At 67.3% G+C, this 55,415-nt stretch carries 58 protein-coding genes and 1 pseudogene (2 of these 59 only partly in view); 19 read left to right on the top strand and 40 right to left on the bottom strand.

The window, feature by feature from the left end; translation table 11 throughout:
• The 15 genes and pseudogenes from BACI348_RS02370 to dacB all read right to left on the bottom strand — a co-directional run.
• Positions 1-323, bottom strand: the 5' portion of a protein-coding gene (locus tag BACI348_RS02370; RefSeq protein ID WP_159823779.1) for a 4-phosphopantoate--beta-alanine ligase. It extends 595 nt beyond the left edge of the window; only the first 323 of its 918 coding nucleotides appear in the window; its start codon is at positions 321-323; its stop codon lies beyond the left edge, outside the window.
• Between the two features lie 2 nt (positions 324-325).
• Positions 326-1,219: a Rossmann-like and DUF2520 domain-containing protein gene (locus tag BACI348_RS02365; RefSeq protein ID WP_159823778.1), complete on the bottom strand. Its 894-nt coding sequence runs from the start codon at positions 1,217-1,219 to the stop codon at positions 326-328.
• Positions 1,212-2,831, bottom strand: a complete 1,620-nt coding sequence (locus BACI348_RS02360) for a PH domain-containing protein (RefSeq protein ID WP_159823777.1) — start codon at positions 2,829-2,831, stop codon at positions 1,212-1,214. Before BACI348_RS02360 ends, BACI348_RS02365 begins: the two co-directional genes overlap by 8 nt.
• Positions 2,828-3,340, bottom strand: a complete 513-nt coding sequence (locus BACI348_RS02355; RefSeq protein ID WP_159823776.1) for a PH domain-containing protein — start codon at positions 3,338-3,340, stop codon at positions 2,828-2,830. Before BACI348_RS02355 ends, BACI348_RS02360 begins: the two co-directional genes overlap by 4 nt.
• Entirely contained in the window at positions 3,321-3,869 is a 549-nt protein-coding gene (locus tag BACI348_RS02350; protein ID WP_159823775.1) for a DUF3180 domain-containing protein, read from the bottom strand. The genes BACI348_RS02355 and BACI348_RS02350 overlap by 20 nt, the downstream gene beginning before the upstream one ends.
• Entirely contained in the window at positions 3,866-4,411 is a 546-nt protein-coding gene (folK, locus tag BACI348_RS02345) for a 2-amino-4-hydroxy-6-hydroxymethyldihydropteridine diphosphokinase (RefSeq protein ID WP_159823774.1), read from the bottom strand. Before folK ends, BACI348_RS02350 begins: the two co-directional genes overlap by 4 nt.
• The gene (folB, locus tag BACI348_RS02340; protein WP_159823773.1) at positions 4,408-4,815 is read right to left on the bottom strand and encodes a dihydroneopterin aldolase; all 408 of its coding nucleotides are present in this window, start codon (positions 4,813-4,815) and stop codon (positions 4,408-4,410) included. Before folB ends, folK begins: the two co-directional genes overlap by 4 nt.
• A gap of 7 nt (positions 4,816-4,822) precedes the next feature.
• Positions 4,823-5,740 carry a dihydropteroate synthase gene (gene folP, locus BACI348_RS02335; RefSeq protein WP_159823772.1) on the bottom strand — a complete coding sequence of 306 codons (918 nt, stop codon included), beginning with the start codon at positions 5,738-5,740 and terminating at the stop codon, positions 4,823-4,825.
• A gap of 9 nt (positions 5,741-5,749) precedes the next feature.
• Complete coding sequence (folE, locus tag BACI348_RS02330; protein ID WP_159823771.1) at positions 5,750-6,394, bottom strand: GTP cyclohydrolase I FolE; 645 nt, start codon at positions 6,392-6,394, stop codon at positions 5,750-5,752.
• A gap of 10 nt (positions 6,395-6,404) precedes the next feature.
• Complete coding sequence (ftsH, locus tag BACI348_RS02325; protein ID WP_159823770.1) at positions 6,405-8,468, bottom strand: ATP-dependent zinc metalloprotease FtsH; 2,064 nt, start codon at positions 8,466-8,468, stop codon at positions 6,405-6,407.
• 171 nt (positions 8,469-8,639) lie between these two features.
• Positions 8,640-9,217: pseudogene (locus BACI348_RS02320) on the bottom strand (substrate-binding domain-containing protein).
• 63 nt (positions 9,218-9,280) lie between these two features.
• On the bottom strand, positions 9,281-9,832 hold the full coding sequence (hpt, locus tag BACI348_RS02315; RefSeq protein ID WP_041651844.1) for a hypoxanthine phosphoribosyltransferase: 552 nt from the start codon (positions 9,830-9,832) through the stop codon (positions 9,281-9,283).
• A gap of 31 nt (positions 9,833-9,863) precedes the next feature.
• A complete protein-coding gene (gene tilS / locus BACI348_RS02310) occupies positions 9,864-10,922 on the bottom strand; it encodes a tRNA lysidine(34) synthetase TilS (RefSeq protein ID WP_159823769.1) in 1,059 nt (352 codons plus the stop codon).
• Between the two features lie 119 nt (positions 10,923-11,041).
• Positions 11,042-12,175, bottom strand: a complete 1,134-nt coding sequence (locus BACI348_RS02305) for an Rv3626c family coenzyme F420 biosynthesis-associated protein (protein ID WP_159823768.1) — start codon at positions 12,173-12,175, stop codon at positions 11,042-11,044.
• Between the two features lie 138 nt (positions 12,176-12,313).
• Positions 12,314-13,819, bottom strand: a complete 1,506-nt coding sequence (dacB, locus tag BACI348_RS02300; RefSeq protein WP_159823767.1) for a D-alanyl-D-alanine carboxypeptidase/D-alanyl-D-alanine endopeptidase — start codon at positions 13,817-13,819, stop codon at positions 12,314-12,316.
• A gap of 154 nt (positions 13,820-13,973) precedes the next feature.
• On the opposite strand from dacB, the gene BACI348_RS02295 reads away from it, so the two are divergent.
• The 3 genes from BACI348_RS02295 (at position 13,974) to BACI348_RS02285 (ending at position 16,722) form a co-directional block, all read left to right on the top strand.
• The gene (locus BACI348_RS02295) at positions 13,974-14,462 is read left to right on the top strand and encodes an inorganic diphosphatase (RefSeq protein WP_159823766.1); all 489 of its coding nucleotides are present in this window, start codon (positions 13,974-13,976) and stop codon (positions 14,460-14,462) included.
• Positions 14,463-14,561: 99 nt separating this feature from the next.
• Positions 14,562-15,887, top strand: coding sequence for a carboxylesterase family protein (locus tag BACI348_RS02290; protein ID WP_159823765.1), 1,326 nt, complete (start codon positions 14,562-14,564; stop codon positions 15,885-15,887).
• 82 nt (positions 15,888-15,969) lie between these two features.
• Positions 15,970-16,722 carry a DUF429 domain-containing protein gene (locus BACI348_RS02285; protein WP_159823764.1) on the top strand — a complete coding sequence of 251 codons (753 nt, stop codon included), beginning with the start codon at positions 15,970-15,972 and terminating at the stop codon, positions 16,720-16,722.
• 8 nt (positions 16,723-16,730) lie between these two features.
• Here the strand turns inward: BACI348_RS02285 and BACI348_RS02280 are convergent, their stop codons facing one another.
• Entirely contained in the window at positions 16,731-19,106 is a 2,376-nt protein-coding gene (locus BACI348_RS02280) for a phosphoketolase family protein (RefSeq protein WP_159823763.1), read from the bottom strand.
• 123 nt (positions 19,107-19,229) lie between these two features.
• On the opposite strand from BACI348_RS02280, the gene BACI348_RS02275 reads away from it, so the two are divergent.
• On the top strand, positions 19,230-19,829 hold the full coding sequence (locus tag BACI348_RS02275; RefSeq protein ID WP_159823762.1) for a hypothetical protein: 600 nt from the start codon (positions 19,230-19,232) through the stop codon (positions 19,827-19,829).
• Positions 19,830-19,942: 113 nt separating this feature from the next.
• Entirely contained in the window at positions 19,943-20,857 is a 915-nt protein-coding gene (locus BACI348_RS02270) for an AEC family transporter (protein ID WP_236557376.1), read from the top strand.
• A gap of 32 nt (positions 20,858-20,889) precedes the next feature.
• Here BACI348_RS02270 and BACI348_RS02265 read toward each other — a convergent pair whose 3' ends face one another.
• The 3 genes from BACI348_RS02265 to BACI348_RS02255 form a co-directional block, all read right to left on the bottom strand.
• Complete coding sequence (locus tag BACI348_RS02265) at positions 20,890-21,483, bottom strand: histidine phosphatase family protein (RefSeq protein WP_159823760.1); 594 nt, start codon at positions 21,481-21,483, stop codon at positions 20,890-20,892.
• Positions 21,484-21,544: 61 nt separating this feature from the next.
• Complete coding sequence (locus BACI348_RS02260; RefSeq protein ID WP_236557374.1) at positions 21,545-21,931, bottom strand: hypothetical protein; 387 nt, start codon at positions 21,929-21,931, stop codon at positions 21,545-21,547.
• Between the two features lie 17 nt (positions 21,932-21,948).
• Positions 21,949-22,809 carry an HAD family hydrolase gene (locus BACI348_RS02255; RefSeq protein WP_159823759.1) on the bottom strand — a complete coding sequence of 287 codons (861 nt, stop codon included), beginning with the start codon at positions 22,807-22,809 and terminating at the stop codon, positions 21,949-21,951.
• Positions 22,810-23,258: 449 nt separating this feature from the next.
• Here BACI348_RS02255 and BACI348_RS02250 point away from each other — a divergent pair, with 449 nt between their 5' ends.
• The gene (locus BACI348_RS02250) at positions 23,259-24,083 is read left to right on the top strand and encodes a putative endonuclease domain-containing protein (RefSeq protein WP_236557373.1); all 825 of its coding nucleotides are present in this window, start codon (positions 23,259-23,261) and stop codon (positions 24,081-24,083) included.
• Positions 24,084-24,145: 62 nt separating this feature from the next.
• On the opposite strand, the gene serS is transcribed toward BACI348_RS02250, so the two are convergent.
• Positions 24,146-25,426 (bottom strand): serine--tRNA ligase, encoded by a 1,281-nt coding sequence (serS, locus tag BACI348_RS02245; RefSeq protein ID WP_159823757.1) that lies wholly within the window; start codon positions 25,424-25,426, stop codon positions 24,146-24,148.
• 91 nt (positions 25,427-25,517) lie between these two features.
• Here serS and BACI348_RS02240 point away from each other — a divergent pair, with 91 nt between their 5' ends.
• Entirely contained in the window at positions 25,518-26,582 is a 1,065-nt protein-coding gene (locus tag BACI348_RS02240) for a diacylglycerol/lipid kinase family protein (RefSeq protein WP_159823756.1), read from the top strand.
• Positions 26,583-26,598: 16 nt separating this feature from the next.
• Here the strand turns inward: BACI348_RS02240 and BACI348_RS02235 are convergent, their stop codons facing one another.
• The 3 genes from BACI348_RS02235 to BACI348_RS02225 form a co-directional block, all read right to left on the bottom strand.
• Positions 26,599-26,805, bottom strand: a complete 207-nt coding sequence (locus BACI348_RS02235; protein WP_159823755.1) for a hypothetical protein — start codon at positions 26,803-26,805, stop codon at positions 26,599-26,601.
• Positions 26,806-26,897: 92 nt separating this feature from the next.
• On the bottom strand, positions 26,898-27,875 hold the full coding sequence (pheA, locus tag BACI348_RS02230; protein WP_159823754.1) for a prephenate dehydratase: 978 nt from the start codon (positions 27,873-27,875) through the stop codon (positions 26,898-26,900).
• A gap of 76 nt (positions 27,876-27,951) precedes the next feature.
• On the bottom strand, positions 27,952-28,278 hold the full coding sequence (locus tag BACI348_RS02225; RefSeq protein WP_159823753.1) for a rhodanese-like domain-containing protein: 327 nt from the start codon (positions 28,276-28,278) through the stop codon (positions 27,952-27,954).
• A 225-nt stretch (positions 28,279-28,503) separates the two neighbouring features.
• Here BACI348_RS02225 and BACI348_RS02220 point away from each other — a divergent pair, with 225 nt between their 5' ends.
• From BACI348_RS02220 to BACI348_RS20975, 5 genes are all read left to right on the top strand, one after another.
• Complete coding sequence (locus BACI348_RS02220; RefSeq protein ID WP_159823752.1) at positions 28,504-29,922, top strand: amidase; 1,419 nt, start codon at positions 28,504-28,506, stop codon at positions 29,920-29,922.
• 134 nt (positions 29,923-30,056) lie between these two features.
• Positions 30,057-30,284, top strand: a complete 228-nt coding sequence (locus tag BACI348_RS02215; RefSeq protein ID WP_159823751.1) for a hypothetical protein — start codon at positions 30,057-30,059, stop codon at positions 30,282-30,284.
• A gap of 108 nt (positions 30,285-30,392) precedes the next feature.
• Positions 30,393-30,596: a hypothetical protein gene (locus BACI348_RS02210; RefSeq protein ID WP_159823750.1), complete on the top strand. Its 204-nt coding sequence runs from the start codon at positions 30,393-30,395 to the stop codon at positions 30,594-30,596.
• Positions 30,597-30,799: 203 nt separating this feature from the next.
• Positions 30,800-31,162, top strand: a complete 363-nt coding sequence (locus tag BACI348_RS02205; RefSeq protein ID WP_159823749.1) for a hypothetical protein — start codon at positions 30,800-30,802, stop codon at positions 31,160-31,162.
• A 107-nt stretch (positions 31,163-31,269) separates the two neighbouring features.
• Positions 31,270-31,806 (top strand): LapA family protein, encoded by a 537-nt coding sequence (locus BACI348_RS20975; RefSeq protein WP_328699903.1) that lies wholly within the window; start codon positions 31,270-31,272, stop codon positions 31,804-31,806.
• 56 nt (positions 31,807-31,862) lie between these two features.
• On the opposite strand, the gene BACI348_RS02195 is transcribed toward BACI348_RS20975, so the two are convergent.
• The 3 genes from BACI348_RS02195 to BACI348_RS02185 are packed head-to-tail and all read right to left on the bottom strand — an operon-like array spanning position 31,863 to position 35,994.
• On the bottom strand, positions 31,863-33,368 hold the full coding sequence (locus BACI348_RS02195) for a carboxyl transferase domain-containing protein (protein WP_159823748.1): 1,506 nt from the start codon (positions 33,366-33,368) through the stop codon (positions 31,863-31,865).
• A gap of 1 nt (position 33,369) precedes the next feature.
• The gene (locus BACI348_RS02190; RefSeq protein WP_159823747.1) at positions 33,370-34,578 is read right to left on the bottom strand and encodes a CaiB/BaiF CoA transferase family protein; all 1,209 of its coding nucleotides are present in this window, start codon (positions 34,576-34,578) and stop codon (positions 33,370-33,372) included.
• A gap of 48 nt (positions 34,579-34,626) precedes the next feature.
• Positions 34,627-35,994, bottom strand: a complete 1,368-nt coding sequence (locus BACI348_RS02185) for an SLC13 family permease (RefSeq protein WP_159823746.1) — start codon at positions 35,992-35,994, stop codon at positions 34,627-34,629.
• A 137-nt stretch (positions 35,995-36,131) separates the two neighbouring features.
• On the opposite strand from BACI348_RS02185, the gene BACI348_RS02180 reads away from it, so the two are divergent.
• The gene (locus BACI348_RS02180) at positions 36,132-36,830 is read left to right on the top strand and encodes a FadR/GntR family transcriptional regulator (RefSeq protein WP_159823745.1); all 699 of its coding nucleotides are present in this window, start codon (positions 36,132-36,134) and stop codon (positions 36,828-36,830) included.
• Between the two features lie 124 nt (positions 36,831-36,954).
• On the opposite strand, the gene BACI348_RS02175 is transcribed toward BACI348_RS02180, so the two are convergent.
• Both BACI348_RS02175 and BACI348_RS02170 read right to left on the bottom strand, forming a co-directional pair.
• Positions 36,955-37,521: a DUF4190 domain-containing protein gene (locus BACI348_RS02175; protein WP_159823744.1), complete on the bottom strand. Its 567-nt coding sequence runs from the start codon at positions 37,519-37,521 to the stop codon at positions 36,955-36,957.
• A gap of 47 nt (positions 37,522-37,568) precedes the next feature.
• Complete coding sequence (locus BACI348_RS02170) at positions 37,569-38,429, bottom strand: nuclease-related domain-containing protein (protein ID WP_159829711.1); 861 nt, start codon at positions 38,427-38,429, stop codon at positions 37,569-37,571.
• Positions 38,430-38,679: 250 nt separating this feature from the next.
• Here BACI348_RS02170 and pgm point away from each other — a divergent pair, with 250 nt between their 5' ends.
• Entirely contained in the window at positions 38,680-40,344 is a 1,665-nt protein-coding gene (gene pgm, locus BACI348_RS02165; protein ID WP_159823743.1) for a phosphoglucomutase (alpha-D-glucose-1,6-bisphosphate-dependent), read from the top strand.
• Positions 40,345-40,358: 14 nt separating this feature from the next.
• Here pgm and BACI348_RS02160 read toward each other — a convergent pair whose 3' ends face one another.
• On the bottom strand, positions 40,359-40,883 hold the full coding sequence (locus BACI348_RS02160) for a 2'-5' RNA ligase family protein (RefSeq protein WP_201298478.1): 525 nt from the start codon (positions 40,881-40,883) through the stop codon (positions 40,359-40,361).
• 137 nt (positions 40,884-41,020) lie between these two features.
• Entirely contained in the window at positions 41,021-41,626 is a 606-nt protein-coding gene (locus BACI348_RS02155) for a malonic semialdehyde reductase (RefSeq protein ID WP_159823741.1), read from the bottom strand.
• A gap of 222 nt (positions 41,627-41,848) precedes the next feature.
• Between BACI348_RS02155 and BACI348_RS02150 the strand changes: the two genes are divergently transcribed.
• Positions 41,849-43,201 carry a uracil-xanthine permease family protein gene (locus BACI348_RS02150; protein ID WP_159823740.1) on the top strand — a complete coding sequence of 451 codons (1,353 nt, stop codon included), beginning with the start codon at positions 41,849-41,851 and terminating at the stop codon, positions 43,199-43,201.
• 5 nt (positions 43,202-43,206) lie between these two features.
• On the opposite strand, the gene BACI348_RS02145 is transcribed toward BACI348_RS02150, so the two are convergent.
• The 5 genes from BACI348_RS02145 to BACI348_RS02125 form a co-directional block, all read right to left on the bottom strand.
• On the bottom strand, positions 43,207-44,070 hold the full coding sequence (locus BACI348_RS02145) for an SGNH/GDSL hydrolase family protein (protein ID WP_159823739.1): 864 nt from the start codon (positions 44,068-44,070) through the stop codon (positions 43,207-43,209).
• Positions 44,067-44,942, bottom strand: coding sequence for a GAF domain-containing protein (locus BACI348_RS02140; RefSeq protein WP_159823738.1), 876 nt, complete (start codon positions 44,940-44,942; stop codon positions 44,067-44,069). The genes BACI348_RS02145 and BACI348_RS02140 overlap by 4 nt, the downstream gene beginning before the upstream one ends.
• Before the next feature lie 104 nt (positions 44,943-45,046).
• Complete coding sequence (locus tag BACI348_RS02135; protein ID WP_236557364.1) at positions 45,047-45,880, bottom strand: glycosyltransferase family 2 protein; 834 nt, start codon at positions 45,878-45,880, stop codon at positions 45,047-45,049.
• A gap of 244 nt (positions 45,881-46,124) precedes the next feature.
• Positions 46,125-46,499: a hypothetical protein gene (locus BACI348_RS02130; protein ID WP_159823737.1), complete on the bottom strand. Its 375-nt coding sequence runs from the start codon at positions 46,497-46,499 to the stop codon at positions 46,125-46,127.
• Positions 46,500-46,574: 75 nt separating this feature from the next.
• Positions 46,575-47,474, bottom strand: coding sequence for an SDR family oxidoreductase (locus BACI348_RS02125; protein ID WP_159823736.1), 900 nt, complete (start codon positions 47,472-47,474; stop codon positions 46,575-46,577).
• Between the two features lie 205 nt (positions 47,475-47,679).
• Between BACI348_RS02125 and BACI348_RS02120 the strand changes: the two genes are divergently transcribed.
• Both BACI348_RS02120 and BACI348_RS02115 read left to right on the top strand, forming a co-directional pair.
• Positions 47,680-48,177, top strand: a complete 498-nt coding sequence (locus BACI348_RS02120; RefSeq protein WP_159823735.1) for a DUF6328 family protein — start codon at positions 47,680-47,682, stop codon at positions 48,175-48,177.
• Between the two features lie 63 nt (positions 48,178-48,240).
• On the top strand, positions 48,241-48,579 hold the full coding sequence (locus BACI348_RS02115; RefSeq protein ID WP_159823734.1) for a LuxR family transcriptional regulator: 339 nt from the start codon (positions 48,241-48,243) through the stop codon (positions 48,577-48,579).
• Here BACI348_RS02115 and BACI348_RS02110 read toward each other — a convergent pair whose 3' ends face one another.
• From BACI348_RS02110 to BACI348_RS02090, 5 genes are all read right to left on the bottom strand, one after another.
• Positions 48,580-49,704 carry a glycerate kinase gene (locus BACI348_RS02110; protein ID WP_159823733.1) on the bottom strand — a complete coding sequence of 375 codons (1,125 nt, stop codon included), beginning with the start codon at positions 49,702-49,704 and terminating at the stop codon, positions 48,580-48,582.
• Positions 49,705-49,812: 108 nt separating this feature from the next.
• Entirely contained in the window at positions 49,813-50,622 is an 810-nt protein-coding gene (locus BACI348_RS02105; protein ID WP_159823732.1) for an SDR family oxidoreductase, read from the bottom strand.
• A gap of 37 nt (positions 50,623-50,659) precedes the next feature.
• The gene (locus BACI348_RS02100) at positions 50,660-51,079 is read right to left on the bottom strand and encodes a hypothetical protein (protein ID WP_159823731.1); all 420 of its coding nucleotides are present in this window, start codon (positions 51,077-51,079) and stop codon (positions 50,660-50,662) included.
• A 95-nt stretch (positions 51,080-51,174) separates the two neighbouring features.
• Entirely contained in the window at positions 51,175-51,624 is a 450-nt protein-coding gene (locus tag BACI348_RS02095) for a hypothetical protein (protein WP_201298359.1), read from the bottom strand.
• A gap of 122 nt (positions 51,625-51,746) precedes the next feature.
• Positions 51,747-52,520 (bottom strand): class I SAM-dependent methyltransferase, encoded by a 774-nt coding sequence (locus BACI348_RS02090; RefSeq protein WP_159829707.1) that lies wholly within the window; start codon positions 52,518-52,520, stop codon positions 51,747-51,749.
• A gap of 223 nt (positions 52,521-52,743) precedes the next feature.
• Here BACI348_RS02090 and BACI348_RS02085 point away from each other — a divergent pair, with 223 nt between their 5' ends.
• Entirely contained in the window at positions 52,744-54,393 is a 1,650-nt protein-coding gene (locus tag BACI348_RS02085; RefSeq protein ID WP_159823730.1) for a sensor histidine kinase, read from the top strand.
• A gap of 19 nt (positions 54,394-54,412) precedes the next feature.
• Positions 54,413-55,415, top strand: the 5' portion of a protein-coding gene (locus BACI348_RS02080) for a putative bifunctional diguanylate cyclase/phosphodiesterase (RefSeq protein WP_159823729.1). It continues 530 nt past the right edge of the window; the window shows 1,003 of its 1,533 coding nt (coding positions 1-1,003); the start codon lies at positions 54,413-54,415; its stop codon lies beyond the right edge, outside the window.

Here is a 55,415-nt window from a genome sequence, read left to right as displayed (position 1 = left end):
GGCTCACCGCCCGGGTAGACCTCCTCCACCGCCGGGGCGAAGGCCAGGTCCACGCCCTGCGCCTCGAGCAGGGCAAGGTCGGCGTCCAGCGTCCGCGGGTAGCGGTCCAGGTCCGTGGCGTCGCCAAACTGGAGCGGATTGACGAAGATGCTGGCCACCACCACGTCATTCTGCCCGACGGCGGCACGCGCCAACGCGGCATGTCCCTCGTGGAGTGCTCCCATGGTGGGCACCAGGCCCTGGGAGGTGCCCCGCTTGCCAGTAAGGAGCCGGGCGCTCTCGGCGTGAAGGTCGGCCACGGTTGTGACGAGTTTGATGGGCATGTTCAGTCTTCCTCCGGTTCCAGGGCCTTCCGCAGCTCCCCCAGCTGGCCGGGCTTCAGCAGTCCGCGCCCCTCGGCGCGCCGCGCTGTCGCGCGTGCCATCGCAAGGTAAGCCGCCAGCACGTCGCCCTGCCCGCCGCCGTCGAACTCCCGCAAAGCCTCCGCGTGGGCTTTGACTGTACCCACATCTCCGCGCGCCACAGGCCCGGTGAGAGCCGACTCCCCTGACGCCAGCGCGTTCTCGAGGGTGGCCCGCAGCAAGGGGCCCAGCATCCGCTCCGGCGAATCTACTCCCACATCGCTGAGCAGCTCGGACGCCTGCGCCACGAGGGTCACGAGGTGGTTGGATCCGTGGGCCAGGGCCGCGTGGTAGAGCGTCCTGTCCGCCTCGGCGATCACCACAGGTTCGGCGCCCATCTCCACCACCAGCGCCTGCGCAATCGGCAGCATCGCCGCGTCCGCAGTGACGCCGAATGTGCAGTCCAGCAGGCGGGTCAGGTCCAGGCTCATCCCGGTGAAAGTCATGGCGGGGTGCAGCGCCAGCGGGACGGCACCGGCGGCACGAACCGGCCGCAGCACGCCCACCCCGAACCGGCCGGACGTGTGCGCCACCAATTGTCCCGGCTGCCACGCCCCGAGTTTCGCGAGCCCGTCCACCAGGCCCGGCAGGGCGTCGTCGGGCACTGCCAGGAGCACCAGCTCAGCACGCTCCACAATCTCCTGGACTTCCAGGACGGGCACGCCGGGCAGCAGCGTCTCCGCGCGTTCACGGCTGGCCTCGGAAACAGCCGAAACGCCGACGACGGCGTGCTCGGCCGCGCGCAGGGCCGCGCCGAGCACGGCGCCCACCTTGCCGGCACCGATGATTCCAACGCCGAGGCGTCCGGGCTTAGCCATGCTGGCGGCCTTCCTGCGTCGGGACGGGGGTTTCGGCGGACTCAACCACCGGGGCGGGCTCAACCAGGGCGTTCGGGGCAACCTGGGCCAGCCACTGTTCGGTAGTCTGCCGGCTCCGCGCCAACCGGGCGCGGGCGGACTGGGCATCAAAGAGGGCGATGGCCTGCTCCACGCCGGCCTGCCGAAGCCGCGGCGCGACCGGCCCAACGGTGGTGTGCAGCACCAGGTCAGCCACCTTGAACCGCCGGGCAAGCGGGCCCTGGTGCAGGGCCAGGGACTGGGTCCGCTGGTGCGGCACCAGCACGAGCTCACGCCACCAGCAGCCGGAACGGATCAACAGCGCGGTGTCCGTGGCGGTAAAACCGTTCCGCCGCCAACCCAGCGGGGCAAGCAACAGCGCCCTGCGCGGCGTGGTGACGAAGCCGCCGTCGGAGTCCAGGCCGTGGAGTCCGGCGTCGAAGATCGCGGCGGGGCGTGGCGTGCCGGGGTCGGGAAGCACCAGTGCGAGGATGGCCATCACGTCCTCCAGCTTTCCCACCGGCAGGAGGGTGGTCCGTGCCGAGCCCTCGGCAGCGTTCTCAATGCCGCCGTAGCCGGCCACGTTGACGTGGATCCGGTACCAGCCAAGCGCCCGCCACAGCGGCGGCTGGCTGACTTTCAGCGCCTGGATCCGGCCCGGCGGAAGCGTCTGCGCCTGGGTGTCGAGCAGCCCGTAGCGCAGCCTGATGCCGTCCGGCGAGATGGCGGCCGTGAAGTTGTAGCCCTTGTTGAAGAGGTTCCAATAGTTCGCCGCGAGGCCCAAGGCAGCAGGGATCAGATAAAAGAAGAAGCTCCGGTTCTCGGTGACGGCAGAGAGAACTACGGACGCCACGCCGCCCAGCATCACAAAGACGCTTTGTTCGCTCAGCAGCAGGGAACCGAAAAGGCGCGACGGCGGCACGGCCAGTACCGGATATTCCGGCGCCTCGGGTGCCGGCTCGTCGGGCCGGGACGGATCCACGGCCACGCCGGCGGCGCGGGCCAGGATGGTGGCGCGGAGTTGCCGGGCCTCGTCCATCTTCAGGTACGCAAGACGTACGGCTGACTCCCCCGCGTCGGCCACCTCGAACTTGAGCTCGGCCAGGCCGAAAATCCGGGCCAGCAGGGGCTGCACAATGTCGATGGCCTGCACCCGGTCCAGCCTGGCCTGCCGCTGCTGGCGGAAAATGAAGCCTGTGTTGACCCGGACATACCCTCCGGCCACCTGGTACTTGGTGAAGTACCAGGTGAGGATAAAACCGAGGACCGCGATGAGCAGCATGATTCCGCCGGCGGCGATCAGCCAGGGCGCCCTGCCGGCCAGTCCGTCCTCCACAAGGGGCCGTCCCTGCAGCGCACGCTCAAAAACATCCCGGCCGAAGAAGAAGCCAATGGCGGCCAGGGCCACCCATCCGCGCACAAAAGGCGACGCCGGGTGTACCCTCAGCCATTCGCCGTCGGCCTTGGTGCCCGGCCCGGTGCGGGGCGAACTTTCGAACGCAGGACTTCCAGAGGCAGTGCTGGGGGAATCAGTGCCGGCGGCCGGGGCAGTGATGGGGGTGCCGGGCTCCGGACGCGGTCCCTCTGCGGTCACAGCCCAGCCAGCCTGGCTTCGCCCCGGGCCGCGAGCTGTTCACGGAGGCGGGCGCCTTCGGCTGCGGGCAGTCCGGGGATGTGCGCACGGGTGCCTGGGGAGGCGGTGTGAAGCTTAAGGGTGCACAGGCCCAGTCCGCGCTCCACCGGCCCCACGCCGATGTCCACATACTGCATGCGGCCGTACGGCACAGCCATGGTGCGCTGGAAGAAGATACCGGTCCGGATAAGCAGGTCGTCGTCACGCTCGGCATACCCGATGGCGCGGACCTGCCGCGGGATCAGGACCAGCCGCCACAGGGCCAGCAGCAGGGCCACGGACGGCACGCCGATGGCAAGCCACAGCGGCGGCCACACCCACACCTTCAGGCTGACAAACAGCAGGGGCAGGGACAGCAGGAGCACCGTGACGAGGTTCGCCAGCGCCCACTCCACCAGCCGGACGGTGACGTATTTGGGTGACACCCGGCGCCAGGTGATTCCCGGCGGGTCAATCGCCTCGGTATGCATATTCGCCTTCCCCGGGGGCTTCGCCTCGTACCGCGCGGCCTGGTTTTCCATCGGCGCTGTTAGTCTCGCCGTCCTCGGGCGGTATCCTGCAGAACCGCTCCACCACCAGGCCCACCACGATCATCACCAATCCGCCGCCGGCCATCGCCAGCGCCAGCCAGGTGATGCCCTGGTTGCTGCGCAGGCTCCAGATCCGCAACTGGTCCAGGAAGATCCCCACATGCCAGCCGAGCAGGACGGTTCCCGCGTACGCGCAGGCCTGGGCGAGCACCAGGGTACGGGCCGCGAGCAAAGGATCGAGCTCGGTCTTCTTCTTGTTGCTGTTGGCCTTGTTGCTGTTGCGCCACCGCACAATCCTGATGCCCAGGATCAAGGTGATGGCCACAATCACGCCCATCGTGGCCAGGGCGGTGACCGGCAGGACAGGGGTGGCCATGCCGTAGCGGCTGGTCACCACCGTGGCGGACCAGCCCGCAACGGCCAGGATGACGCCGATCAGCATCAGGCGCAGCGGATTGAGGGGTTTCATCGCTCCTCCACAGCTCCTGCCGTCGGCAGGCCGTCGAACTCACCGAAGCCGTCAAACAAGGCGAGGTCGCCGAAGTCATCCGCCCGGGCGGCCAGGGTGCTGATCCGTTCCCCGTCCAGGGTGGCGGCCGGCTCGATCAGCGACCAGGGATAGAGGACAAAGGCACGCCCGGCGGCGCGGGGATGCGGAAGGGTGAGGACGGGGTCGTCGCTGCGCAGGTCGCCGTAGATGATGATGTCGACGTCGAGCGTCCGCGGCCCCCAGCGCACCTCGCGTACGCGGTGGTGCTTGTTTTCCACCGCCTGGCAATGCCCCAGCAGCTCCTTCGGGGTGAGGCTGGTTTCGGCCGTGATGACCATGTTCAGGAAGTCCGGCTGGCCGGCAGGCCCGCCCACAGCCTTGGTCTGCACGATCGGCGACACGGCGAGGAGGCGGACCTCCTGCGGGTCCACAAGATCCGCGACCGCTTCGGTGAGGGTCTCGTTGCGCTCACCAAGGTTGCTGCCCAGGGCCAGCACCACCTTGGAATACCCGGAGTTCATGCGGCTTCCCCCTGCCCTGGACTGTTTCCGTTGACCCCATCGGCGCCATTCCTGGCCCGGTGCACACTCACGGCCACGTCGCCGAAGGGCACCTCAATGGGAGCCTGCGGCTTGTGCACGGTGATGTCCACGGCGTCGAGCCGGAATTCGCTGAGCAGGCTGTCCGCGATCCGCACGGCCAGCGCCTCGATCAGGTTCAGCGGTTCACCCGTGATCCATTCGGTAATACGCTGAGCCACCTCACCGTAGTGCGCGGTGTCCCGGACGTCGTCCGATTCCGCTGCCCTGGCGAAGTCCAGGTAGAGCACCGCGTCCACAACAAATGGCTGGCCTTCGCGGCGTTCAAAGTCGAAGACGCCGTGATGGCCGACGGCGGTGACACCGGTCAGCGTAATCCTGTCCATGGCCGGGCTACTGGCTGGTTCTGGGGGCCATGCGTGCGGCGACCTTGACGGCATCCAGGCTGGGGCCGACGTCGTGCACGCGCACAGCCCAGGCGCCCCGGTAGGCGCTGATGGCGGTGATGGCAGCGGTGGCGTCATCCCGTTCCTGGGGTGCTGCCGTTTTGCCGGCAACGGTCAGGAGGGTGCCGAGGAACCGCTTACGGGAGGCTCCCACCAGGACCTTGTGGCCCAGGCTGTCCAGCTGGTCCAGGTTCTGCAGGAGTTCCCAGTTCTGGGCATCGTTCTTGGCGAACCCCAGGCCCGGATCGATGATGATCTGCTCCGGGCTGACGCCGGCGGCATAGAGCTTATCCCGCACTCCGGCGAGCTCGGCCACCACTTCTGCGGCCACGTCCTTGTACTCGGCCAGGGAGTTCATGGTCCGGGCGTCGCCCCGGCGGTGCGTGAGGATGTACGGGGCTCTGGAGGACGCGGCAAGTTCGGCCATTTCCGGTTCCATGGTGAGCCCGGCGACGTCGTTGATGATGGCCGCGCCGGCTTTCAGGGCGGCGGCGGCCGTGGAGGCGTGGATGGTGTCGATGCTGACCAGGGCGCCGGCCTTTACCAGCGCATCGATCACGGGAACCACGCGCCGCTGTTCTTCTTCCGGGCTGACGTCCTCCGCGCCGGGGCGCGTGGATTCGCCTCCGACGTCGATGATGTCCGCTCCTGCGTAGAACATCCGCAGGCCGGCAGCGATGGCGGAGTCCGCCGTGGCGTGCTGGCCGCCGTCGCTGAAGGAGTCCGGCGTGACGTTGACGATGCCCATCACGAGGGTGCGGTCGGTGGGCAGGTCTTCGAACCGGGCCGCCGGGCGCGGTTTGCGCAGGACGGGCAGTGGCGAGGTTGCGGGGCCGGTTCCCGGCGCTGCAGCGAGTGAATCCATGGTCTGTTGTTACCTTCCGAGGATGAGGCTCATGGCTTCGGCACGGGTGGCCGGATCATGAAGCTGCCCGCGGACCGCACTGGTGACGGTCTTTGCTCCGGGCTTGCGGATACCGCGCATGGACATGCACATGTGTTCGCATTCAACAACGACGATTGCGCCACGCGGCTTGAGGTGGCGGACCATCGCTTCGACGATCTCAGTGGTGAGGCGCTCCTGCACCTGGGGACGGCGGGCGTAGATGTCCACGAGCCGGGCCAGCTTGCTCAGCCCGGTGACCTTGCCGTCGTGCGAGGGAATGTAGCCCACGTGGGCCACCCCGTGGAACGGCACCAGGTGGTGCTCGCAGGTGGAGTAGAAGGGAATGTCCTTGACCAGCACCAGTTCCTCATGGTCCAGGTCGAAGGTGGTGGAAAGGACGTCGGCGGGGTCGTGGTGAAGCCCGGCAAACACCTCGGCATAGGCCTTGGCCACCCGCTTGGGGGTATCCACGAGGCCGCCGCGGTCCGGGTCCTCTCCAATGGCCAGGAGAATCTCGCGGACGGCGGCCTCGATCCGGGGCCGGTCCACCTTCTCGTGCTTTGAATGGTGGGCCCCGCCCTCCGCCGGGTAACCGGCGGAGGCGGGAACGTCGTCGTCGTCGAAGTGGGTCACGTAAGAAAGCTTAGCCGCGAAGGGCGTCGGGCCCCGAGTCGGGGATGCCTCCCTGGAACGGAGCGTCTTCCGGAACACCCTGCGGATGCGGCGGCTGGGCGTCGAGCGGTTCATCCAGGCGGGCCTGCTTGGCTTCCTCCTGCGCTTCGCGTTCTGCCCGCTCCTGGCGGGACTCCACCGGTCCGGCCATCTGCACCGGGCGGGTCTCCTTGGACAGCCACACCTCGCGGAAATCGCGTTTGCGGATGTCACGGAATATGTCGGCGATCTCGGCCTGGTTCAGCGTTTCGCGCTCCAGCAGCTCGAGGGCCAGCCGGTCCAGGACTTCCCGGTTTTCGGTGAGGATGGCGTAGGCCTCGTCGTGGGCCTGGTCAATCAGCCGGCGGACTTCCTCGTCAACAACGTAAGCGATCTGGTCCGAGTAGTTGCGCTCGTGCCCGGCGTCGCGGCCCAGGAACGGCTCGCCGCCGCCCTGGCCCAGCCGGACGGCGCCGACGCGTTCGCTCATGCCGTACTCGGTGACCATCTTGCGGGCGGTGCCGGTGGCCTTCTCGATGTCATTGGAGGCGCCGGTGGAGGGATCGTGGAAGACGATTTCCTCGGCGACGCGGCCACCCATGGCGTAGGCCATCTGGTCCAGGAGCTCGTTGCGCGTCACGGAGTACTTGTCGTTGTCCGGGACCACCATGGTGTACCCGAGGGCGCGGCCGCGGGGAAGGATGGTGATCTTGGTGACGGGGGCAGAGTTCCGCAGCGCGGCCGCCACCAGGGCGTGGCCGCCTTCGTGGTACGCGGTGATCTTGCGCTCGTGCTCCTTCATCACGCGGCTGCGCTTCTGGGGGCCGGCCATAACGCGGTCGATCGCCTCGTCCAGCGCGCGGTCATCAATCAGGTTGGCGTTCGAGCGGGCGGTGAGGAGCGCGGCCTCATTGAGGACGTTGGCCAGGTCCGCGCCGGTGTAGCCGGGGGTCTTCTTGGCCACAGCCTTGAGGTCGACGCCGGGAGCCATCGGCTTGCCCTTGGCGTGGACCTGCAGGATCTGGTCGCGGCCGATCATGTCCGGGGCGTCCACGCCGATCTGGCGGTCGAAGCGGCCGGGGCGCAGCAGCGCGGGGTCCAGGACGTCCGGGCGGTTCGTGGCGGCGATGAGGATGACGTTGGTCTTGACGTCGAAGCCGTCCATCTCAACCAGCAACTGGTTGAGGGTCTGCTCGCGTTCGTCGTTGCCGCCGCCGATCCCGGCACCGCGGTGGCGGCCGACGGCATCGATCTCGTCCACGAAGATGATGGCGGGCGAGTTGGCTTTGGCCTGTTCGAAGAGGTCGCGGACGCGGGAGGCGCCCACACCGACGAACATTTCCACGAAGTCGGAGCCGGAGATGGAGAAGAAGGGGACGCCGGCCTCGCCCGCAACGGCGCGGGCCAGGAGGGTCTTGCCGGTACCCGGAGGGCCGTACAGCAGTACACCCTTGGGGATCTTGGCGCCAACGGCCTGGAACTTGGCCGGTTCCTGCAGGAATTCCTTGATTTCCTGCAGTTCCTCCACGGCCTCGTCCGAGCCCGCGACGTCGGCGAAGGTCACCTGCGGCATGTCCTTGCTGACCATCTTGGCCTTGGACTTGCCGAACTGCATGATCTTGGAGCCGCCGCCCTGCATCCGGGTCATCAGGAACCAGAACAAGGCACCGAGCAGGATGACCGGAATCAGCAGCGAGAGCAGGCCGGAGAACCAGTTGCTCTCGATGGGCTGGTCCGTGTAGCCCTCGGCCGGCTTGGCGTCGGTGACTGCCTTGACTACGTCCTGGGCGCGGGCGTCCACAAAGAAGAACTGGACGCTCTTGCCCTTGTCCTGCCCGTCCAGCTGGAGGTTGTCCTTCAGCACCAGGTCCACGCGGTTTTCGCCGTCGAAGATCTTTGCCTGCTCCACCTGGTTGCCGGCGAGCAGTTCCAGGCCCTTGTCAGTGTCGATCCGGGCTGCACCGCCGGGAGCGAGCGTTGCAAAGGCCACCAGGAGCATGCCGATCACAACGACGATCCAGATGCCCGGGCCCTTGAAGAAATTCTTAGCTTTCATCTGTTCGGGGGCTGGCCCCGTCCCTCCTGGTAGTGCTGCACGGCGAGTACTCTGCGCGCGTGATGGTGCTGCGTCAGCTTCTAGCTATACACCGTCCGGACTAGATCACGCATGGTGTCGGGCAAAAGTTCCCTCTGGGCGTAGCGTGCGGGGCCACCTGGGCGGACACTGCTATTCGGCCTGGAGCCGGGGTCCGGCCACGGAGCCACGGGCCACCAGCGGGCAGCCAAGGAGTACCGGTTCCAGGGCGCCGGCGTCCGCGAACGGCGTTCCCTCCCCGGCGTCAATCAGCCGTTCGGCAGCCCAGGCGCCCATTTCATAGTGCGGCAGGGCGATGGTGGTGAGTCCCGGGTGGAGGCTGCCGGCGATCAGTTCCTGGTCGTCGAAACCCACCACTGACAGGTCCGCGGGAATGGCCAGTCCCAGCTCGGCGGCTGCGCGGTAGGCGCCCATCGCCATGCGGTCGTTGTAGCAGAAAAGGGCCGGCGGCGGGTTGTCGCCTTCGAGGATCCGGCGCGCAGCGCGGTAGCCGCCCGGTGCAACAGGATGCGGCCGGCGTGCGGCGTGGTGGCGATGTCCTCGCTGACCAGGCCAAGCATGCCGGTGCGCCGGCTCCTCAGCGCCTGCACCAGGCGGTTGGGTCCGTAGCCGAGCTGCGTGGCCGCTGACCGGACCTTGTTTCGCGTTTCTGCGCTGACCCGGGCGCAGGAAACATCGTTCAGGACATGGGAGACCGTGGTGACAGACACTCACGTGGCCAGGGCCACGTCCTTGATGCCAATGTTTTTACGCAAGGTCCGAAGCGGCGCAGCCTACTCGTAGACGTGCGGCGCGAGGGTGCCCACGAAGTCCAGGTTGCGGTACTTCTCCGCGTAGTCCAGGCCGTAGCCCACCACGAATTCGTTGGGGATGTCGTAGCCCACGTACTTGACATCGATTTCCACCTTGGCGGCGGTGGGCTTGCGGAAGGCGGTGCAGATTTCCACCGAGGCGGTGCCGCGGGATTCCAGGTTGGTCTTGAGCCAGGACAGGGTGAGGCCGGAATCGATGATGTCCTCGACGATCAGCACGTCCTTGCCCATCAGGTCCGTGTCCAGGTCCTTGAGGATACGGACAACGCCCGAGGACTGGGTGCCGGAGCCGTAGGAGGACACAGCCATCCAGTCCATGGAGATGTGGCTGTGCAGTGCGCGCGCGAGGTCGGCCATGACCATCACGGCACCCTTGAGGACGCCCACGATGAGGATCTCGCGGCCCTCGTAATCCTTGTCGATCTGCGCAGCGAGCTCGGTGATCCGCTGCTGGATCTGCTCCTTGGTGTAGAGAACGTGCTTGAGGTCTGCCTGGACGTCGTTTGAATCCACCAATGGCTCCTGTGTAGATGCGGGGGTGCGACTATTTTGCGGGCGGTTTTTGAGGCCGGAATACTAGCTTCCCACAGCGCGCCCCTCCACGGGGAACGGCTGCGCGCTGATCGGCCCCGCCGGCGCTGTCCGCCTTCGGGCGGGTTTCCAGCTGGGCGAGGGACAACCTGTAAACGCTCACGCCGCCGGGCAGCTCCACCGGACCGGCGGAACCCTGGCGCCGCAGCAGCGCCTCCGCCGCCAAAAGCCGCTGGTATCCGGGCTGCTGCCCGCCGACGTCGGCCGCTGCCTTGGCGATTACGCGGAACCTGATGGCGGGGGCCAAGGCGCGCAACGCCTCCTCGGGCAAGCTCAGTTCCCGGCCGTTCCGCTCCACGAGCGAGGCGAACGTGCTTTCCGCCACGTCCTCGAGGTAGTCGGCGTCCAGCTGCAGGATGGCCGCGGTCCGGGCGAGGGATTCCGCGACGCCGGGTCCCAGCTTTTCCTCGAGGCGCGGCAGTACCTCCACGCGGGTGCGTGACCGTGCGAACGCGGGGTCCGCGTTGCTGGGGTCATGCCAGGGGTCCAACTCCTCAACGGCGCAGATCTCCTCCGTGTCCGCACGGCGCAGTCCAAGGAAGGGCCGCAGCAGCTTGCCCCGGGCCGGCCGCATTCCGGCGAGCGAGCGTGTTCCCGAGCCCCGGGCCAGGCCCAGGAGCACCTGTTCGGCCTGGTCGTCAAGGGTGTGGCCCAGCAGGATGGCGTCTGCGCCCTGGTCCCGGGCAGCTGCATCGAGTGCTGTGTGCCGGGCTTCCCGTGCTGCGGCTTCCGGGCCGAGCCCTTCGCCGGCCACGGTCACCGTCCGGATTTCCACGGGGGCAAGGCCCAGTTCCCGCAGTGTGTTGGCGGCATCTGCGGCCAGCTGGGCAGAACCCTCCTGCAGCTGGTGGTCCACCACCACGGCGCCGACTGTTACGGGGCGGCCCTCGACGTGGCCGCGGCGGGCGAAGTAGGCGGCCACTGAGGCCAGGGCCAGGGAGTCCGGTCCCCCGCTGCAAGCGACCAGGAGGTGCCGCGGATACCCGGCCTGGGCCAGCGCGTCCTGGAGCATTTTGCGTGCGGTGCCGACGACTGGCGCGAGCCGCCCGGGCCGGCGCCTGCCACTGCGGTGTTCCGGCTGTGCCCTCGGCGCTTCCTGGGCTGGTCCGCCTGGCTCCGGCACAGTGCTGATCAGAGTCCCATCCGCTCAAGCCATAGCTTGGCGTCGTGGATTTCGGGTTCGGTGGGCAGGTGGTCCGCAGACTCCCAGACCCGGTTAAAGCCATCCATGCCCGCTACGTCCACCACGGCCCGGACGAACCGTGCGCCGTCGGAATACTGCCGCATTTTTGCGTCCAGGCCCAGGAGGCTGCGGATGAACTTCTCGATCACTCCACGGTCCTTGCCACGGTCGTTGAACCGCTGCCGGATGGTTTTCACCGACGGAACGATGCTGGCATCCACGGCGTCCATCACCACGTTCGCGTGCCCTTCGAGGAGGCTCATCACAGCGGTGAGGTGCGAGATGGCGGCCTTCTCCTCCGGGTCCTGCAGCAGATCCAGGATGGCGCCGCGGCCGGGCGTATTTCCGGTAGCCGTGCGGTCCTTCAGGGACCGGGCCGCGGCGGTGGCCCGCTCCATCAGCGAATCCACGTTGCCCAGCAGGTGGCCGCTCAGTTCGTCGATCTGTTCCAGCATGTGGTGGCGCAGCCAGGGGGCGGCGGCGAACTGGACCCGATGGGTCTGTTCGTGCAGGCAGACCCACAAGCGGAAATCGTCCGGTGCGACGTTCAGCTCGCGCTCCACGGCCACGATGTTGGGGGCCACCAGGAGCAGACGTCCGCCCGCCGGCGCGGTTGAGCCCTCGGCGAGCGCAGCGAAGGGATCGTACTGGCCCAGGACCTTGCTGGACAGGAACGCCAGGACGGCTCCGAGCTGGCTTCCCGTGATGGCGCCGCTGACGCTGGCCGCGCCGGGGCTCAGGGAGCCGCGCCGGTTTTCGAGCATCTTTTCCATGGCCGGCTTCAGCATCACGGCGAAGCTCTGGGTGTTTGCCTTTGCCCACGACGCCCGGTCCACCACCAGCACGGTGGAGTCCCGGAGATCCCGTGCCGCTTCAAGGCCAGTAATCTCGTGGACGTGTTCCACGGAGGCGTCGGCGAGCCGGCGCAGGCTGTCCACGGCGTCACCGATGGCGGCCTGGTTCAGGACCGGGCCGGCCGGAGCCAGCCGCGCCGCTGTGGAGGCGGCCAAATCCCAATTAATCAGGGACGAGGCCTGGCTGGACAATGTTTGTGCTGACGACTCACCTGCAGTGGACTCCATAGGTCCCATCAGAACACAGCAGGCTGGGGATCGTCCTTAAGTTCGCTGACCGGCGAACCACCGGCCGTTCCCTGACACCCACAGCCAGCCCACAGGAACGCGAAAGCCGGACGCTAAGTCCCTCCAACACCATGGTGGCTACCGGCAGCCGCAGGCCGCCAGCGCCGTGGCTGCCCGGTCCAACGCCACCTTGTTGCCCGCGGCGCCCGGCGTGAGCCCGTTGCCGATGAACGAGAACACCAGGAGGCGGCCGTCGGCATCCACCACGTAGCCGCTGAGCGCCAGTACTGTATTCAGCGTGCCGGTCTTGGCACGGACCAGGCCTGCGCCCCGGGCTGTTGAGTCCTCACCGTAGCGGGTGTCCAGCGTGCCCGTGAGGCCGCCCACGGGGAAGCCATCCAGGGCGGCACGGAGCCGGCTGTCCGTTCCGGCCGCGATGGCCCGGACCACCTCGGTGAACTGGCGGGCCGAGACCCGGTTGCCCATTGCCAGGCCGCACACATCCACCAGTGTGGCGCCGTCAACGTCAATCCCTGCGCCGGCCAGCTGCGCGCGGACCGCCGCCGTGGCGCCGTCGTTGCTCCCGGGGCCACCTTCCGCCAGCGATGCCATCCGTCCCAGGACTTCGGCCAGGTAGTTGTCCGAGGCCTGCAGCATCAGGTCCACCTGCTCGGCCACCGTGGCCGACTCCGCGGCCGCGAGGACCGCCATGTCCGCCGCTTCGACCGTGGCGGGGCGGGGGGAACGTTCGACGGCGGCGGACACCGTCAGTCCCGCGGCGGCACCTGCCGTGCGCAGCCGGGACGCGAATTCCGCGGCTGCCGTGATTGCCGAATCCTGCGGACGCGGGCCGGTGGTCACGGCGGGATCGAAGCGGGCCGAGTTCAGCGCCAGGGGGTAGACCGGTGCTACTTCCCCGGCGGCCACGTCACCGCTTTCCCACGCCGGATTCAGGGCCGGGCCGGTGAACAGGGAGTCGTCCACAAGGACCTTGAGCTCACCCGTGGTGCCGGCAGCCTTCAGCGCTTCGACAGTCCGCGTGGCCAGGGTGGCGAGCCCCGCGTGGCCCATCGCCGCATCCGCGTTCGATTCGCCGGCACCGAGCAGGGCGTCGCCGCCGCCCACCAGCACCACCTGCCCGGCGGCCGGGCCCTGCACCACTGTGGTGGTGAAGCGGCGTTCGGGACCGAGCGAGCGCAGGGCGGCCACCGCAGTCAGCAGCTTCATGTTGGAGGCCGGCACCCTGCCCTCGGAACCCCCGCGGTCAAAGAGGACCGCCCCGGTAAGGGCATCCTGCACCAGCCCCGTAAAGTTCCCGCCGCCGTCGGCCTTCAGCACTGGCTCCACCTGCGCGGTGATGCCGGACGCCAACGGGATGCCGGCCGACACGTCCAGCGGGGCGAGCCCGCGTGCGGGTGAAAGTGTGGCGGGAACCTGTTGCCATTCCAGCGCCGGCGGAGCGGGGGGTGGGGACTCCGGGCCGAGGAACCCCGGCGCAACCAGCAGCGCTGCGGGGACGAGGAGGATCACCACGAGCAGCGCGGGCAACCCGAGGGGCCAGGCCCGTTTGAGGGCCGGAACCGCTCCGCGGACACTGTGCCGGACACGGTCAAGCCATGGTTCCGCGGCAGTTGGTTTGGTCATGCTGGTGCTGGTCCTCAAGTCCTGAAATTTCCCCACAAGTTCCTGATTCCAGGGCCTCTCGCTATATCCTCAATAATAGTCGGCGGCACGGACACTCCCTGTGGTGAGCCGTCAAATGTGCCGCGAACCCCCTGCAATTGCCGAGGAGCATTCCATGAAGCATGACGTGACCATCGAGATCCCCAAGGGATCACGCGTCAAGTACGAAGTTGACCACGAGACCGGCCGCGTCCGCCTGGACCGCGTCCTCTTCACCTCCATGCAGTACCCCACGCACTACGGGTACTTCGAGAACACCCTCGGCGAGGACGGCGATCCGCTGGACGCGCTGGTGCTCCTGCAGGACTTCGACCTGCACCCCGGCGTCATCGTTGAGTCCCGCCCCATCGGCGTCTTCAACATGACCGACGACGGCGGCGGAGACGCCAAGATCCTCTGCGTTCCCGTGGATGCCCGCTTCGACCACATCCAGGAAGTCAGCGACGTCAACGAGTTCCTGATCAAGGAAATCGAGCACTTCTTCACCCGCTACAAGGACCTGGAGCCGGGCAAGTGGGTCAAGGCCGAGGGCTGGGGCGACCGCGCCGCCGCCGAGGCCGAGCTGGAAGCCTCCATCAAGCGTTACGTGCCCACCGCGCACTGATTTTCCCGCGTACGACGGCGGGTGGTCGGCTTTTCGAAGCCGGCCACCCGCCGTCGTGGTCTGTCGAGACGCCCACGCAAGATGTGAAACTCTTGGTGCGTGAACTCCGCACCAACTTTCAGCCCACCCTGCGGTCCCGTCACCGGCCGGCGGGACGGTGACGTCATCCGGGCCACCGGCATCCCGTACGCCCGTGCCGCGCGGTTCGAGCCGCCCGTCCCGGTAGCGGACTGGACTGAACCCTACGCGGCAACGTCGCCCGCGCCCGCCTGCCCGCAGGGTCCGGTGCCGTTCCTGGACGACGTCCTGGGCACCCGCTATGGCGAGCTTCCCGGCAGCGAGGACTGCCAGAACCTGTCCATCACCATGCCCGCCGACCTCGCGGACGGCGAGCGGCTCCCAGTGATGGTGTGGATCCACGGGGGCTCCTACACCACAGGCTCCGGCGACCTCGCCATCTTCGATCCGGCAGTGCTTGTGGCCGGGAACCGGGTGGTGGTGGTTTCGCTGACTTACCGGCTGGGGCTGTTCGGGTTCCTGGCCACGCGTACCGGCCGCCCCGGAAACCTCGGCCTGCTGGACCAGCTTGAAGCGTTCCGCTGGGTGCAGCGGAACATCGCAGCGTTCGGCGGGGATCCCGGCCGGGTGACCGCCTTCGGCCAGTCCGCCGGCGGGGATGCCATCGCCCACCTCATGGCCACCCCGGACGCGTCCGCCCTGTTCCAGCGGGCCATCATCCAAAGCGCCCCGCTGGGCATTTCGCGTGGCCGGGCAAAAATGAACCATGCGATGGGCATCGCGGCCGAAGCCGTGACCGGGGACACTCCGGCCATGGATGTGGTGCAGCGGGAAGACCACGTGGCGCAGGTGGCCCGAAAGTTCGGGATGCTGGCTGCCATGCCTTTCGGAACGCAGTACGGGCACGCGCCCTTGCCGGAGGAATCGGGGATCGAGGCCGCCTGGAACCGTTCCGCGCCCGGGATCGAGGTGCTGATCGGGCACACGTCCGAGGAGGCGCGGCTGTTCCTGCCCCGCAGCCCTTACCTCAGCCGTCTTGCCAGGGTTCCCGTCGCCGGGACCGCCGCCGTCCGGGCGATTGACTGGGTGGTTACGGAGACCGTGTACGGCAGGGCTGCCCGGAAATTCGCCCGGCGCCATGCCCGTGCCGGGGGAAAGGCCCACCGTTACGTGCTGCACTGGCACGCCCCCGGCAACATTTTCGGTGCGGCCCACACCATCGACCTGCCGCTCCTCTTCGGCAACCGGAACACCTGGGACGGGGTGGGGCTGATTGCCGGTGCCGGCTGGGAGGACGTGGACGACGTCGGGCGGCAGGTGCGGAGCCTCTGGGCGGCATTCGCACGGGGAGAGGACCTCGGCGAAACGGGTGGCGTCCCGGGCGCCCTGACCTACCACGCCGCCTGATCCTTCAACGTTCCAGAACCAGGGCCTGCAGTCATCCCGTGTCCAGAACAGGACCAGGCGGACGCCGGTAGAGTCTGGTCTCGTGAGGACGCTCGGAGTGGACCTGGCTGCGGCTACCAAAAAGACGGCGGTGGCGGTCATCGAGTGGAGCCAGGGCCGGGCGCGGTTGGCACACCTCGCCCTCGATGTTGCGGACCGTGAGATCGTGGAGCTGTTCGGCACCACCGGCATGACGGGCATCGACTGCCCCGTGGGCTGGCCGCAGGCGCTGATCCCGTTCCTTACCGGGCATTTGAATTTCGACGGCGGCCCCGTCCTTGCGCACGACGGCATCGAGGGCAGGCGCCTCCTCGCATACCGGGACACCGACCGTTTCGTCACCGCCCGGACCGGCCTGATCCCGCTCAGCGTTTCGGCGGACCGGCTGGCGCACCCGGCCATGCGGTGCGCGGTGATCCAGGCCAGGATCGCGGCCCTCCATGGTCCCCAGCCGCGGGACGGGTCCGGCAAGCTGGCAGAGGTCTACCCCGCCGCATCACTGAAGGTGTGGGGGCTGACCGCACGCGGGTACAAAGGCCGCGGGACTTCCGAAGCGGAACGCCTTTCGGTGCTGCTCGGAACCCTCCGGGAGCAGGCGCCGTGGCTGGACCTTGCCGGCCACGAGGACAGGCTGGCCGGCTCGGACGACCTGTTTGACGCCGTCGTCGCCTCCCTCACGGCCCGGGCAGCCGCCGTCGGACGGACCGCAAAGCCTGACGGGGCACATGCCGAAGCCGCCCGCCGCGAAGGCTGGATCCACCTGCCCACAAGCGGCCTCCCCGACCTCCTGACATAGGCGGGGGCTTAGCTGCCCAGTTTCCAGTTCCGGATCTCCTCCGGGTCCTCGCCCTGGGTGCGGGTGTGCTCGCGGGCGCGGATCCGGCGGTCCTGGAGCTCCTGGCGCAGCAGCGAGTGCTTCTCGGCCAGGCCCGGCACGCGGTCGATCGCATCAATAGCCAGCTGGAACCGGTCGATGCCGTTGAGCATGGCCATGTCGAACGGTGTGGTGGTGGTCCCCTCCTCCTTGTAGCCGCGCACGTGCAGGCCCTCCTGGTTGGTGCGGCGGTAGACCAGCCGGTGGATCAGCGACGGATAACCGTGGTAGGCGAAAATGATGGGCTTGTCGGCCGTGAAAATCCCGTCAAAGTCCCGTGCCGGCAGCCCGTGCGGATGCTCGCTTTCGTCCTGCAGGCGCATCAGGTCCACCACATTGACCACCCGGACTTTCAGGCCGGGAGCGCCCTTCCGGAGCAGTTCCGCCGCGGCCACGGTCTCCACCGTGGGGACGTCACCGGCGCAGGCAAGAACGACGTCGGGCTCCTCGCCGGGAACTTCAGTCCCGGCAAACTCCCAGATGCCCAGGCCCCGCTGGCAGTGGGTGGCGGCGTCGGCCGGTCCCAGCCAGGTGGGCGAGGGCTGCTTGCCGCTGACCACGATGTTCACGTAATCCGTAGAGGCCAGGCAGTGCTCCATCACGGACAGCAGCGTGTTGGCGTCCGGCGGCAGGTATACCCGGATGACCTCGGCCTTCTTGTTCACGGCATGGTCAATAAACCCCGGGTCCTGGTGCGAAAATCCGTTGTGGTCCTGCTGCCACACGTGCGAGGACAGCAGGTAATTCAGGGAAGGGACGGGCTGGCGCCACGGCAGCTTGCGGTGCACTTTCAGCCACTTGGCGTGCTGGTTGAACATGGAATCCACGATGTGGATGAAGGCTTCGTAGCAGTTGAAAACGCCGTGCCGGCCCGTCAGCAGGTAGCCTTCCAGCCAGCCCTGGCACAGGTGCTCACTGAGCACCTCCATCACCCTGCCGGAGCGCGCCAGGTGCTCGTCGACGTCGTCAATCCGGTACTGCCACACCTTGTCGGTGACCTCGTAGACGTTCTGGAGCCGGTTGGACGCCGTCTCGTCCGGGCCGAACAGCCGGAAGTTTTCCATGTTCAGGGCCACGACGTCCCGCATCCAGGAACCCAGCGTGATCATGGGGCTGACGCGTTCGGTCCCGGCTGTGGCGACCTCGACCGCGTGATCACCATAGGCGGGCAGCTTCAGCGCCTGCCGGAGCAGGCCGCCGTTGGCGTGGGGCGTGGCGCTCATCCGGAAATCACCTGACGGCGCACCCGCGGCGACGTCGGGCCGGAGCCGCCCGCCGCCGTCGAACAGTTCCTCCGGACGGTAGGACTGCAGCCACTCCTCCAGGAGCCCGAGGTGGTCACCGTTGGTGCGGACCTCGGACAGCGGCACCTGGTGGCTCCGCCACGTCCCCTCAACCTGCAGCCCGTCCACCTCCCGCGGACCGGTCCAGCCCTTCGGCGAGCGCAGCACCAGCACGGGCCAGTGCGGCGCCTCTGCATCGGCACCTGCGGCGTCCAGCCGGCGGATGTCCTGGATGGCACGGATGTCCGCGACACAGCTTTCCAGCGCCGCGGCGAAGTCCCGGTGTGCCTGTTCGGTATCGTCCGGGTCCTTCACGGTGACGAAATAAGGCTCGTGGCCGTAGCCGCGCAGCAGCTGGTCCAATTGCGCTTCGGGCATCCGGGCCAGGACGGTGGGGTTGGCGATTTTGTAACCGTTCAGGTGCAGGATGGGCAGCACCGCACCGTCCGTTGCCGGGTCGAGGAAATTGTGCGAGTGCCAGCTGGCGGCGAGCGGCCCGGTCTCGGCCTCGCCGTCGCCAATCACGACGGCGGCCAGCAGCTGGGGATTGTCCAGTACAGCGCCGTAGGCATGGGCGAGGGAATACCCCAGTTCGCCGCCCTCGTTGATGGAGCCCGGCGTCTCCGGAGCGGCGTGGCTGGGAATGCCGCCCGGGTAGGAGAACTGGCGGAACAGCTCGGCCATGCCCTCGCCGTCGTTGCCCACGTGTCCGTAGATTTCAGAGTACGTGCCCTCCAGCCAGGCGTTGGCGACGACGGCGGGCCCGCCGTGGCCCGGACCTGCCACAAAAAGCATCTCGGCGGAGTCACGGCGGATGATGCGGTTCAGGTGCGCGTAGACGAAGTTCAGGCCCGGAGTGGTGCCCCAGTGCCCCAGCAGCCGGGATTTGATGTGCTCCGGCTTCAACGGTTCGCGCAGCAGCGGGTTGGCGCGGAGGTAGATCTGTCCCACCGAAAGGTAGTTGGCGGCACGCCACCAGCGGTCCACCAGTTCCAGTTCGTCCTGCCCCATGCTGCCGGCCATAACCATCCTCACGTCGCTTATCGCCGCCTGGAAGCAGCCGTTGCTCCATCGCACCAGATGCGCCCGGAGGAGGCAACCCCGCTTGCCCCGGTGCTGCTGCCTCCGGGTAGGCTGTGCTTTCAGATGTTCACGCTGACAATCAACCAGACCGATAGCCGGCGCGATGGTGACCGGGTGCCGCAGCTTCTCAAGGACCTGCGGCACATTCCAGCGCGCCTGGATTTCGACCGGTCGGTTGAGGACGAGGTCCAGGGCATCGTGGACTGCCCGCACCAGGCCGTGGAGGTGGCCCTGATCGCGCTGCGGGCTGGTTCCTGGTACGTGGGGATCGGCGTCGGACCCGTGAATGAGCCGCTGCCGAACCAGATCAAGGACGCTTCCGGCCACGGGCTGGTCTATGCACGGCGGGCCGTGGACCGGCTCCGCAACAGCAAGGAGCGGGTGCCGGTGGCGGTGGAGGGTCCGCTGGCTGACGTCGCCCATGATGCCGAGGCGGTGCTCCGTTTGCTGGGGCACATCGTCCGTGACCGCTCCGGCGCCGAGTGGCGGGTCCTGGACCTGCTCACGCCGGGAGTGCGCGGCCAGCAGAAAGCGGTGGCCCAGGAACTCGGCATCACCACGCAGGCGGTCAGCAAGGCGGTGGCCCGGGCGCAGTGGAACGAGGAGCACGCTGCCCGGCCCGCGGCAGCCCGCTTGCTGGCGCTGATCCTTGAGGCTCGCTAGGCCCACCAAGCTCTTTGTGGACAATGGCCGCCGTGATGCCGGCACCCACACCCGGGTAGGTTTACAAGTACAAACATCGCGCGAACAGAATTGGGGCCTGCCTTTTGGAAGGAGTGCTGAAGGGCTTTTTCGTGGTGGGCATGGTGCTGCTGGCCGGGTATCTCCTGGCGCGGTACAACGTGCTGGGCCAGCAGGGAACCAAGGTGCTGTCCGCGTTGTCTTTCACGGTGGGGCTGCCAAGCCTGATGTTCTCGATGATTGCCACGCGGCATATCTCCGAAGTGCTCAGTGCCACCGGCCTGATTTCGGTTGTCACCGCCGTGGCGTGCATGCTGGTTTTTGCGGTGGTCGGAGCGCTGGGACGGTGGGGCACGCGGCGGACCGTCATTGGCGCACTGAGCACCGGAATCGTGAATTCCACCAACCTGGGTGTGCCTCTGTCCGCTTACGTGCTGGGCAGTGCCACGTTCGTTACGCCGATCATGCTGTTCCAGCTTGCCCTGCTGACACCCGTTGCCCTGACCATCCTGGATCTGGCCGATCCCAAGGGGCACAAACCCTCGGTCCTGAAAGTCCTTTGCACGCCGTTCCGGAATCCGGTCACGGTCGCCGCCATCCTGGGCATCCTCCTCAGCGCCTTCGAGATCGAGGTGCCGGAACTGGTGCTCGCGCCGGTGTCCCTGGCCGCGCAAATGACCGTCCCGCTGATGCTGATCATTTTCGGGATGTCCCTCCATGGCCTCACCCTGCGCGGGGGCACGGGCGAGGCCGTGCCCACCGCCCTCGCCGTGGTGCTGAAATCGGCGGTCCAGCCTGTGCTGGCGTGGGTGCTGGCCGCGTTTGTCTTCCGCCTCGACGCCTTCAGCACCTTCGTCGTCACGGCCTGCGCCATCCTCCCCACAGGACAGAACGTGGTCCTGTACTCCATCCGGTACGGGGTGGGCCAGGCGTTGGCGCAGTCCACCGCCGTGATCACCACAGTCCTGTCCGTCCCGCTGCTGCTCGGCGCCGCGCTGCTGTTTGGCTGAGCACCGGCGGGCATGGCCGGATTGGCCGGGGGTCAGCCCTGGGTGGCCGCCATGACCGGCTCGCCGTTGAAGTACTCGAGCTGCCAGCCATCGATTGGGTGGTGGTGCGCGAGGTTGAGCACCGCGTTGTCGATGCTTGCCAACGTGCTGCCGACGGCGCGGCTCAGGCTCACGCGCAGAAGCGTCCCGTGCGCGACGACGAGCAGGCGGCGTCCGCGGTACTCCCCGGCAAGTGCCTCCAGGGCAGCGAGTCCCCGGTCAGCGGCCTCGTCCTCGCTTTCGGCGCCGCGGAACCCGCCCGGAACGCGCAGCGCGTCCAGTTCCGGGCCGGCCTGCATTCCTTCTGCCGGCCCGAAGCTCCGCTCGGTCAGTTCCGGGACGCGGCGGACCTCGCTGAGCCCCAGCCCGGCGGCGATAACGTCGGCCGTCTCGGCTGCGCGGCTCAGCGGAGAGGACACGATGGCGTCCCATTCGTAAGCGGACAGAACCTCGACGGCGTCACGCGCCTGGGCGCGGCCTACGTCGTTCAGCGGGATGTCCGTGGATCCCTGCAGCCGGCGCTGTGCGTTCCAGTCAGTCTGGCCGTGGCGGATGAGGGCGAACGTCGTGAGGGTCACGCTTTCCATTCTGCCCGACGCCGGGGGCCAGGCCCCACCCGGGGACGCGCCAAGACAGCCGGGCTGAGCTTCAGTTGAGGGCAAGAACCAGGTAGGCGACGGCGAGGAACAGTGCCACGGGAGTCATCACGGCCCGCTCCGGCTTGCTCCGCGAGATGGCGTTCATCAGGATGCCGAGGACGAAGTACCCCATCAGCACCCAAATGACGGTCGACGTAACAGCCTCATTGCCGAGGTATGGCACCATGCCCGCTTTGGCGAGCGCCGCGTACCCAAAGGCCGCATACAGGACGATCGACACCGCGCTGCCTGCCCGCAGCCCGGCGGGCAGGACTTTGTGCTGCCCTCCCCAGGCCAACCGTCCCAGCGGAGCACCGCCGATGAGGGCCGCCTGAAAGACGGCAAGGCCGGCCAAAACAGCGCAGGCGCCCACCGCTGCCCACTGGACCAGAAGCACTTGCAGCCCGCCGAAAGCTAAAGGAGGCTGCGCAGCACGTGGGCGGCGCCGTCGTCGAACACGGAATGGGTGACCTCGTCCGCAGCGGCAATGACTTCCTCCGGAGCCTGGCCCATGGCCACTCCCCGCCCGGCCCAGCCGAGCATTTCGATGTCGTTCCGGCCGTCGCCGATCGCCACCGTCAGGTGCGGTTCGATGCCGAGGCGGCCGCGCAGGTTCTCCAGTGCACTGGCCTTCGTTACGCCGGCGGCGGCGATGTCCAGCCACGCCGTCCAGCCCACCGAGTAGGTGACCCCGGCCAGGCCCACGTGCTCGATGGCCTCATTGAACTCTTCGGGTGTGTTCTCGGTGCTGAACACCACCACCCGCACGGCGGTGGCTTCGAGCATGGTGTGGAAGTCCACACCCACGGCCTCGACGCCGAAGCTGGGGTCCTGGAAGCGCTCGGTGGACAGGAAGTTGCCGTCCTCATCCTCCAGGGCGTACTTCGCCGAAGGAAGCCGCTCGCGGAGTGCCCGCAAAGCCGGAGCAGGATCAAACGTGGCCTTGTGGATGACCTCGTACCCGTTCTCCAGGTCCGGCTGGAGCCGCAGCGTCACGCCGCCGTTGCAGCACACCGCGTAGCCGCGTTCAATCCCGATTTTCTCGATGATGGGCAGCGTGGCATTCAGTGACCGGCCGGTGGCGATCATCACCTCGTGGCCTGCGGCCACCACAGCCTGCGCCGCTTCGCGGACGGCCGGGGACATGTGGCCATCGTGGTCCACCAGGGTGCCGTCCACGTCAAGTGCGACCATCAGCTTCTGGTCTGCGTTGTTGTTGTGGTTGTCTCGCCGGTCATCGTTGCCGGCGACTGAGGTTTCAGTCAGCGTTGTCATCCATCAAGTAGAGCAGACGCCCCTAAAAAGCCGCTAGGACGCGCGCCACAGAGTTATTGAACAGTTGGTAAATACCCACTGGTTGTCCCCGGTGTGAGTGTTAACCTGCGTCTCTTGGTTCCCGGGGCCCAGTTACGAATGCACCGGCCAATGGACAATGCACCTGCGGACCCGCTGGTGCATCGTCCATTCGGTGGTGCGCTGCGCCGGTTTTGTGATTATCCACATACCTGGGTTATCGCTTTAATGCCTGGACCGCGCCGAGGACGATGATGGGCATGGAGTTGATTGATGCCGCCGCATTGCACCGGAGTACCGGGGACTCCCGCTCGCTCAGCAGGCGCTACGCCCGCGGCGAGTTGATCCGCGTCCGGAGAGGCGTTTACGCCCTCAAACAGGAATGGATCTCACTGCCACCATGGGAAAGGTACCGTCACACAATTCTGGCTGTGAACCTTGAGTTGCCGGAGTCGAGGTTTTGCCTCAACACAGCCGCCGCACTGTGGGACCTGGAATTGCTCGATATTCCGAGCCACGTGCAGCTGTCCGGGGCCTCAAGGGGCCACACAGGCCGGAGCCGTCCAACGACTTCAGCCGCCCTGATGCCGTCCGGCTTTTCCGGATTAGAGGGACTGGGCAGCTACGGCATCGCCCGCCACGGCCCGCAGGCAGCCGCAGTTTTGCACAACGGGCTGTTGGTAACTCCGTTGCCCGAGACTGTGGTGTCAGTTATCGCACGAGAAAATTTTGCGGCGGGTACGGTTCTGGCCGATCATGCCATTGGCATGCGACGAACCTCAGGCCCAGCAGTGGGCAAGGACGAATTGCTGGCGCTTGCTGCTCGCCTGGAATCGGGGGCACGACGGCGCTGGGCCACCCAAGTACTCGATTTCGCCGTTACGAATTCAGGATCCGCCGGCGAATCGCTCAGCAGGGCACAGATCCATCTTTTGGGCTTTCCTGCTCCGCTGCTTCAGGCGAGTTTCCATATAGGCGGGCGTTTCGTCGCCCGAACGGACTTCTTCTGGCCGCGGTTCAAACTCGTCGGGGAGTTCGACGGCGACGCGAAGTACCTCCGCGACGAATACCTCGGCCACCAGACCGCCCGCCAGACGGTGTTGGCCGAGAAGAAGCGCGAAGACAAACTCCGCGCGGCCGGGTTCAGGGTAGCGCGATGGGACTGGGCGATAGCGTCAGATGCGCCGCGGCTGGCCGCGCTGCTGCGGAATGCCGGCCTTCCCAGCAGCGGGAGCAGAAACAAAAGCACCCCCTAACGGACTTTGCACCCGCGGATACGCAGGTGCAAAGTCCGTTAGAGGGTGCGAAACCCTGAAACCTACAGGACCGGGAGGACCTCAAGGCCGCCCAGGTACTTCTGCAGCGCCTTGGGAACGTTGACCGAGCCGTCCGCGTTCTGGTGGTGCTCCAGCAGCGCCACGATCCAGCGGGTGGTGGCCAGCGTCCCGTTCAGGGTGGCCGCGGCGCGGGTGCCCTTGGAGACGCCGTCCGCGTTGACCACGCGTTCGCGGATGTTCAGGCGGCGGGCCTGGAACGTGGTGCAGTTGGACGTGGACGTCAGCTCGCGGTACGCACCCTGGGTGGGAACCCAGGCTTCACAGTCGTACTTCCGGGCGGCGGACATACCGAGGTCGCCGGCCGCAGTGTCAATCACCCGGTACGGCAGTTCGCACTTGGCCAGCATTTCCTCCTCCCACGCCAGCAGCCGCTGGTGCTCCGCAGCGGCCTCCTCAACGGTGGTGTAGATGAACATTTCCACCTTGTTGAACTGGTGGACGCGGATGATGCCGCGGGTGTCCTTGCCGTGCGAGCCGGCCTCGCGGCGGTAGCACGAGCTTTGCCCGGCATAGCGGATGGGCCCGGCGGAGAAGTCGAGGATTTCGTCGGAGTGGTACCCCGCCAATGGCACCTCGGAGGTGCCCACAAGGTAAAGGTCGTCTTCGGCCAGACGGTAGATCTCGGCGTCGTGCTTAACATCGAAGCCGGTGCCCTGCATGGTTTCCGGACGCACCAACGTAGGCGTGATCATCGGGATAAAGCCGGCCTCGATAGCCTGCTCCATGGCCATCTGCAGGAGCGCCATCTCCAGCCGGGCCCCCACGCCTCGGAGGAAGTAGAAGCGCGAACCGGACACTTTGGCGCCGCGCTCCATGTCGATGGCACCGAGCAGCTCGCCGATTTCCAAGTGGTCGCGGGGCTCGAAGTCGCGGAACTCGCGGGGCGTGCCCACGGTCTTGACCACCACGTAGTCGTCCTCGCCGCCCTCGGGGACGCCGTCCTCGATCAGGTTGGGGATGGTGCGCAGCAGCTCTTCCTGCTTGCTCTGCGCGGCATCGGCCTCAGCGGACGCGGCCTTGACCGAGTTGGCCAGCTCCTTGACCTCGGCCAGGAGGGCCTTCTTCTCGTCGCCCTTGGCCTGGGCCACCTTCTTGCCGAAGGCGTTCTGCTCGGCGCGGAGGTTCTCGAAGCGGATCAGCGCCGCGCGGCGTGCGGAGTCGGCGGAAATGATCGCGTCCACCACTGATTCGTCCGCACCGCGGGCGCGCTGGCTGGCTCGGTACTTCTCCGGGTTTTCGCTGAGGTCTTTTACGTCGATCACCACATAAGGGTATCCAATCCGTCAGGAGTACGACGGCGGTGGGCCAGTGTGCCGGTCAACCCACCTCCCGCCGGGATACTGTTGAACCACCATGAGCGACCTGATTCTGTACCTGCTGATAGCGGTGGCGCTTGCCTTCGCCATCTCCAGCTGGTGGGGGGTCCGCAGGCTGAAGGCCCTGCATGTGCGCAGCGCCGTGGGTGGTGAGGCGCACGAGCCGGGCCTCACCCAGCAGCGCGTCGCCGTGATACTGAACCCCATCAAGGCACGGTCGGATGAAACGAAGGCCACCATCCAGCGTGCCTGCCTAACGGCCGGTTGGGACGAGCCGGTCTTTTATGAGACGACGGCGGAAGACCCCGGATTCTCGCAGGTGCAGGCGGCCCTCAGGCACAAGCCCGACGTCGTCCTGGTGGGCGGTGGCGACGGCACCGTGCGGGTGGTGGCTGAGTCCCTCGCCGGCACCGGTGTAGCCATGGGCCTGGTCCCGCTGGGTACGGGGAACCTGCTGGCGCGGAACGTGGACCTGGACGTCTACGACCTGCACGGCAACGTCCAGACTGCCCTCTTCGGGCACCAGCGCTACATCGACACCGCCCGGATGGGCATCGAAAACTCCCGCACCGGCCACTCCTCCGAGCACGTTTTCCTGGTGATCGCGGGCATCGGGATGGACGCTGAGGTCCTGGCGGACACCAATGCCGGTCTCAAGAAGGCGCTCGGCTGGCTGGCATACACCGAGGCGGGCATGCGCCACCTGCCCGGCCGCCGGAAGAAGGTTTCGATCTCCCTGGACGGCAGCCCGGACCAGGTCCGGAATATCCGCAGCGTCCTCTTCGCGAACTGCGGCCTGGTCCCCGGCGGCATCGACTTCATCCCGCAGGCCATGATCGACGACGGCATGCTGGACGTGGTGGTGATGAGCCCGCGCAGCGCGATCGGCTGGGTGCTGATGTACGTCAAGATCATGTTCAAGCACAGCGGGAAGCTGCCCATCATGACCGTCTACCGGTCCGGCAAGGTGGTCATCAAGTGCCCCGAGCCGATGCCCACCCAGCTCGACGGCGACACGGCAGGCGAGGCCACCAAGGTCACCGTGCAGGTGGAGCCCGGTTCATTGCTAATCAGGGTTAGGGGTCAGGCGACGCAAGGCTGAACCAGCGGGTCAGGCGTTAGGCGTTGGCTTCCTTGTGGTCCCCGGCGGCGGCCTTCGCGGCGGCGCGGGCCTCGGACTGCTCTCGGATCATGGCCTGTTCCTCTTCGAAGCGCAGGCGGTCAGCACGGTCAGCGTCGTCGCCGTCCCAGTCCTGGTTATCGGCAGTTGGCCGGGGATTGACGATCATTCCCTGGCCGTCGTTATCGCTGCTGCTGGTAGTCATGACCCGCTCCCTTCATTAGGGGCCATCCATTGTGGATCAAGCAAGCATACGCATTGTCCACAGCCCGCGGAAGTGGTAGGAGAGGCAATTGGCTACGCTGTCGGCGAAGCGGCGGAACCGTTTTCCTGGCGCTCAGCCCCGGATTGCAGACCCGCAACCCAAGCCCGCGCTGCCGCGAAAGCCGCATCCGAGGTGTGCGGTTCCACCACCGCCTCCTGGTGGTCCGCCCGCGGGTACGACCCCAGGAAGCGGGTGGCAGGGCTGATGCGGTGGAGCCCGGCCAGTGCGTCCGCAACCCGGGCGTCCCCAACGTGCCCGTCGGCGTCGATGCTGAAGAAGTAATGGCCCAGGTACTGCCCGGTGGGCCTGGATTCGATCCGGCTGAGGTTCACGCCCCGGCTGGCGAACTGGTCCAGGATTTCCATCAGGGCGCCGGGCCGGTCTTCGGGCAGCGGCACCACCACCGTGGTCTTGTCCGCTCCGGTGCGTTCGGGCAGGATGCCGGGGCGGCTGACCAGGATGAAACGGGTTACGGCACCGGGGTTGTCGCCGATGTCCTCGGCGAGCGCCGCGAGCCCGTGCTGTTCCTCGGCCACCAGTGGAGCGCAGATGGCGGCATCGTAGTGGCAGTCCTCCGCCAGCAGCCCCATGGCAGCTGCGGCGGTGGATGATCCCGGAATATATTCCGCCCCCGGAAGATGGGCGTCCATCCACAGCCGGCACTGCGCCCAGGCGTGGCCATGGGTGGAGATCCGCCGGATATCCTGCAACCGCACACCGGGCCGGGTCACCAGCACAAAGCTGATGGGCACCAGGACCTCACGGATGATCCGTAGTTCCTGCCCTGTGGCGATGGCGTCAAGGGTGGCCGTGACGCCGCCTTCCACCGAATTTTCGATCGGCACCATGGCGGCGTCGGCGGACCCTTCGCGCACTTTGTCCAGTGCGGCATTAACGTTCGACGCCGGGACGCGGCTTGCCTGAGCGGCCCCGGGTATCTTCAACAGTGCCGCCTCGGTGAAGGTACCTTCGGGCCCGAGGAAGGCATAAGTGGCGGGGGACGCAGGCATCGGGATTCCTTTTGGGGCATGAAAGCACCCCGAAAAAGGGCGCCTGTAACAGGACGGCGGGCAGTGTTGGCAGGCGCTAGAGCACCAGCGGCTTCAGGCCGTTATCGGAAACCAGGGGTTTCCCTGCCTCCAGCCACTGGTCCATGCCGCCCGAGACATTAATGGCTGTGTACCCCTGGCCCGTCAGCCACTGGGCAGCGCGGAAGGACCGGCCGCCGGTCCGGCAGATGACGTAGAGGTCCTGGTCCGGATCGAGTTCGTCCAGCCGGGCGGGCAGCTGGTCCATAGGGATGTGGAGTGCGCCTTCGGCGTGCCCGGCCACCCATTCGTAGTCCTCCCGGACATCCAGGATCGCGGCGTCGTTGGGGATGTCGTTGACGGGGACGGTATCGAAATCACTCATCGGAATTCCTGTCTGGCAGATCGTGGTCAGCTTTAAGCCTAGTCCCCGCCCCTGGAACAAGCCCCCCTGCCTGAGTCCGGTCCACTCCACGCTTGCTTCCCGGGAAGGGCCCCGCGTTAGGCTTTTGGGACGACGTCGTAGCAAGAACCCCGGGAGGAACCTTGCCTGTATGCCAGCCCGCCATCATCAGGGGCGCGGCCAGGGAGTTCCTGGAGCCGCGGTCCATTGGCTGAGCTCCACGAACTTTCCGCCGTTATGCTCCGCGACAAACTCCGCAATGGCGAAGTTTCCTCCGCGGAGGCCACAGGCCATTTCCTGTCCCGGATTGAAAAGCACAACCCCCTGCTGGGCGCTTTTGTCACAGTTACGGCCGGGCAGGCGCTGAGCGCGGCCCGGGCCGCCGATTCCCTCCGGACCCGCATACCCAAGGGTGAGCTGCCGGCCCTGCACGGCATGCCCTTGGCTTTCAAGGACCTGACCGACGTTGCCGGTGTGGTGACCACCCACGGCAGCGCGGCCCTGGAGCACAAACCTGCGGCGGGCGACGGCCCCTTGGTGGCCCTTCTCAAGGACGCTGGCGTGATCTCGCTGGGCAAGACGCAGGTGCCCGAATTCGGGCTGACGGCCTACAGCGAAAACCGCGTGGCGCCGCCGTCGCGCAATCCCTACGCTCCCAGCAGGAGCTCAGGCGGCTCTTCCGGCGGCAGCGCAGCAGCCGTGGCCGCCGGACTGCTTCCCTTCGCGCCCGGCACGGACGGCGGCGGGTCCATCCGCATCCCCGCCGCGGCGTGCGGACTGGTGGGCCTGAAGCCGGGCCGCGGACTGGTGCCCAGCGGAGAAAGCCTGGGCGACCCTGCACGGCTGGTGGTGGCGGGTCCCCTGGCCCGGAACGCCGCCGACGCCGCGTTGATGATGGACGCGCTCGTTCCAGCGCCGCCTCCTGAAGGCAGCTACCTCGCGGCAATGGAACAGGAGCCGCCGCGGCTGCGGATCGGCGTCACTCTGGACAGCCCGTGGTCCGGCACCTTCCCGTTCACTCCGGACCCGGAGGCGCTGGAGGCACTTAGAGCGGGCGAAAAGCTCCTCGACGCGGCCGGACATTCACTCAGCGACGCGGCCATCCGCTACGACAACCGCTACCCGGACGCGTTCACCACGGCCTGGACCGCGCCCGTGGGCGCGGCGAGGATCAGTCCGCACCGCGAAGCCCTGCTGGCGCCCCTCACCCGGACGTTCCGCCGTCGGGCGCAACAACGCAGCCCCGCGAAGTTGAACGAGGCGCTGGCGTTCCTCCGGCAGTTCCAGAGGGACACGGTAACCCAGTACGCGCAGTGGGACCTGATGCTGATGCCCGCTCTCGCGCAGACGCCGCGCCCGGTGGGCTGGTTCACGGGAACTGCCCACGGCGATGACCGCTGGCCGGCGGCGCAGTGGGCAGGGGATGCCGACGGCGACTACCGGAAACAGTGCGAATTCGCGCCGTGGTCCTCAATGGTCAACGTCTGCGGCCTGCCAGCGATCACCATCCCCGTCCACTGGACCGGTGGTGATCCCGGCCAGGGGCTGCCGATGGGCATCCAACTGGTGGGGCCGATGGGCTCAGAGGCCCTTCTTCTGCAGGTAGCCCGGCAATTGGGATACTAAGAAGCTTTGCACGAGGCCTTGTTGACCTGGATCTAACGCGGGTTTAATGCAGCCGTAACCGTGGTGCAGAAGACTGGGAAGTCCACACGTTCCCGTTCCGCCCGCAGGCCAAGACTCAACGAGGAGTTGCCCTCATGAACGCTGAACACCCCACCACCGCCGGCGGAACCTCCAGCCAGGTGCGCCAGGGCAGGTCCGATCTGAACAACTCCAATGTCAGGGAGGATTTGGCCCGAACGGGGCGCTGCGCCATGGTGCACTTGCCGACCGGCCGGATCTGCCTGCTCCCGTTCCGGCATCACGGCCCTTGCGAGTTCCACCGTCCACAGGAGGCCGACGACGTGATGTCCGGCGGGCACTGACCGCGGCTTGCGGATGGGCCTGCGGGTCCTGGCCGCCTCTGCCTACACCTCGACTCCGCGGGCGAACAGGAGGACGATTAAAGGGCAGTCACTATGAGGAGGCCTGTGATGTGCTATTCATCCAGCAAGGACTTCGGGTGGGGCATCAGGAAGGAAACTGAGCGCCGGCCCGAGGCAAAGCAGGAAACCCCGGTGGAGACTCCGGAGAAGCCGGTCAAGGCTCAGGACTTCACGTTCTGGGCATTCCCCAGCTGGCGCAGAACGCCTGCGCCCCGCACCCCTTCGGCTGAAAAGAGCAAGGAGAGGGTCTGACACCTTGACGGTGCCGTCATTCGGAAGGACCTCCACACGGAGGCCCTTCCGTTTCGTGACGGCCAGACCGTAATGTCCGGTGGGGTCCAGGAGTGGAGCAGGCAGCGGTGGTGGAAGAAGGCAGCGGTGGTGGAAGCAGGCAACAGCGGAGCGGACAGGGTGCCACCCCACGCGAGCCAAAGCCGCCGGAAGGAGCCGGGGACGTGAACGGACTGTTCGTGCATGCAGCCACCCTGCTCATGGCCGGCCCCGGCGATGATCCCGCAGCTCCCGGCGCCGCCATCACCGTCGCCCTGTGCGGAAGCTGGGAACACCCGCCGCCGTGCCCGCTCGCCGCGCACCACACCGGCTGGTCCCGGGCAGGGGACACGGTGTCGCTGCGGATCATCTTCTCAGCCCGGGCCCCTGATGAAGCCGAGGTCCGGGGGCTCATCAACGAGGCGCTGGCCTCCGGGAACATGGCCGCTCCGGACGGCACTGTCTCCCGCTGGACCCTGCTCGCCGGTGGCCTGGCGGAACTCAGCAGCCAGGAACGTGAGCACGCAGAGCGCATTTCCGGAACGTAGCCCGGCCGCAGGCCCTTTCCGTTGTGCTGTTCCGACGACTCCCGCTAGGGTGGGACCATAAGCATGCTTAGTATCACGTCCATGGAAGTCCTGGGAAGGGAAACAGCATGAGCACCGGAAATTACCCGCCGGCCGGACAGCCGGAGTCCGCCGGAAACTACCCCGAAACCAATCCGCCCGGGGGAACACCTGCCCGCGCAGACGCCCCAGCAAGCCCTGGCACCACCCCGGCAGCACCGGCAACCGGACGGCGGGCGTCGGGCACCCAGGTATCGGGCACCCAAGTAGCAGGGACGCAGCCAACAGGAACGCAGGCAGAGGGGACGAGCGTGCCGGATTCGACATCGGGAACCACCTCCCAGCCCGCCCCTCCCACCTCCCAGCAGCCGGTGACCCGCGCCGGTGTGGTGTGGGCCGCCGTCGTGGCCGCCCTGGTTCTCCTGATCCTGCTCATCATCTTCATCCTGCAGAACCAGGGGCAGGTGACTGTCCGCTACTTCGGCCTTGAAGGACTTGTCCCGCTGGGGATGGCCCTGTTCATTGCGAGTGTGTCGGGTGGCGTCCTGGTGGCTGTGGCCGGCGGGGCCCGGATCCTTCAGCTCCGCAGGAACGCCCACCGCGCCCGCTCAGCCACACGGAAGTAACCGCGGGACCGTCCCGGCACGCGCCGAGCCCCGGGCACCTCGGGCACCTCAGCACCTCAGGCGCCGAGGCTCCGGTACTTCGCGGACCGGGCGGCCACCAGCCCCGGCACGGGCACACCCGCCACGGATCCGAGCTCGTACTCAATGGCCAGCGCCATCCGCCGGCAGAACTCCTGCGGTTCCAACGAGGCGTCGTCGCGCTCATCCACGATGTGGTCCACCAGGCCGTTGGCGTAGAGCGATGCGACGTTCACTCCCTGCGCCTGCGCCATGGCCGGAGCATGCGCGGTGGTCCGGTGGACGATGGCGCTGGCCCCTTCCGGCGGCAGCGGCGAGAGCCAGCTGTGCTGCGCCGCGATGGTCCGGTCGGCCGGCAACAAGGCGAGCGCCCCTCCCCCGGTGCCCTGGCCCAGCAGCACCGAAACTGATGGTGCTTCCAGCCCGATGAGCTCATGCAGCGAGCGTGCGATCTCGCCGGCCAGCCCGCCCTCCTCGGCTTCCTGCGACAGCGCCGCGCCTGCGGTGTCGATAACCGTGAGCAGGGGCAGCCGCAGTTCCTCGGCCAGCTTCATGCCGCGCCTGGCCTCCCGCAGCGAGCCGGGGCCCATCCCGGCCGCGTCCCTGCGCAGCGGACGGGCATGGCCCAGGACGATGCAGGATTGTCCCCCAAACCGGGCCAGCGCCAGCAGGAGCCCGGGATCCTTCTCCCCCTGCCCGGTGCCGTTCAGCGGCAGCGCATCGGTGGCACCGTACCTGAGGAGTTGCCGCAGGTCCGGCCTACGCGGACGCCGGGAAATGCCGATCGAGGTCCACGCATCAACCGGCGCGGGCCGGACGGCAAGCGTGGCCGGAGCCTCGGGCAGCGCCCCGCGCCGGGCGCACAGGATGTCCAGGGCCCTGGCCACCAGGTCGGCGAGGTCCGCAGGCTCCACCACGCCGTCGATCAGGCCCTTGTTGAACAGGTTTTCCGCCACCTGCACGCCCTCGGGAAAAGCTTCACCGTGCAGCGCCTCGTACACCCGAGGCCCCAGGAAGCCCAGGAGCGAACCCGGTTCAGCCACGTTAATGTGCCCCAGCGATCCCCAGGACGCCATCACGCCGCCGGTGGTGGGGTGGCGCAGGTAAACCAGGTACGGAAGGCCGGCCCGGCGGTGCGCCCGCACCGCCCCGGTGATCTTCACCATGGACAGGAAAGCCAGGGTCCCCTCCTGCATCCTGGTGCCGCCGGACGCGGGCCCGGCCAGCAGCGGCAGCCCCTCGGCGGTGGCCCGTTCGACGGCGGCCACGATCCTTTGCGCCGCAGCGTGGCCGATGGAACCGGCCAGGAAGGAAAACTCGCTGACGATCACCGCCACCCGGCGTCCGCGGATGAGCCCGGCACCGGTAATGACGGACTCATCCGTCCCGCTCCTTTCCCGCGCTTTGGCGAGGTCGCGGAAATACTCCTCGGACAGTACGGGCTCCTGCGCGGGTGAGTCCCACGAGACAAACGAGCCTGCGTCCACCACGGCGTCGAGCAGTTCCGCGGCGCCCAGGTGCCTGACCTTTTCTGTGGTGGGCATGTCAGGCCACCCTCGCTGCAGCTGCCAGGCCCAGCCATTCACGGATAGCCGGCCCGTCCTCGTCCAGCAGCGGCGGTGCGTCGTGCGCGGTGACAGTCGTTTCGGCGGTGTCGCCGGGCGCAAAGAACCTCAGCGGCGGGCCGGGCAGGCTGACCTGGCCGAGCACCGGGTGCTCCACGTCCACCACCAGCCCCTGCGACGCCACCTGCTCCCACGCGTACACCTCGTCAAGCGAGCGCACCTTCCCGGCCGGGATCCCGGCCTCGTTCAGTTTCTCGAGCAGCTCCGCTGCCCCATAGTCCGCAAAGACACGTTCGACGGCGGCAATCACCCCGGCACGGTTGCGCACCCTTTCGGCGTTGCTGGCAAAGCCCGCTGCCGCCGGCTCAAGGCCGAACGCCGCCGCGAACGAGGCCCATAGTTTTTCACTGCCGACGCTGATCTGCACGCTGCCGTCCTTGCAGGCAAACAGCCCGTAGGGGGCAATGGAGGGATGGTGGTTTCCCTGCGCCTGCGGGACTTCGCCAGCCACCGTGGTGCGGGTGCCCTGGAAGGCGTGGACTCCGATCAGGGATGCCAGCAGCGAAGTGCGCACCACCTGCCCGCGGCCGGTCCGGTCCCGTTCCACCAGGGCCGCCAGCACCCCAAACGCCCCGTTCATGCCGGCCAGCAGGTCTGCGATGGGCACACCCACGCGCTGGGGATCATTCGGGCCGGAACCGGTGAGGGACATCAGCCCGGCCTCGCCCTGGAGGATCTGGTCGTAGCCGCTGCGGTGTGACTCGGGCCCGTCATGGCCGAAGCCGGTGATGGACAGGATCACCAGCCGCGGGTTGAGCTCGTGCATGGCGGCGGTGGAGAAACCGAGCCGGTCCATCACGCCGGGGCGGAAGTTTTCGATCAGCACGTCTGCCCGTTCCAGCAGTCCGCGCAGCACCTCCTGCCCATCGGCGCTTTTCAAGTCCAGGCTGATCGATTCCTTGTTGCGGTTACAGGACATGAAGTAGGTGGACTGCAGGTCATCCTTGGGGCCAACAAACGGCGGACCCCAGCCCCGGGTATCGTCCCCGGTTCCCGGGTTCTCAACCTTGATGACCCGTGCGCCCAGGTCGGCCAGCATCATGCCGGCGTGCGGGCCTGCCAAAGCACGGCTCAGGTCAACAACGAGGTGGCCGGACAGGGGGCCTTGGGTGCTATCGGTTCTGCTCATGTGCTGGTTCCTTTACTCAAACACGAGGGAAAGTGTGCGTTCGTCCTGCTACAGCCACCCGGGCACCACCAGCGCCAGCCAGGCCAGGACCGGCCCGGCAACGATCACGATGCCGCTGTAAGCCAGGATCTTTCTGTAGAACCTCTCCTTGTCCACGCTTTCAGGAGCGTTGGCGAGCACCAGTGCGCCGTTGGTGGAGAAGGGGGAGACGTCCACGATGGTGGCGGATACGGCGAGAGCGCAGATGACGCCCACCGCGCCGATTTCACCGGTGGAGAGGAACGGCACCGCGAGCGGGATGAGTGCGGCCAGGATGGCGGTGGACGAGGCGAAGGCGGACACCACGGCCCCGATGAAGCAGATGAGCAGGGCCGCCAGCAGCGGCATGCCCATGCCGGCCACGCCGTTGGAGACGAATTCGATGGTTCCGGCTTCCTCCAGGACACCGACGAAGGTCAGCATTCCGCAGATCAGCAGCACCGTGGACCAGCTGATCTTGTTGATGGCACCCTTCTGGGCCGCGGGTGAAACCAGCGCCAGCACAATGGCGATGGTGATCGACACAAACCCCACGTCCACCTTGAAGCCGAGGGCGATGACGGCCAGGGCGATCAGGCCGGCGATGGTGACCAGCTGCGGGATCCTTTCGGAGCGCTCCTTGGTGGCGGCCACGCCGTCGCCTGCGGGATCACGCGGGCCATACATGCCGGAGCCGAACCACTTGAAGGGCACATCGGAACCGGCCTTGGCTCCCACGCTGACCGCCATCCGTGCCTCCGCTGCCTGTTCCACGAAATGCCCCACCCGGGAGGAGAGCAGTGCGCGGCCGCCCAGCACAACGAAGAGGACCAGCGCGATGAGGAGGTTGAAGAGAAAGCTGGAGAGGAACAGTGCAGTGGGACTGAAGGCCAGGTCAGTCTTGGCGAGGATGCCGTTGACCGTGACGCCGTAGACGGCAATAGGCGAGAAACCGCCGGCCTGGGCCCCGTGGATCACCATCATGCCCATCAGCAGCGGGCTGATCTTGTACTTCCCGGCGAAGCTGAGGGCGATGGGCGCAATGATGGCGACGGCGGCGGGAGACAGTGCGCCCACGGCCGTGATGACTGCGGTGATGGCGAACATGACCCAAGGGATGAGGGCCACCCGGCTCCCCACGAGCCGGACGGCACCGCGGACCAGGAGGTCGATAGTCCCGTTGTTCTGGGCAATGGCGAACAGGTAGGTGACACCGACAATGGTGAGGAAGAGGCCGCCGGGGAAGTTGGCGAGGATGTCACTGGTGGACATTCCCAGCACTACGGCGCCGAGCAGGAACGCGCCTACGAAGGCGAGGGCGCCCATGTTTAGGGGCAGGACGGTGGCGAGCAGGAACATCGCCGCCAGGATGATGATCGATAAAACAGGAGCGGACATCGTTGGTCCTCCATTGGGGAAGGAAAAAGTGTGACATGAGTAACTGGCTCACTGGACTAGCCTCTTAGACAGTGAGTCTATCTGTCAATAGGAGCGACCTGTATTCTTGAAGGACGAACGACCGGAGCGGGGGCTTTGTGGAAAAAACAGCACGGCTTGGACTGGAGCGGGTCACCCGCCCCCGGCTGTACGAACAGCTGGTGGAGCAGATCCTCGCGTACATCGAATCCACCCAGATGCGGCCCGGCGATCTGCTGCCCGCAGAACGGGACCTGGCCGAGCGGCTGGGTGTTTCGCGGGCCACCCTTGCCCAGGCTCTCGTAGCTCTCGAGGTGCTGGGCGTCATTGACGTGCAGCATGGAACGGGCGCGGTGCTGGCGCGGCGTCCCAGCGTCGCTTCGGTAATCAAGGGGCTGCGCGAGCACCGCAGCCGGCTTCCGGAAATCGTGGAGGCGCGCAGCACCCTGGAGGTCAAGCTTGCAGCCCTCGCAGCTGCCCGCCGCACGGACGAGGACTTGGCGGCGATTGACCACGCCCTGGACGTGATGTCCCGGGAAATCAACGACGGCGACCGCGGCACCCATGGCGACGAGCTCTTCCACCAGGCCATCACCGGGGCCGCGCACTCCGGCGTGCTGGCGCAGCTGATGGCGTTCATCGCGGAGATGATCCTGGAGACAAGGATGGAGTCCCTGGGCCAGCCCGGCCGGCCCGAGCAGTCCCTCGCCTCGCACCGCAAGATCGCCGACGCCATCCGCGCGCAGGATTCCGAAGCGGCAGGGGAAGCGATGCTGGCCCACATCGAGCTCGTATCGGACGTGGAACTGCTCCGCTGACCGCAACCCCGTTACGGCAGCGCCACGGAAGTGGTCGGTGGCGGCAAGGGCGCGGTACCACCGGCCGCCTTCCCCTTCCCAGGGAGGGCAGGGCCTGCTTCAGGTGCGGTTCAGAAGCTGGAGCTCAGAAAGTGTAGGACGAGCTGGTGGAGGAACTGGCGATGGCCAGGCCAATGATGGCGAGCAGCCAGAAGGCGCCGTAGCCCAGCAGGCACAGGTATCCCAGCACCAGGCCGGTGATGGACATGCCCTTGCCCGACGGCTCGCGCTTGAGCGCCAGATGGCCGGTGACGATCGCGGCGATCTGCGGCAGCAGGATCCAGCCCATGATCACCGAGGCGATGCCGCACACCATGCTGGCGATGCTGAGCGTCTTCGGTTCGGCCGGCGCGCCGTAGTAGCCCTGCTGGCTGTAGGGACCCTGCTGGCTATAAGGGCTGCCGGGCTGGTTGTACGGGCTCGGAGGCTGTCCGTACGGACTCTGCTGGCTGTACGGACTCTGCTGGCTGTAAGGGTTCTGCTGCTGGTGGTTAGCGCCGTAGCTTTCCTGGCCGTCATTGCCCTGCCCGTACTGGGGCTGGGAGGGCGCGTCCGAGCCGTACGGCGGTGCGAACCGCGGAGGTTCGGAGCCCGACGGCGTGCTGCCGCCGGGGTGTTGGGATTCAGGCCGGTTGGCGGGCTGGTCAGTCAAGGTTTTCCCCCTGGAAGTTTTGCTTCCAGCCTACCGCCGGGGGAAGGTCAGCGGGCCAGGTATGGCAGTACGTACACGGCAAAGACCACGAACGCTGCGAGCAGGGCAAGCCGTCCGGCGCCCGTATTGCCGCGCTGGCGGTACGACGCCGGCCGGGGCGTTGTGGTTCGCCGGGTTGTGGGCCGCGGGGACACCGAGCGCGCGGGCACTGGACGCGGGGTCTCCGGATCCGTGTCGCGGCCGGCGCCTAACGGGGCCGGGCGCGGGTCCGGGGGCTTCACAACTGTCCCGGGCCGCACGTTCCGGAAGGCCGTGATGCCTGGCTCCTGCTCGTGCGTGAGCTGCTGTCCGAGCTGTGCGTAGAGCCCCACCACCGCCTGCTGGTCCAGCACGGGAGGCAGCGCTTCGATGGCGCCCACCACGCGCTGGGCACCCACCACGGCCACATCCGAATTGGTCACGCCGAAGAGGTCAGGCTGGGCAGACATACAAATCAGGGGCCGGACCATCCTGCGGTGCGGCGGCGCCAGGACGGAGGCGACGGCGGCGCACTGTGCGAGTGCCCCTTCCACTGCCTGCGTGCGGGCGTAGCGGCCCTGCCACAGCACACCGGAGGAGACTTTCACTTCGCCGGTCCAGTTCTTGGCGTCCACCACCACCACGCCTCCGGGCCCCACCAGGACGTGGTCGAGGTTCGCTTTGGGCCGGCCCGGCCAGTGGACATCGTGGAGCACGTACCAGCCGCGGGGCACCAGTTCGCTGAGCTTTTCCGCCACCACGCGTTCACCCACCGCGCCTGCGTCCCAGGCCTTGGTGATGCGTTCGGCCTGGTCGAGCTGGCGCTTGAGCCTGGCAACCCGTTCAGCCGCCAGCCTGGACTGCTCCGTTGCCCCGTCCCCTGCCCCCATGGCCGTCCCTGCTTCCTGCCGGAAATGACGACGGCGGGAGGCCGCCGTCGTCCTTTTTCTCACGGGCATTCCCCGCCCGATTTTTTCGAAAGTAACAGGGCGCGCAGGCGCCGGTATATAAGTACTTTGCGAACCCGGTACTCAGGTTGGCTACTTGCTCGATGACGCCGTTCCGTCACAGGAGCGGAAACACGGGCCGGATTGTGGACGGATCGTTTTGACCGCGCCTTCCGTCTGGCATGCTGGTGCCATGGCTAGCCGCGCGGGCACAGTTGCCCAACCCCAGGACCTTGTTGACATCACTGCGCTTCTTGACGCGTATTACGACATCACGCCGGATCTGGGTGATCCCGGCCAGCGCGTGGTGTTCGGCACGTCCGGGCACCGCGGTTCAAGCCTGAAAGGGTCGTTCAACGAGAAACACATTGTCGCAATCACCCAGGCGATTGTGGAGTACCGGGCGGCGCAGGGCGTCACAGGTCCGCTGTTCCTGGCCAAGGACACCCACGCCCTGAGCGAGCCGGCACAGAACTCCGCGCTCGAGGTGCTCGCCGCCAACGGCGTCCAAGTGCTCATTGATGCCCGCCACGGCTACACCCCCACCCCGGCCTTGAGCCACGCGATCCTCACCTACAACCGGAACGCCGCCGCCGGCGCACCGCAGGCGGACGGCATCGTGGTCACCCCCAGCCACAACCCGCCTGCTGACGGCGGCTTCAAGTACAACCCCCCGCACGGCGGCCCGGCGGACTCGGACGCCACCGGCTGGATCGCCAACCGTGCCAACGAACTGCTTGAGAACGGCCTCCGCGGCGTCAAGCGCATCTCCGTGGCTGACGCACTGGCAGCGGACACCACCGGCAAGTTCGACTTCCTCAGCAGCTACGTGGACGACCTCCCCTCGGTTTTGAACCTGGACGCCATCCGTGAAGCCGGCGTCCGGATCGGGGCAGACCCCATGGGCGGGGCTTCGGTTGATTACTGGGGCGAGATCGGCGAGCGCCACCAGCTGAACCTCACCGTGGTCAACCCCACCGTGGACCCGCAGTGGGCCTTTATGACCCTGGACTGGGACGAGAAGATCCGGATGGACTGCTCTTCCCCCGCCGCCATGGCCTCGCTGATCCAGCGCATGTCTGACGCGGCATCTTCCGGCCAGCCGGCGTTCGACGTTGCCACGGGCAACGATGCCGACGCCGACCGCCACGGCATCGTCACCCCCGATGCCGGGCTGATGAACCCGAACCACTACCTCGCCGTCGCCATCGACTACCTGTACCGCAACCGCAGCGGCTGGAACCCCGCGTCCGTGGTGGGCAAGACCCTGGTGTCCTCCTCCATCATCGACCGGGTCGCGCAGAGCCTGGGCCGCAAGCTGGTGGAGGTCCCGGTGGGCTTCAAGTGGTTCGTGCCGGGCCTGCTCTCCGGCGAGGGCGCATTCGGCGGCGAGGAATCGGCCGGCGCCTCCTTTAACAAGTTGGACGGCAGCGTCTGGACCACGGACAAGGACGGCATCCTGCTTGCCCTGCTCGCCTCGGAGATCACCGCAGTGACCGGCAAGTCCCCGTCACAGCTCTACAAGGGCCTGACGGACCAGTTCGGCGCCCCTGTTTACGCCCGCATTGACGCCGCTGCCACGCGCGAGCAGAAGGCCAAACTGGGCAAGCTTTCCGCTGCAGACGTAACGGCTACCTCCCTGGCCGGAGAAGAGATCACCGCCAAGCTGACGGAGGCGCCCGGTAACGGAGCGCCCATCGGCGGCTTGAAGGTGGTAACCGAGAACGCCTGGTTCGCGGCCCGCCCGTCCGGCACCGAGGACGTCTACAAGATCTACGCCGAGTCCTTCAACGGCGAGGAGCACCTCAAGCAGGTCCAGGCCGAAGCCAAGGCCCTCGTGGACAGCGTCATCGCCTAGGGCCTTTTGCGCCTTTAGTTCCGGCTCCAGAGCCGGAGGACGCGCCGGACGGTACGGTCACCGTCCGGCGCCATGTCCACCAGTGCGATCCGGTCAAGCACGACGGCGTTGCCCGGGTTCAGCCGCTTGTCACCGTGGTGTGAGACGTGGGGCCGGTAACCGGACAGGGTGTGCGCGGGCGTCAGTATTTTGCCGCCCAGGCTGCCCACGGCTCCGACCAACTGCCCGTGCAGGTTTTGCAGGTCCGGCTGCGGCTCGATGAGGCTCACGGGCACCGAGGCATTCCGGCCAAACCCGGCATCGCTGCCCACCGTGAGCCTGGCGCCGAGGGCTGCCTCCGCGTGCGGCGCGGCCAGGGCTGCCACCTGCTCGGTGACGGCGTCGGACGCACTCCCGGACAGCGCCGGCCGGGCGTCGGCACCCGCCGGAGTGCCGACGTCGAACCTCACCAGCGTGATGTGCAGCGGCCAGTCCGTGCGCGGGAACACCGCACCTTCGGACACGGGCTCCACAAAAGCAACCAGGATGAGTTTCCGCATGGGCATAGCCCCAGTTTCCCACCGCCCCCGACGCTCTCTCACTTAATGCCGGTAAAACGCCGACGCTCTCTCACGGATGAGAGAGCGTCGGCGGAAAAGGCGCATCAAGTGAGAGAGCGTTCCGGCAGGCCCGGGGGTTAGACGGTGCGGACGACGTCCTCGTAGGAGAACTTCGGCTTGGCGGCTCCCCAGGCGTCCTCGGCGGGCTGGCCGATGTTGACCACCAGGAAGCTCTTCTGGTCACCCGCGGGGAAGAACGCGGCGTCGATCGCCGCGAAGTCCGCGCCGGTCATGGGGCCGGCAGCGAAGCCGAGCGACCGGACGGCCAGGATGAAGTAGCCGGCCTGCAGGTGGGCGTTGTTGTTGCCCGTGGCGGCGGCCAGTTCGGGGCTGGCGTCGTACATGGCCTTGGGGGCGTTGTAGCCGGGGAGGAAGTTGTCCCACTGTCCGGCCCAGTCGGTGTCGTAGCTGAGGATGGCCACGAGCGGGGCGGACGCGGTCTTCGCCTTGTTGCCGTTGGAGAGGGCGTCAACGAGCGTGGCGCGGGCCTCGTCCGAGCGGACGTAGGTGACCCGCAGCGGCTGGGAGTTGAAGGCGGTGGGGCCATACTTGGTCAGCTCATAGATGGCCTGCGCCTGCTCGTCAGTCACCTCGCCGGTGAAGGAGTTGGCGGTGCGGGCCTGGGCGAAGATGGCGTCGACAGCGGCGGAATCGATAACCGCTTCTTCGTGGGCAATGGTCATTGGCTTACCTTTCGCTGCGCCTCCCCGTTTGCTTGGGGGATGGCCTCGTTGCTTTCCATACTTGCAACTTCAAGTGCAGGACTCCTCTTCCCGTGACGGTGCGTGACGTTACCCACAGGGGTGTCCAACAACAACCGGGGGGTCTGCGGCGAAAGCTTGGCGGTATTCTGGTGCCAGTTGATCTTCGCCCTTCGCGGCACCCCCTTTGAAAGGCCTCCGCCCATGAGCATGCTCGGAACCAAATGGAAGCTGCACGGCACCGGCAAGTCCATCAAACCGGGCCATGTGGTGGCCCCCGATGAGCGTCTCGCCTGGCCGCTGACCATCGGCGTAGGCATGCAGCACGTGGTGGCCATGTTCGGCGCCACCTTCCTGGTGCCCATCATCACCGGCATGCCACCGGCCACCACCTTGTTCTTCTCGGGCATCGGCACCCTGCTTTTCCTGCTCATCACCAAGGGCCGCGTTCCCAGCTACCTGGGCTCAAGCTTCGCGTTCATCGCGCCTATCATGGCGTCCCAGCAGCAGTTCGGCGTCCCCGGGGCGTTGGGTGGCGTGGTGCTCGCCGGTGCGGCCCTGGCGCTGGTGGGCGCCATTGTGCAGAGGTTCGGCGCCGGCTGGATCAACCGGCTGATGCCGCCCATCGTCACCGGCGCCATCGTGGCGCTCATCGGCCTCAACCTCGCCCCTGCCGCGAAGAACAATTTCGACGCCGCCCCGGTCACTGCCGTGATCACGCTGGCAACCATCATCCTGGTCAGCGTCCTGTTCCGCGGCATCCTGGGCCGCCTCAGCATCCTGGTGGGTGTGGTGGTTGGCTACCTCGTGGCGATGCTCCGCGGTGAAGTGAGCTACGACAAGATGGACGCCGCCGCCTGGGTGGGTCTGCCCCAGTTCCAGACTCCCGAATTCCACCTCGGCGTCCTGGGCCTGTTTGTCCCCGTGGTGCTGGTCCTGGTGGCCGAGAACATCGGCCACGTGAAGTCAGTAGCCGCCATGACGGGCCAGAACCTGGACGGCGTATCCGGACGCGCGCTGATGGCCGACGGGGCCGCCACGGTCCTGGCCGGTTTCGGCGGCGGTTCCGGCACCACCACCTACGCGGAGAACATCGGCGTGATGGCCGCCACGAAGGTCTATTCGACGGCGGCCTACTGGGTGGCGGGCATCTTCGCCATCCTCTTGAGCTTCTCCCCCAAATTCGGTGAGCTGATCGCCACCGTCCCGCCGGGTGTGCTGGGCGGCGCAGCCACGATGCTCTACGGCATGATCGGCATCCTGGGTGTGAAGATCTGGGTACAGAACAAGGTGAACTTCTCCAACCCCGTGAACCTGACCACCGCCGCTGTTGCCCTGATCATCGGCATCGCGGACTACACGTGGACCATCGGCGAGCTCAAGTTCACGGGCATCGCCCTGGGTTCGGCCGCGGCGCTGGTGATCTACCACGGCATGAAGGCCATCGCGAAGGCCCGTGGAACCGTGGCCGAGCCCGAAACCGAACAGGCCGGGCTGCCGCCTGCCGTCAAGGCCGCCATGAATGCTGCCGCGAAGCGGGGACCCAAAAAGCGCTAGTACCGCTAGGCAACGTCGTGTGAGTCCGCGACGCCGGGGTCCAGGCCCCCGCGGCCGAGGCCAAAGACCGGGCCAGGCAGCGGGCGCTTGGGCACCAGGGTTTCCCCGGCCTGGGGCCGCAGCCTCCGCAGGACCCACGGGACGAAGTACTGCCTCGCCCAAATCAGGTCCTCCGCCCTGGCCTGGGTCCAGCCGTGCGACGGAACGGGCCTGGGCTGCAGGGGTTTGAGCGCGTGCGGCACGGCAAGCGCGTCGAGGGTGGCCACCGCAACGACGTGGTGCCCCAGCGGTGACAGGTGAAGGCGGTCCCGGTCCCACATGCGGGCGTCATGGAGCGCAGGAAGGCACCACAGGTCCACCATGACCGACTGATAGTGCCTCCCAATGGTGTGGAGGTGTTCGTTGAAAATGGCCAGCTTCCCCCGGGTCTGGCCCAGGACCGGTGTGTTGCCCCAGTCCGGCGCGGCGAACAACATCACGGTGGCCCCGGTCTCAGCCAACTGGCAAACGGCTTTGTCCATCCGCTCAGCCAGTTTGTCCGGATCTCCGCGGTGGAACACGATGTCGTTCCCGCCGCCGGACATCGCGATCAGGTCGGGATTCAGCTCAAGCGCCGGCGCGAGCTGCCCGTCGATAATCTCATGGAGCACCATGCCCCGGACCGCCAGGTTCGCGTAGGCGAAGTCATGCTGGCCCGCGGCGAGTTCCTCCGCCGCACGGTCGGCCCAGCCGCGGAGCCCGCCGATGCTGCGTGGTTCCGGGTCGCCGATTCCCTCCGTGTAGGAATCGCCAAGGGCTACGAAGCGGTGCCACGGGTGCCGCTCCCCCGGGGGACGTCCATGCCGGGTCTCATGCTGTTCGGTGGTCATGCCGGCCGTCCTTTCGCTTTCGTGGAGGTACCGGTTTTCCGGGCAGCGACCGCCACGGGCGGTTGATCCATGTCCGCCGGAGCCACCAGGCGGAAGTCCTCGACGTCGTTGGCTGCTTCCCGCCGCGCACCGGGAGCGTGCCGGCCGCCAGCCTCCCTGCCTGTCCCTGGAACCACAACATTCAGGGCCGCGTCACGAAGGTCCAGTTCGTGGTGGGAGGCCTCGCGCTGCAGGAACCGCAGTGCACCCTCCCGGCTCAGCCCGTACTCGTCCATCAGGCTCCGCACCGCGAGGTCCACCAGCACCAGCGAGCTTTGCGCGACGGCGATGCCCGCCGTCGCCTCCGCACGTTCGGCCACCCGGACCACCACACGCAGCGCGCGCGCCACCTGGCGGGCGTAAGTTTGGGCCCGGAGAAGATCGTCACTGGTGAACGTGTGGGGCGAGGCGGCGTAGAGGTTGATGGCAGCGCTGGTCAGGCCCTCGGAGACGATGGGCACGGACAGCAAGGCCTGCACTCCGTGGCCGGCGGCAGCGCTTGCGTACCCGGGCCAGCGCCGGTCCCGGCTGACGTCCGACAGCAGCACGAACTCCCCGGTCCGGACGGCCTCAATGACCGGCCCGTCAGCGAAGGAACATTGTTCCCTGTCCGCTTCGCGTGCCTGGTCGCTGCTGGCCGCGAGGGTGCGCGCCTTGCCCAGCCGGAAGAGGGTTGCCGCCCAGCCGATGCCGCGGTCTTCCCCTGCTATGCCCCGCATGAACTCATGGGTGACTTCCCAGAGGTAGTTTTCAACGTCCGTACTGTCGAAAACCGGCTCCGGTGGAAGGGGAAGCGGTCCCCAGCCAACCTGCCCCGAGGGTTCAGCGGCCATGTTCCACGCCTTGGTTGTAGCGCCGTCGGCCTACTGCAAAACCTCGTCCTCCCAGAATACGTCGCCCGGCCCCACCGGCGGGAGGGGGCAGCGGACTTCGCTGCTCAGTCGACGGCGGCGCTGGGGCCTGCGTGCCCCGTCGAAGGTTCACCCAGGACGACGTCGTAGGCCTCCACCCGCCGTTCCGTCACCGTGGTGGGGGACTCCAGATGAACGGCCCCCGAGGGCAGGATGCCCGCGGCTCCGTGCCTCTCCATGACCTGCCACTGGGCGACGACGTCCTCCCCCGCGTGTTCCACGGGGAGGTTGGGCCAGAAGCTGAAGCCGCCTGCACCGTTCAGGGCTTCCCGCCGGTAGAGCACGCAACCGCCGAGCCACGCCACCCGGTAGGGCAGCCACTCCCCCGGTCCCAGGGAAAGATCGGCGCTGAGGTGGCTGAGGTTGGCGGCGTTGTGCAGCGGCCAGCGTTCAAATTCGGGAGCGCCGGGGCGGATGCGTTCCGCCTGGACAGGCCCGTTCCAGGCCTCAAACCCCGCAGTTTGTTCCGGCCGCCTGTCGTCCAAATAGGACAAGCCCTGCGGCGCCATCCCCACGAAACCGCAGCCCAGTTCATCAAGCGCCCGGCTGAGCCGCTCCAGGGCGCCCGGTTCCAGCCACACGTCGTCGTCAAGGAAGAGGCATTTCGCTGCTGTGGACTGGTCCAGCAGGAACTGGCGATGCTCGGCGAGGCCGCGCCGCGGAAGGTGCTGCAGCAGCGTGACGGGCCGGCCCTGGGCTTCCAGGACCCGCACCATGGCCGCGGCTGCCGGGTGCTCCCAGGCGGGGGAACCGGCGGACTGGTCGCTCACCACCACCCTGAAGGCAGGGTCGGCTTGGCCTGCGAGGCCGGCCAGCGTTACCGCCAGCTCGGCCGGCCTGTCGCATGTGGGAACCAGCACGTCCACTGCCACCTGGTCCGGTATCCCGCCACGACTGGCCCACTGTTCTGACGACCTCCTGCTCACAGCCCACCTCCGGGCGCCTGCCACGGCCTAGTTAGTGAATGGGTTCGTCGTGTCCTGTACCCACAACGGAACGCATCTATGCGGGCACCGCAAAGGCCTCCGCACACTGCATCCTTGGGCAGCAGGCGGAGGCCTTCAGCGGCAGGCGGCGCGGGGCTCAAGCAGCCCGGCCGCCCTGTCAGCCGGCGTCGAAATTTTCCCCGCCGTCGTCGTTCGGTGATTTCTCCCGGGGCAGGTCGTCGCCGCTGCCGTCCGGAATTCCTGCCGCTTCCTGCCCGGACTCGGAGGACACGGGAGCGGAACCTTTGGAGTCATCGTTTGACTCGTCGATCTCAGCTGCGCTGGAGGGCAGGTCCACGTCCCGGGGCACGGGATCGCCGCCGGCACCGGGCTGGGGCTCGTTGGTGTCCACGCCGCCGGCTCCGGCTGTGGCAGTGCCGCCGGATGCGGCGTTTGCCGGGCCCTGGTCTCCACCCAATTCCTGCTCGGCGGTGGGTGTGCCGTACCCGCCCGGATCGCTCTCCGGCTGGGCGTGCTGGTTTTCCTGCGTCATGGTTCCTCCTGCTGTGCGTTGGATGAATGGTGCGTTGGTGGGCTTCGGATGAAGCCGGGCGGGGAAGGCGGCCGGTCAGAGCCCCTTTCCGCCGGTTACGGGCAGTACGGCCCCGGAGATGTAGGACCCGTCCTCCGAGGCAAGCAGGACATAGGCCGCGGCAAGTTCGGCAGGCTGGCCCGCCCGCTCCAGCGGCGTGTCCTGGCCGAACTTGGGAAGCTTGTCCGGCCATTCGGTGGCCGGGATCAGGGGCGTCCAGATTGGCCCGGGGGCCACGGCATTGACCCGGATTCCCTGGGGGCCAAGTTCCTGTGCCAGCGCCTTGGTGAATGCCACCTGTGCCGCCTTTGTCATGGCGTAGTCGATCAAACCCGGCGAGGGGTTGAAAGCCTGGATGGATGCCGTGGTGATGATCGAGGCGCCCGGCTTCAGATAGGGCACAGCGGCCCGGGCGGTCCACAGCAGCGAGTAGAGGTTGGTCTTGAAGACCCGGTCGAACTCCTCTGTCGGCAGCGACTCCAGGCTCTCACGGTTCTTTTGGTAGGCGGCGTTCAGCACCACCACGTCCAGGCGGCCGAATTCTGCCGCGGTCTCGTCAGCGATCCGGGTGCTGAATTCCTCTTCGCGCCCGTCACCGGCAAAAAGGAGGACCCGCTGGCCCGCCTTCCGGATCCAGTCGGCCGTGTCCTGGGCGTCTTCCTCCTCCTCGGGAAGGTAGGAGATGGCCACGTCGGCTCCTTCGCGGGCAAACGCGATGGCTGCCGCCTTGCCGATGCCCGAATCCCCACCAGTGATGAGGGCGGCCTTGCCCTGCAGTTTTCCGTGTCCCTCGTAGCTAAGCTCCCCGTGGTCCGGCTTGGGCTCCATGGGCGCCGTCAGGCCCGGCTGCTTCTGCTCCTGCTCGGGGAATGGGCCCGCGTGGTAACCGCCCCGCGGATCCTTTGGCTGGTCTGTCTGCTTGTCCGTCCCGCTCATAGTCCGCCTACTCACTGTGTCGGTTTTCGAAGGGCTCCTGCACCGGCCCTTCGAAGCTATCCCGGCCGGAGGAGCAAAGTCCACCGTTCGGGGCGAATAATCAGTAAACTTATCAAATGGTGGCCAAGGCGCAACACCGCCCTTGTTTGTGGGTAGCTAAGGAGTAGAAAGGACCCAGGGTTTGGTTGGGCTGGAGGGAGAGGCAATGTCTGACGTGGAGGACTACACAGGCCGGACGGGCAGGAACGAAACCCGCGAGGAACAGCTGGACCGCAACTGGGCGGAACTGCTGCAGGAACTGCGGGTACTCCAGACCGGCGTGCAGATCCTCGCCGGATTCCTGCTGACCCTCCCCTTCCAGTCCCGCTTTGACGATCTTGACGGCTTCCAGGTGGGCCTGTACCTGGTCAACGTGGTGATCGCAGCCCTGACCACCGCCCTCATCCTCTTACCCGTCAGCGTGCACCGGAGGCTGTTCCGCAAGCGGCTCAAGGAGACCCTGGTCTCCAGCGCGGATTTCATCACCAAGATCGCCCTGGCCGGCATCGGCCTGCTCAGCGCCGGTACGGCCGCCCTGGTCTTCGATGTGACAGCTGGCCGGTCAGCGGGACTCACGGCAGGAGGCGTACTCCTTGCCGTGTTGGTGGTCCTGCTGGTCTACGTCCCCCTGCACCTGAACAGGCGCGCCGCCGCCGGACGGTAACCCCCGGGAACCCGGCTTCAGAACCCACCCATTTTGACGTTTCCACTACGACAGGAGAACCCGATGCGGACCCTTTTCAGAACAGCCGTGCTTGCCCTGCTGCTCCTTGCCGCGCCCGCCCTTTCAGTTGCTGCCGCCCAGGCCGCCCCGGTGGAACCGGCAACGGGCGCCCACGGAAGCACGGCTCTCTCCGGAGGGGGCCCGGCGCCATTGGCGGCGTCGCCCACACCGTCCCCGGGCGATACCGCTTCCACCGGTCCCGCCAATCCGGGCACGGGCGAATCATCGCAAAACGAGTCCACCCGGCTGGACTACACCCCCTGGGTCATTGGCGCGGTGGTCCTGGCGACCCTGATCGTGATCCTGATCTGGCGCCGCCGGCGCAACACCACCATCGTTTAGCTAGGCGCCCTCAAGTACCTGGCTTGTTGCCCAGGCCAGGTACTTGGCGGCGTTGGCTACGGCATCTTCCGGACTGGGGGCAACGTCCAGCAGCTGGGCGGCGGCCACTACGCCGTGCCCGGCAAGGTCTTCAGGGGTCACCAGGATCCGGCCTGCCAGCACAATTACCGGAATGCCGCGCTCCCGCGCAGCGTCGGCGAGCGCAATGGGGGCTTTTCCGGTGAGCGACTGGCTGTCCATGGAGCCTTCGCCGGTAATAACCAGGTCCGCCTCGGAAAGCTGGTCCGCCAGCCCGGTCAGCCCTGCAACGAGCGCGAAGCCGCCTTCGAGCGCGGCGTCAGTATAGGCAAGGAACGACGCCGGGAAGCCGCCGGCGGCGCCCGCCCCTTCGACGTTGACCTCACGGCCCGTGACTTCCCGCAGGAGCGAGGCCCAATTGCGCAGGCCCGCGTCGAGCAGCTCCACGGCCGCCTCATCCGCGCCCTTCTGCGGGGAGAAAACGTGCGCGGCACCCAGCGTTCCGTACAGCGGGTTCCGAACGTCCACGGCAATGCGGAAAGTGGCGGCGGCAAGCCGGGGGTCCAGCGCCGAGGCGTCCAGTGCCACAACGTCCGCGAGCGATCCGCCGCCCAGCGGCACCACGTTTCCGGCCGCATCCAGCGGCTTCAGACCCAGGGCGCGCAGGGCGCCGCTGCCGCCGTCGGTCATTGCCGACCCGCCCAGCCCCAGCACGATCTCGGTGGCACCAGCCTCCAAGGCGGCCGCGATCAGCTGTCCGCAGCCGTAGCTGTGGGCGCGGAGCGCGTTGGCGGGGGTCGGCTCCATGTCGGCAAGGCCGGAGGCCTGGGCGGTTTCAATCACCGCGGTGACCTTGCCGCCGTCGGCCTTCCTGATGGCCCACGCGGCACCGACAGGGGCCAGGATGGGGCCCACTACGGCGTTGATGCGCTCCTCGTAACCGGCCGCCACAGCCGCTTCCAGCGTGCCCTCACCGCCGTCGGCAATGGGAAACTGCGTGGCGACGGCGTCCGGGTAGACGCGCAGGGCGCCCTCGGCGATGGCGGCGGCGGCTTCAGCGGCCGTCAGGGAACCCTTGAACTTATCCGGAGCAATAAGAATGCGCATGGGCTCCATCATGCCAGCAGCCGGCGGGAAAGCGCTTGCCCAATCCGTTATGCGGACAAGGTCCCAGCGCCGCGGCCCTTCAGAGCCATAAGAGCCGGAACAGGCGCGCTACCCCTGCCGCCACTCATGGCCGGTAATGTGCGAACCACCTTGCGGCCCCATCTGCAGCATGCCGCCGTCAACCGCCCAGGAGGCTCCGGTGACGTAGCTTGAGGCGGGGGAAGCGAGGAAGGCGATTACCGCGGCAACCTCCCTGGCGTCACCCGGCCGGCCCAGCGGAACACCCGGCCTGTCCTTGGTAGTGGGATCCTCATCCTCCTGCCCCGTCATGGGGGTGGCAATTTCGCCCGGCGCCACGCTGTTGGCGGTGATGCCATGCTCTGCAAGTTCCAGCGCGAGCGTTTTCATCAGGCCACCCAGCCCGTGTTTGGAGGCGTCGTAGGCGGATGATCCAACCCGCGGCTGGAATTCATGGACGCTGGTGACCGCCACCAGCCGCCCTCCCCTGCCGGCGTGGACCATGCGCCGGGCGGCGGCCTGCAGGCAGACGAACGCCCCGTTGAGGTTGGTGTCCAGTGTCTGCATCCAGGTTTCGACATCCAGGTTCAGGAATTTGGTCCCGTCGCCAGTGCCGGCATTGTTCACAAAGACGTCCACTCCGCCAAGCTCTTCCGCCAGCTCGTCGATGACAGCGCCGGCGCCGTGGAGGTCGGTGGTATCCAGTTTTCGGACCACCGCCCTGCGCCCCAGGCCGCGGATTTCTTCCGCCGTTGCTTCGGCACCCTCCTTGTCCAAGTGCCAGGTGACCCCCACGTCCATGCCCGCCCCGGCCAACGCAACTGCCGTGGCTTTGCCGATTCCCGAGTCCGATCCGGTGACGATGGCAGTGCTGGGGCTAAAGCCGGCGGTGTCCTTCACTGTGGCTCCTTTGTTCATAAGGCGTGGGGGCTTGTGGTCAGGCTGGGCGGCGGAGTTCCGACGGCGGCGGATAGTCGCCGTCGTTCGCTTCGGGGAGGCTCTCCCGTACTGCCATCAGCGGCACGGCGAAGGTGACCACGGGCCGGGGATGGGAGTCATCAGCGGACCTGACGGTCAGGCTCCTGGTCCCCGGCGGCACCGACGGGGTGAAGACCTGCAGGTTCCGGGACCCGAGGTTCGCGGACCTGAGCCGCGAATATTCGGTGCCGAAATGGTCCTGGAGGATGATGGCGGGTTCGGGTTCGCCGTCGGCGGCCAACTGGATGTTGACCACCAGGCCGGTCGACCAGATTTCCACGCTCAGCACGGTGAAGGCCGTGGAGTCCGTAACATGCCGGCCGTAGGTGGGCGGCAGCAGCATCCCCAGCAGGGTGCCGGAAGGAATAAGTTCGCGCATGGTAGTTCCTGTAGGTTATGCGCCTGCCGACGACGGGACGGCGCCGGCGGTGGTCCGGTGCTGGTCTTGCGGGTGTACGGCAGGACGGATGCGGCTTAGGCGTCTTCCCGGCCGGGATTTTCCAGCCGGAAGAAATTCGATTGTTGGCCGTCGCTGCGCTGTTCCTGGTAGATGAAGTTCAGCTGGCGGGAGTCGAAGGTTTCAAACCATTCGTCCCAGCTGATGTGGCGAAGCTTGTCGTTTTCCCCGCCGAAGTCGATGCGGAGGACACCAAGGTGGTCACCGTGCTCGGTGCCTTCCACCGTGGCCGGAACGCCGCTGCGTTCTTCCGCCCACCGCCGGATGACTTCATGGTGCGTGGTGACCAGACTGCGGCCCTCGCGCTCCGGTTCGTCCTCCGTTGACGTGACCTCCTGTGAATACTGGAGGGATTTCGACGATTCCGGCCCGGTCCGCACCTTCCCGCCATCGGGTCCTGCGCCCAGGTCTTCATCGTCCCGGCCCGCGTCGGCTTCGCGGGTTTTACTGCCTTTATCCTGTGCCATGATGGCCATCCTTTCCCCTGCAGCTAATTAGTAAGTTTACTTACAAATTAGCCTCCCGATCGGTCTCTCTGTCAAGGGGGACGGGTCGGATGCAGAGTGTACCTCCGCGGCGGTATCCGGTGCTAGGGCCGGGGCCGCAGGACAGCGTAGTAACCGGGCACCAGGCTTTGTTCGGCCACGTCGGTCATCGGATTCGTCTCGATGGCCACCGCACCGTCCTCCAGCAGTTCCCAGGTCTCCTCCGGAAGGACGGCAGAGCGCTCGGCAGGACCAAAATGGCCCGGCATGGGCAGTTCGCGGATGGCCCGTTCGAGGGGACCCGGGATGCCCTTGGTGGTGGCGCCCAGATGTGAAACGTAGTCCACGGGGTTGCCCTGGAAGTTGGTCTCGGCCAGGAAGACCGTGCCGCGGCTGCCGGCCAACACCCGGAGGTTCTCCACCAGAGCTGCCTGGTCTGCAGGACTGAGCACATGGAGCACACCGCGGATGAACACGTTGGCGCCGCGCTCATCCGCCAGGCCCAGGGCGGCGTCCGGCGCCGTCATGTCCCGGACCTCGAAGCGGACGCGGCCTGCCGGACCGTCCGCCGTTTCCAGCTCGGCGCGTGCCCGGCTTACCGCATGGGCCGACACGTCCACGCCAACCACCTCACGGAAAATACCAGCCAACGCCCGGGTGAAACTGCCATGCCCGCAACCCGCGTCGACCACGGGAAGATCGTGATCCAGGTGGCGCAGCAGCACGTCCCGGTAACCCAGGAACTCGTGGTCCCGGCCCGAATCCCACAAAACCTCGCCGCCTGCGCCCGTGGCCGTGATGCCGGCCCAGTACTTGTCCCACGCCAGGGGCCTGTCCTTGGGCGCAGAACGCGACAGCCTGGCAAGCTTGGGGATCATCAGGTACTTCCGCCACGTGGAGCGCACCGATTTTGCTGGGGAGGACACGCAACCAATATATGCCGCCGCAGCGATGCCGGCGGCATAGGGAGTCCTTTGCGGTGCGCCGCCTGTACGCAACGGTCATTCTCCGTCACGCTGGTGCGATGTGCCGCTTCCCGGGATCATCCGGGGCACGCCGCCCTACAATGTAGTCAACTGGGATCGAAGGGGGGGGGGCATTGTGGCGTCTGATTTGCCGTGGGACCCGTCTGTGCCGCATACCGCCTATGTGGCGGATCCCGACGACGGGCGGCTGGCTGTAAATGCGCAGGCACTGCGCAGTGCCGGCTACGAGGTCCGCACCGCAACCGACGCGGACAGCCTCGCCCGTCTGCTGTGCGCCGCCGAACCGTCGGTCATCGTGGTGGACGCGTCCCTGTCCTCCCTTGAAGCAGAGGCGCCCGTCCTGGTGATGGTGGACCTCGACAGCCCCGCCGAGCTGGCAGCAATGCAACCTCCCGGCGTCCACGACTGCATCGCCAAACCCCCGCCGCCCAGGGAACTGGTGCACCGCGCCACATCCCTCATCAGCCAGGTGGCGCGCAGGAACGCGACCCGGCAGGAGGCCGAGGCGCTCCGTGAACAGCTCCGGCTGGTATCGGCCGCCGTGCGTGGCACCAACGATCCCCAGGAAATCGCCAACCACGTTGTGGCCGGTTTCGGGCAGACCTTCAAGGCGGACCACGTCCGGCTCACCACTTTTGAGGATGAGCGCGTTCCCCCGATCACCGCCACATGGACCAGGGCCGGGCTTGAGCCACTCGCCGACCTGCTGCTTCCGGAGGAGGAATCGGCGCGGCAGACGGCAGACAAGCTGTGGGCCGGGGCCGAAACACTTTCCTCGGAGGGGACCGAGGAGGATGGGCGCCCCGGCGCATCGGAGGATGCGGAGCGGATGGGCCCGGCAGCCTCCCTGTTGGCAGTGCCGATGGGCGAGGGAAGTTCGTCGCTGGGCATCATCTGGATTGTTTTGCTCGACCAGCCCCGGCAATGGTCCCGCGCCGAGCTGGGCCTGATCCAGCATGTGGCGGGCAACGCTGCCCATGGTCTGATCCAGAGCCACCTGATCAGCAGCCAGCAGCAGGTGGTCAAGCAGCTCCAGCAGCTCGACAAGGCGAAAACCGATTTCCTCGCCACCGTCAACCACGAGCTGAGGACCCCGCTGACGTCCATCATGGCGTACCTGGACATGATCCAGGAGAGCACCGAACAGCCGGTTTCCCCCGAGGTCCACCAGATGCTGGATATTGTGGTCCGCAACACGGAGCGGCTCCGGATGCTGATCGAGGACATGCTGAGCGTGTCCCGCAACGGCCTCGAGGACAACCTGATGCATCTCACGCCGGTGCGCCTCGGCCACACGCTGGACCTGGTGGCCGGCGCCCTACGGCCCCTGGCACAGCTGCAGAACGTCACCATCGCGGTGGACCCCGCTCCCGAGGACCCGGAAATCCTGGCCGATGAGGTGCAACTGCAGCAGGTCTTCACTAACCTGGTGTCCAACGCCATCAAGTTCACCCCCAGCGGTGGCCGGATTGAGGTTGGCAGCGAGTCGCATGCGGCGGCGGACGGCACCCGGTGGGCAACCATCAGCGTCGCGGACAACGGCATCGGCATCTCCAGTGAAGAAATCGACCACGTCTTCACCCGCTTCTACCGGGCATCCAATGCCATGTCCGGCGCCATTCCCGGAACCGGGCTGGGGCTGGCCATCACCAAGGACATTGTGGCCCGCCACGGCGGCCGCATCGACGTGGCCTCCACGCTGGGGGCCGGCACCACCGTCACGGTGAGCCTTCCGCTGGACGCCGACCGCAGCCGGGCCAACTGAGCACGGGAGGTAGGAATCGATGTTTGCCGACAACGACCCCCGGCTTTCCCAACTGCTCGAAGGCATTGTCCGGCTGGCCTCGGGGGACCTCAGCTCGCGGATAGAAGTATCGGAAGCCCGCGATGAGCTGGATGCCATCATCATGGGCACCAACCTGCTCGCCGAGGACCTGCAGATCATCTATGAGGAGCTCGAACAGCGGGTTCAGGTGCGCACCCAGCTTCTCCACGAAGCACACCTGGAAATGCAGAAGATGGCCATGCAGGATCCCCTGACCGGCCTTGCCAACCGTTCCGCCCTCATCGAGGCCCTGCGGTCCGCCCTCGAGGACGACGATGCGGACGAGGGCCCGGTCATCCTGCTGATGGACCTCGACGCCTTCAAATCCATCAACGACAGCCTGGGCCACACCGCCGGTGACAAGGTGCTCATCACCGTGGGTGAACGGATCCGCGAGGCAGTTCGCAGTTCCGACGTCGTGGCCCGCCTGGGCGGCGACGAGTTCGCGATCGTCATGCCGGCCGTCTCGGCGGACCACGCCGCCGTGGTGGGGCACCGCATCCTGGCCTCGCTGAACGAACCGATTGAGCTGCCGGGCCGGAGCGTACGCTGCGGTGCCAGCGTCGGGCTCAGCGTGGGCGGCACGGGCCAGACTCCCGAGGACATGCTGATGGAGGCCGACGTCGCCATGTATGCCTCCAAGGCGGAAGGGCAGAACCGGCTGCACCGGTTCGAACCCGGCCTTTTGCTGGTCCGCAGGCTCCGCAGCCAGCTGGTGGAGGACCTCCGCGCCGCCATCAAGACCGACGGACTGACACTGCATTACCAGCCCGTGGTGGAGCTCGGTTCCGGTCGGATAGAAGGCGTGGAGGCGCTGGTCCGCTGGAACCACCCCGCACGGGGAATTATCATGCCCGACGAATTCATTCCGCTGGCCGAAGAAGCCGGGCTGATCTCTGAACTGGGGCTGTGGGTGCTGCGCACGGCAGTCCACCAGCTGCGGAAATGGATCGACGGGCAGT

The organism is Arthrobacter sp. 9AX (assembly GCF_902506095.1).
GTDB lineage: Bacteria > Actinomycetota > Actinomycetes > Actinomycetales > Micrococcaceae > Arthrobacter.
This window is presented reverse-complemented; position numbering and strand designations above follow the sequence as displayed.

Bases quoted from the DNA above. Each gene is read 5' to 3' on its own strand.
- BACI348_RS02365 (WP_159823778.1), bottom strand. From the start codon at position 1,219: ATGGCTAAGCCCGGACGCCTCGGCGTTGGAATCATCGGTGCCGGCAAG.
- BACI348_RS02355 (WP_159823776.1), bottom strand. From the start codon at position 3,340: ATGCATACCGAGGCGATTGACCCGCCGGGAATCACCTGGCGCCGGGTG.
- BACI348_RS02350 (WP_159823775.1), bottom strand. From the start codon at position 3,869: ATGAAACCCCTCAATCCGCTGCGCCTGATGCTGATCGGCGTCATCCTG.
- folK (WP_159823774.1), bottom strand. From the start codon at position 4,411: ATGAACTCCGGGTATTCCAAGGTGGTGCTGGCCCTGGGCAGCAACCTT.
- folB (WP_159823773.1), bottom strand. From the start codon at position 4,815: ATGGACAGGATTACGCTGACCGGTGTCACCGCCGTCGGCCATCACGGC.
- folP (WP_159823772.1), bottom strand. From the start codon at position 5,740: ATGGATTCACTCGCTGCAGCGCCGGGAACCGGCCCCGCAACCTCGCCA.
- ftsH (WP_159823770.1), bottom strand. From the start codon at position 8,468: ATGAAAGCTAAGAATTTCTTCAAGGGCCCGGGCATCTGGATCGTCGTT.
- tilS (WP_159823769.1), bottom strand. From the start codon at position 10,922: ATGCTCCAGGACGCGCTGGCCCAGGCCGGGTATCCGCGGCACCTCCTG.
- BACI348_RS02305 (WP_159823768.1), bottom strand. From the start codon at position 12,175: ATGGAGTCCACTGCAGGTGAGTCGTCAGCACAAACATTGTCCAGCCAG.
- dacB (WP_159823767.1), bottom strand. From the start codon at position 13,819: ATGACCAAACCAACTGCCGCGGAACCATGGCTTGACCGTGTCCGGCAC.
- BACI348_RS02295 (WP_159823766.1), top strand. From the start codon at position 13,974: ATGAAGCATGACGTGACCATCGAGATCCCCAAGGGATCACGCGTCAAG.
- BACI348_RS02280 (WP_159823763.1), bottom strand. From the start codon at position 19,106: ATGGCCGGCAGCATGGGGCAGGACGAACTGGAACTGGTGGACCGCTGG.
- BACI348_RS02275 (WP_159823762.1), top strand. From the start codon at position 19,230: ATGTTCACGCTGACAATCAACCAGACCGATAGCCGGCGCGATGGTGAC.
- BACI348_RS02265 (WP_159823760.1), bottom strand. From the start codon at position 21,483: ATGGAAAGCGTGACCCTCACGACGTTCGCCCTCATCCGCCACGGCCAG.
- BACI348_RS02255 (WP_159823759.1), bottom strand. From the start codon at position 22,809: ATGACAACGCTGACTGAAACCTCAGTCGCCGGCAACGATGACCGGCGA.
- BACI348_RS02240 (WP_159823756.1), top strand. From the start codon at position 25,518: ATGAGCGACCTGATTCTGTACCTGCTGATAGCGGTGGCGCTTGCCTTC.
- BACI348_RS02235 (WP_159823755.1), bottom strand. From the start codon at position 26,805: ATGACTACCAGCAGCAGCGATAACGACGGCCAGGGAATGATCGTCAAT.
- pheA (WP_159823754.1), bottom strand. From the start codon at position 27,875: ATGCCTGCGTCCCCCGCCACTTATGCCTTCCTCGGGCCCGAAGGTACC.
- BACI348_RS02225 (WP_159823753.1), bottom strand. From the start codon at position 28,278: ATGAGTGATTTCGATACCGTCCCCGTCAACGACATCCCCAACGACGCC.
- BACI348_RS02215 (WP_159823751.1), top strand. From the start codon at position 30,057: ATGAACGCTGAACACCCCACCACCGCCGGCGGAACCTCCAGCCAGGTG.
- BACI348_RS02210 (WP_159823750.1), top strand. From the start codon at position 30,393: ATGTGCTATTCATCCAGCAAGGACTTCGGGTGGGGCATCAGGAAGGAA.
- BACI348_RS20975 (WP_328699903.1), top strand. From the start codon at position 31,270: ATGAGCACCGGAAATTACCCGCCGGCCGGACAGCCGGAGTCCGCCGGA.
- BACI348_RS02195 (WP_159823748.1), bottom strand. From the start codon at position 33,368: ATGCCCACCACAGAAAAGGTCAGGCACCTGGGCGCCGCGGAACTGCTC.
- BACI348_RS02190 (WP_159823747.1), bottom strand. From the start codon at position 34,578: ATGAGCAGAACCGATAGCACCCAAGGCCCCCTGTCCGGCCACCTCGTT.
- BACI348_RS02185 (WP_159823746.1), bottom strand. From the start codon at position 35,994: ATGTCCGCTCCTGTTTTATCGATCATCATCCTGGCGGCGATGTTCCTG.
- BACI348_RS02170 (WP_159829711.1), bottom strand. From the start codon at position 38,429: ATGGGGGCAGGGGACGGGGCAACGGAGCAGTCCAGGCTGGCGGCTGAA.
- pgm (WP_159823743.1), top strand. From the start codon at position 38,680: ATGGCTAGCCGCGCGGGCACAGTTGCCCAACCCCAGGACCTTGTTGAC.
- BACI348_RS02160 (WP_201298478.1), bottom strand. From the start codon at position 40,883: ATGCGGAAACTCATCCTGGTTGCTTTTGTGGAGCCCGTGTCCGAAGGT.
- BACI348_RS02155 (WP_159823741.1), bottom strand. From the start codon at position 41,626: ATGACCATTGCCCACGAAGAAGCGGTTATCGATTCCGCCGCTGTCGAC.
- BACI348_RS02150 (WP_159823740.1), top strand. From the start codon at position 41,849: ATGAGCATGCTCGGAACCAAATGGAAGCTGCACGGCACCGGCAAGTCC.
- BACI348_RS02145 (WP_159823739.1), bottom strand. From the start codon at position 44,070: ATGACCACCGAACAGCATGAGACCCGGCATGGACGTCCCCCGGGGGAG.
- BACI348_RS02140 (WP_159823738.1), bottom strand. From the start codon at position 44,942: ATGGCCGCTGAACCCTCGGGGCAGGTTGGCTGGGGACCGCTTCCCCTT.
- BACI348_RS02130 (WP_159823737.1), bottom strand. From the start codon at position 46,499: ATGACGCAGGAAAACCAGCACGCCCAGCCGGAGAGCGATCCGGGCGGG.
- BACI348_RS02125 (WP_159823736.1), bottom strand. From the start codon at position 47,474: ATGAGCGGGACGGACAAGCAGACAGACCAGCCAAAGGATCCGCGGGGC.
- BACI348_RS02120 (WP_159823735.1), top strand. From the start codon at position 47,680: ATGTCTGACGTGGAGGACTACACAGGCCGGACGGGCAGGAACGAAACC.
- BACI348_RS02115 (WP_159823734.1), top strand. From the start codon at position 48,241: ATGCGGACCCTTTTCAGAACAGCCGTGCTTGCCCTGCTGCTCCTTGCC.
- BACI348_RS02110 (WP_159823733.1), bottom strand. From the start codon at position 49,704: ATGCGCATTCTTATTGCTCCGGATAAGTTCAAGGGTTCCCTGACGGCC.
- BACI348_RS02100 (WP_159823731.1), bottom strand. From the start codon at position 51,079: ATGCGCGAACTTATTCCTTCCGGCACCCTGCTGGGGATGCTGCTGCCG.
- BACI348_RS02095 (WP_201298359.1), bottom strand. From the start codon at position 51,624: ATGGCACAGGATAAAGGCAGTAAAACCCGCGAAGCCGACGCGGGCCGG.
- BACI348_RS02090 (WP_159829707.1), bottom strand. From the start codon at position 52,520: ATGATCCCCAAGCTTGCCAGGCTGTCGCGTTCTGCGCCCAAGGACAGG.